The following is a 48,167-nucleotide window of genomic DNA, read 5'->3' on the forward strand; positions in this document are numbered from 1 at the left end:
AGTGATTGATATTTGTTGTTTTTATTTTATATGATCCACAATTGACGCGATTGTTAACGGTATTGCATGGAAAAAAGGATATTTTTACCTATAACTTCGATACATTGATTAAAACGATAGAAAAAACGACCAATACGCTACAGTTATTTTTAACATTAGTGGGGTTATTTCCTTGCTAGTCGGTGGTATCGGTGTGATGAATATCATGCTGGTTTCAGTTACCGAACGGACGAAAGAAATTGGTATTCGCATAGCAATCGGTGCTCGAAATAGCGATATTATGCAACAATTTTTGATAGAGGCAATTTTTATTTGTTTGTTTGGTGGTTTTTTAGGGATCTTACTCTCTTATATCGTGGCGCTTATTGCGTGCTTACTATTACCGGATTGGCAGTTTGCTTTTAGCCTGATGCCACTGCTTGGCGCTTTAGTTTGCTCAACCATCATTGGCCTCATTTTTGGTTTTTTACCCGCCCGCAACGCGGCAAAGTTGAAACCGGTAGATGCTTTGGCAAGGGAATGAGTAATAAATATTTATATGCTCCCAAAAGAAGCTTGGGAGCAATAATTAAAATAGCAAATGATTAAGGCAATGAAAACCAACCTATCTATTTTCTACAGGAATAATAAGGCTGGCATGGTTGCCCTTAAGCCCTTTAGTTGAACTAAAATTGACCTTTTGTCCAGCTTTCAATGTACGGTACCCTTCCATCTGGATACTGGAATAGTGTGCGAAGATATCTTCGCCACCATTTTCGGGGCAGATGAAGCCAAAACCTTTAGCATTATTAAACCACTTAACTGTACCTGTCTCCATACATCATCCTTCATAATGGGGTTTTATCAAACAAGTGCCTGTGAACAGCTCATTTCATATTGCAGCTAACTAAAAATTGCTTGTTCATAAAATATACTGTATTAAAAAGATATATGGCGTCAAGTGTACTCTATTCCTAGAAACTGGTTCAGTTACTAAAATTTGATTTAGATAACGCTATAGGTCACTGTTTTTTTATTATTTACTTTTTTAAGGATGATTGGTCACAAATGGGATCAAAGTGATAAACTAAGAATAATTAAGAAAAATGTATAATTAAAATATTTAACTGGATTTTTACATAATGAGTGAGTGCCAATCAGATTATCAGACGGATGTCAGGCTCAAGGAACAAGTGGAACATGCTTTACAACCACCTTCAATGTATAAGGTGATTTTGAATAATGATGATTTCACACCAATGGATTTTGTAATGCAAGCGTTAAAAAAATACTTTTTTTTTGATGAAGAGCAAGCCACACAAATCATGTTGGATGTTCATTTTCACGGGAAAGGGATCTGTGGGGTTTATACTGCTGAGGTTGCAGAAACAAAGGCCGCGCAAGTTAATATTTATGCAAGAGAACATGAATATCCATTACTTTGCACGATAGAAGAAGTCTGATTAGACTAATTTATAGGGAGGTGATTATGCTTAACCAAGAACTTGAACTTAGTCTTAATGTAGCTTTTGCCAAGGCAAGAGATAACAGGCATGAATTTATGACGGTTGAGCATCTATTGCTGGCGTTACTCAGTAATACATCGGCCAGGGAAGCCTTAGAAGCTTGCAAAGTTGACCTTGTGGTATTGCGACAGGAATTGGAGCATTTTATTTCACAAACAACGCCATTATTGCCTGAGGATGATAGTCGGGATACTCAACCTACGTTAAGTTTTCAGCGAGTATTGCAGCGTGCAGTGTTTCATGTTCAGTCATCTGGGCGTAATGAAGTTACTGGTGCTAATGTGCTGGTTGCTATATTTAGCGAACAAGAGTCTCAAGCTGCTTATCTATTGCGTAAACACGATGTAAGTCGGCTTGATGTTGTTAATTTTATTTCTCATGGCATGGTCAAAGGTAGTGAGGCTGATAATAGCCATTCCGATTCTATTAATGCCGCTTATCAGAATGAAGAAGCGATTGGCGTTGAAGAACGGATGGATAGCTTTACTACCAACCTTAACCAATTATCAAAAGCCGGCAAAGTTGATCCTTTAATTGGGCGTCAGCTGGAACTGGAGAGAACGATCCAGGTTCTTTGTCGGCGGCGAAAGAATAATCCGCTATTAGTGGGTGAATCCGGGGTAGGTAAAACAGCGATTGCGGAAGGGCTAGCATGGCGTATCATACAAAATGATATCCCGAAAGTAATGAAAGATTGCACTATTTATGCCCTGGATATCGGTTCACTACTGGCGGGTACTAAGTATCGTGGTGATTTCGAAAAGCGCTTTAAAGCATTATTAAATGTGTTAGAAAAAGATGAAAAAAGTATTCTCTTTATTGATGAAATCCATACGATTATTGGTGCTGGTGCGGCATCTGGCGGACAAGTTGATGCGGCTAATCTGATTAAGCCATTACTATCGAGTGGACGGATCCGGGTGATGGGTTCAACTACCTACCAAGAATTTAGTCATATATTTGAGAAAGATCGCGCGCTGGCAAGACGATTCCAAAAAATTGATATCGTCGAGCCTTCTGCTGACGAAACGGTACAGATTATTAATGGATTACGAGCTAAGTATGAAGCTCACCATAATGTTCGTTATAGTCCCAAAGCGATTAAAGCTGCGGTTGATTTATCAGTAAAATATATTACAGATCGCCATTTACCGGATAAAGCAATCGATGTTATTGATGAAGCGGGTGCAAGAACGCGTTTGATGCCACAAAACCGACGTAAAAAAACAATTGGGGTACAGGAGATAGAATCAGTTGTTTCCCTCATTGCCCGGATTCCTGAAAAAACAGTTTCTTCTAGCGATAAAGAGCGATTGAAAAATTTAGATAATAGATTGAAATTACTAGTATTTGGCCAAGAGCAAGCTATTCAAACCCTCAGCGAAGCGATTAAAATGAATCGAGCGGGGTTAGGTAGTAGCCACAGACCTATTGGTGCATTTTTATTTGCTGGGCCAACGGGTGTCGGTAAGACAGAAGTCACTGTGCAACTGGCAAAGGCATTAGATATTAAATTGTTGCGTTTTGACATGTCAGAATATATGGAACGTCATACAGTTAGCCGGCTAATTGGTGCCCCACCAGGATATGTAGGCTTTGATCAAGGTGGTTTATTGACAGATGCGGTTATAAAACATCCTTATTCGGTCGTTTTATTAGATGAAATAGAAAAGGCACATTCTGATGTATTCAATCTTTTATTACAAGTTATGGATAATGGTACTTTAACTGATAATAATGGCCGTAAGGCTGATTTTCGTAATGTTGTCTTGGTGATGACCACTAATGCGGGTGTGCAAGAAACACAACGTAAATCGATTGGTTTTACTGAGCAGGATAATAGTACCGATGCATTATCAGAGATAAAACGAATTTTCCCGCCTGAGTTTCGTAATAGATTGGATGGCATAATTTGGTTTAATGGTTTAACACCAGAAATTATTGCCCAAGTTGTTGATAAGTTTATTGTTGAGTTACAAGCGCAACTTGATGAAAAAGGTGTGTCAATTGAAATCAGTAATGCGGCACGTCAATGGCTTTGTGCTAAAGGCTATGATAAGGCGATGGGAGCCAGGCCGATGGCAAGAGTGATCCAGGATAATCTAAAGAAACCTTTAGCTAATGAACTTTTATTTGGTCAGTTGAGTCACGGTGGTGCTGTTAAGATCGATCTTAATAAGAAGACGCAAAAATTAATTTATCATTTTGAAGGTATGCATAAAACTACACCAGAGAATGCAATAATTTAATTACAGATGGTTTATAACCATAGACGATATTCCAATCGTCTATGGCAAGAGCCTGAGAGAAGAGGCGATCAACGGCTACGAAAGATGATTCTGCCTTTACTCAGATCATAAGGTGTTAACTCGACAGTCACTTTGTCGCTCGTCAGAATACGGATATAATTTTTACGCATTTTGCCAGAAATATGCGCAGTAACTACGTGTCCATTTTCTAGTTCAACACGGAACATGGTATTGGGCAGAGTATCTAGTACTGTACCTTGCATTTCAATATTGTCTTCTTTGGCCATCTAATCCTCTGAGTTAATCACCAAGTTTTTTACGGGCAAGATAATGCCGAAAAACCCTCCTTATGTAAAGGAGTGTCGAGTTTAAAGGCACTTTTTTTTTATCAAGATACGAAAATTACAGCATTAAAGCTTAATAGTGCAAAAATATACAACAAGTATACGGTTTGAACAACGCGAACGATAAAAAAATAAAATGTAATAATATCATAGCAAACCATCTAACTTAGTTTGCAATAGGATGAATGATTCTGTCACTTATATCTTCAAATTGATGCTAAATCAGCTATCTGTTGCCTTTGTTTAGGTAGAAAAATATTTTCCAGTTAATCATTCAAAATGATTAATTTCTGCTGCACTGGGTAAACTTATGGTTTGCTTTATCCAACATGCTTTATCGATAGGTTGATCGCGATATTGATAGAGATAATTTAAAAATTGTACTCGAGGGATCTCTTTCACACCTAAAGAGGCGGTATATGCATTAATTATTTGACAATCAAACAGTTTTCCACCGAAACGCAGGAAATGGTGATAAAAAGCAATAAGCGCATATTTAGAACCGTCACTAACACGGCTAAACATCGATTCACCACAAAAAATTTTACCAATATTAACGCCATATAGTCCACCAATTAATTTTGTGTTGTACCAAATTTCAACGGAATGAGCAACGCCCAGTTGATGCAAAGCAGTATAGGCTCCTATTATTTGGTGGGTGATCCAGGTTCCTTCTTGCCGTTGTGCACAGGCGGCGATGACCTGTTCAAAGTCATGATTTAGCGTAATGGCATAAGCGGTTTTTCTCATTCTTTTTTTAGTTGTTCGGCTAATGTGTATTTCTGCTGGCAAGAGAACTGCACGTGGATCTGGCGACCACCATAATGGGATTTCCGTTGGATTAAACCAAGGAAAAATCCCTTCATAATAGGCAGATTGTAATCTACCAACAGCCAGATCACCGCCGATGGCTAGTAAACCATTGGGTTCATGTAGAGCATATTCGGGCGCTGGAAAGATATAAGATCCATCATTAAGCTGAAACATATAACCGTCCTATTAACTAATTTTATAATTATGTTAGTACTATTTGAGCTTGATAATATTGGAAATAGCGCCCTTTCAATTGTAATAATTCTGCATGGGTCGCTTGCTCAATAATTTTTCCATCATCCATCACATATATTTGATCCATTTTTTCCAGACCCTGTAAACGATGTGTAATAACTAACAAGGTTTTGTCGTGGCAGTGCTGTTGCAACTGAATTAGTATCTGTTTTTCGGTTTTTACATCTAATCCTTCAGTCGGCTCATCTAATAAAATTATTGGCGCATCATAAAGTAGGGCTCTTGCGATACCTAATCGCCGTTGTTCGCCACCTGAAAGTTGTCGGCCACCTTCACCGATCCAATTATCGAGCCCTTGATTTTTAATCAGGCTGTCTAAACCGACTTGTTTTATTACTTTTGTCAGTAAGGTATCATTTGCATCATCTTTCGCTATTAGCAGATTATTGCGTAAAGTATCACTAAAAATATGTGTTCTCTGTGGAACTACCGCCATTAATTTACGTAATATTTTCTCATTATAGTGATTAATTGGGTGGTCATTTATCAAGATCTGGCCTGAGCTGACATCCCATGCACGGGTTAATAATTGTAACAGCGTAGATTTACCACAACCAGTTTTACCTAGTAGCGCAACATGTTCACCTGTATTGAGTGTTAAAGAGATATTTTTTAATGTCGGTTGCCGTTGTTGGGGATAACTGAAGTGCACTTTTTGCAATTTAATGTCAACCTGATTATTCGTCGTTATATCTGAAGCGGGAAATGTCACAGCCGGCTTCTGATTAATTAACTCCATTAAGCGATTTGCTGAAAGTAACCACTTGTCCTAAATATTGAAATGCAACCGCCACCGGCCCAAGAACTTCAAACGCAGCTAAGGTACAAAAGACGAACAGAGCAATAAGCGCACCGGGTTTATGCTGTTCACCAACACCAGTTGCTGCCATCCACATTAATAGGGTTGCGGTAAGGCCGGAGATAAAAATCATAATAGATTGTGATAGCGCGGTTAAGTTAGATTGCTGTTGTTGGCGTTTTAGCCAGTTGGTTTCTAGATCGTTCAATACTTGCCGAAAACGAGGTAATGCCCCAAAAACAGTTAGTTCCGCTTGTGCCTGAATAATATTGATTAAACAAGCGCGATATTGGCTGCGAAATATAGTGAGATCGTGTCCAATGGATTTTCCCGCCTGATAAAAAAACCAGGGTAAGGTAATCAGCAAACACAGCATAATTGTGCCCAGAGTAAGGGCAAGAAATGAGTCTAATGTGCTTAATGCTAAAGTGAGTAAAATAGTAATAACCAAAGCAGCAAAAATGGGAGAAAGCACCCGTAGATACAAATGATCAAGGCTTTCGACATCAGCTACCAGACGATTAAGGATATCTCCTTGGCGATAGTGTGCGATACCGCCAGGTGAAAGCGGGAATAGTTTTTGAAATGTAAATATCCTTAAATGTGCTAAGACACGAAAAGTTGCATCATGGTTAACCAACCGTTCGGTGTAACGGCTGGCAGTACGAATAATTGCTGAGCCACGAACGCCTGCTGAGGGTAGCATATAATTAAAGGTATACAGTCCGGCAGCGGCTGCAAGTGCCGTTCCGGCTAAAAACCAACCTGATAGAGTCAGTAGACTAATACTCGCCAGTACCGCAATAATGGTTAATATAATGCCAAGATTAAGTAGTAACCAATGACGACGATATAGAGCAAGAAAAGGGAGTAGTACACGCATATTATATCTCCTCTGCGCGGTAAGTTAGCAGGCGGCTAAAAGTTCCTTTAGTCTGGCTTAGCTTGCTGTATGTGCCTTGTTCAATAATTAAACCATTTTCCATCACCCATATTTGATCATATGTGGCAGCTTCTGCTAATAAATGTGTAACCAGCAAGGTTGTTTGTTTAGTCGAGGCCGCATTGAGTGCTGTCATCACCCGTTGCTCACTTTGCATATCAAGACTTGCTGCTGGCTCATCCAATAAAAGCAAATGACAGGGGTTTAATAACGCGCGGGCGACAGCAATTCGTTGTGCTTGTCCAACGGATAAGCGAGCGCCATTTTCGCCAATTTGGGTATCAACCCCAGCTGGTAGATGCTTAATAAACTCGGTTACATAAGCATTTTCCATTGCAATATTGACTGCGGCTGCAGAAGCTTCGGCTGAATAGAGACGTATATTGTCAATGATGGTTTGTGCGGGTAAATGGGGATTTTGGCCAACCCAGCTAAGTTGTTTGCGCCAATCAGCCATATCGAGATCCCTAAGTTCGATTCCATTAACCGTTAGCGATCCACGATAGGGTAGAAAACCCAGTAATGCATTTAATAATGAACTTTTGCCAGCTCCGCTTTGGCCGACTAACGCGATGCGTTGGTTTGGCAATAGGGTGAAATTTAACGGGCCAGCCAGGCGTACATTGTCATGAGAAAAAATTTCTAGTTGCTGTGCTGTAATAGTTAATGGCAGAGCCGGCGTCGTTAGCTGATTATTTTGCGATAGTGGCGATGGTTGTTCTATGCTGGCTAATAATGTAAATAGAGATTCTGCGGCGCCTACTGCTTGTGCTTTAGCATGGTAATAAGTGCCTAAATCACGTAGTGGCTGAAAAAATTCCGGGGCGAGTATCAAAGCCAAAAAACCAGCAAAAAGGGTAACCGGTATGCCATAATTACCAAAATGCAATTCGCCTAAATAAGAGAAACCAAAATAAACCGCGACAATGGCGATGGAGATTGACGCGAAGAATTCTAACACTGCCGAAGAGAGAAATGCCATCCGTAAGACTTCCATGGTTCTTTTACGAAACTCTTCGGTTGCTTGTTCAATATCTTTTATTTCTTTGTTGGCACGAAAAAAAAGTCGTAAGGTATCCAATCCACGTAAACGATCGAGAAATCTATCGCTTAATCGGGCTAAAGCAACAAAATTTCGTCGATTAACATCAGCGGCGCCCATCCCAACTAATATCATAAATAAGGGGATTAAAGGTGCGGTGATAAATAAAATTAAGCCAGCGGCCCAGTTAAGCGGGAAAATTGCAATCAGAATGATAATCGGGATCATAGCGGCTAAATATATTTGAGGTAAATAGCGAGCGTAATAATCCTGTATGTTTTCAATTTGTTCTAAGATGATAGTAGCCCAACTACCAGCGGGTTTATTTTTAACCCAAATAGGTCCTAATTGGTTAATTTTATTTAGTACCATGCTACGGATTTGCTGGCGAACAATTTTGCCACAAACAAATCCAACACTTTCTCGTATAAAATTAATTATTGCTCTTACAATAAATACACAAATGAGTAATGAAAATTGAACAAGTAGTTGTTCTCTCGGTAGATTGTCTATAATTAATGCTTGTAAAATGGTGGCTAAAAGCCAGGCTTGGGTAACGATAAGTAGGCCACTAATTATTCCCAGCAACATGGATAAGCGTAGCCAGTGTTTTGCTGGTGCTGATTGTTGTTTCAACCATTTGACCAGTTCAGTTTGTTTTTGTTTATCCATAGTGATGATTTTATATACCGGCGTTAAGTTAATTATTACAACGGGTTGATGTTAATTTTATCTAATATCAACTTTAGAGGTATGTTACAGCTAAAAAGGCGCTATTTCGACAGCGCCTGCTAAAGAACTTTATTAAATTATTATAATTTGTAACATTTATTTGCGGTATAACGCATCTAAATAACGTTCGGCGTCAAGGGCAGCCATACAACCAGTACCTGCTGAGGTAATCGCTTGACGATAGATATGATCCATAACATCACCGGCAGCGAAAACACCTTCAACTGAGGTTTGGGTCGCATTGCCTTTAGTCCCAGATTGCACTTGAATATAGCCATGTTCTAACACTAACTGATCGGCAAAGATACTTGTATTGGGCGTATGGCCAATAGCGATAAATACGCCAGTCACGGAAAGCATCTCTATGTTGTCATTTTGGGTTGAACGTAAATTGATCCCAGTGACACCACTATTGTCACCTAATACTTCATCGAGAGTAAAATTGGTATGTAATACAATATTGCCAGTTTTTACTTTTTCCATCATCCGCTGAATAAGGATTTTTTCGGCTCGAAATGTTTCACGTCGATGAATAACATGGACTTCTGAAGCGATATTTGATAGGTAAAGAGCTTCTTCAATAGCGGTATTTCCCCCCCCCACAACAGCAACTTTTTGTTTGCGATAGAAAAAACCATCACAGGTGGCACAGGCTGAAACACCACGACCTTTAAAGGCTTCTTCAGAAGGTAAACCCAGATAGCGAGCTGAGGCGCCGGTAGCAATAATAAGTGCATCGCAGCTATATATTCCGTTATCGCCAGTCAGTTGGAACGGCCGTTGCTGCAGATCAACCTTATGAATGTGATCATTAATAATGTTTTCTTCTGCCGTAAATTTTTTAGTATGTTGCAGCATGCGTTCCATCAACACCGGCCCCATTAATTCGGAATGATCCCCAGGCCAATTTTCAACTTCGGTGGTTGTGGTTAATTGCCCGCCTGGTTGAACGCCGGTGATTAATACCGGACTTAAGTTTGCTCGGGCGGCATAAATTGTTGCTGTATAGCCAGCTGGGCCAGATCCTAGAATAACAACTTTATTATGATTGGTGGTGTTCATAGATGCTCCATTTTTTAAGAATATTTATTCAATGTGGCGATTGCGATTGTAGGAGATTAGAAAAATTAAAAAAAGTAAATTGAATTAAAAGATGATAAGGAATAGTCATTTTTATTAGCTTGTCTTTAATTATTTTATTAAGGAAGAAAGTCATGAAAAAAGATTATTTTTCGTGAAATAACGTTTTAAATTGAGAATTTTCCTTATGTCTTATTGACAATTAGTTAATAATACATTCGTTTCCATATGATGTTCTGATTTTTATTCATAATCTTTGACAATCGGTTGTGTATTTGAGAAAACATCTTGTAGGATTAATTACCTCATTTGATTAATTGAAATTGAACATCATTTAAACAAATAGATAAATATCCTACTTTTCATTATCAAATTGAAAACTAACCAGATGATTTATCTACAAGATGAATTATACTACTAAATACTAATGGTCAAGCGGAGTTTAACCTTATTGCATCTTTTCCAATTCAATAATAAGAAAAGAAAATAGGGAATGTAATGGGTATAAAAAAAATAGATAAAAGAGAGATAACGAAATGATTGATAACAAAAAGCGTCCAGGAAAAGATCTTGATCGTATAGATAGGAACATACTGAATGAATTACAAAAGGATGGTCGTATTTCTAATGTAAAGCTTTCTAAGAGAGTAGGGTTATCACCAACACCTTGTTTGGAACGCGTGCGCCGGTTGGAACGTCAAGGTTTTATTTCAGGTTATACTGCTTTATTAAATCCACACTATCTCGATGCATCTTTGTTGGTTTTTGTTGAGATTACCTTGAACCGTGGTGCTGCGGATGTTTTTGAACAGTTTAATGACGTTGTGCAAAAACTGGAGGGAATTCAGGAATGTCATTTAGTCTCTGGGGATTTTGATTATTTACTTAAAACACGTGTTCCTGATATGTCTGCTTATCGTAAATTGTTAGGAGAGACTTTACTTCGTCTTCCAGGTGTCAATGACACCCGTACTTATGTAGTAATGGAAGAGGTAAAACAGAGTAATAGTTTGGTCATCAAGACACGCTAATCAAATAGATGCAAAACTGGAAAAAGTTAGGTACACTCCTGTTTATGCATACAGTTTCAACGCTGATCATTACTCAGCGTTGTTCCTTTCAATCAACAGGGAAAACCTGGAGAGTTAGTTTTGGGCCAGGAATATAAAGAAGACAAAAATATTAAGTTAAAAAAGAATCAGTAATGGCAAGATACTGACAGAGATTATTTTACTTATAATTACTATCTGGGCGATTTTTTTAGTGGTGGCCCTGATAAGTTTTCATCCCTCCGATCCTAGCTGGTCGCAGACCACCTGGAATGAACCGATTAAAAATTTAGCTGGCGGTATTGGTGCTTGGTCAGCGGATATTCTTTTCTCTGTTTTTGGCATTTTAGCCTATGCTATACCATTAGTTATGTTGTTAGGATGTTGGAATGTATTTAAAGATATTGATAACCAGAATTGTCTGGATTTTTTTGTCCTTTCCTTACGTCTGATCGGTGGATTGGCGCTAATAATTACATCGTGTGCTCTTGCATCACTTAATATTGATGATTTGCCTAATTTTTTCTCTGGCGGAATTATTGGTAGTGTTTTTAGTAATGCCATCTTACCTTGGTTTAATATTTTAGGAACAACCTTAGCGTTACTTTGTATATGGGCAGTTAGTTTCACCTTATTTACCGGTTGGTCATGGTTGACGATTGCGGAAAAGATTGGCGCACTAGTTTTAGCAATCTTATCACTAATCACTAATCGTACTCGTAGAAATAACAAGCGTCAGACAACAGAAGCTTATGTTTCACCTCATCCGGCTAAATTGTACGATGGCACCAATGTAGATTATATCGATCCCGATGATGTACTTTTTTCAGCTTCGCCAATTAGTCAGCTAGTGAAAGAGGAATTGAGCAATAATAAAAACCATGAATTGCATGGTGAAAAGGCATCCACTCTGATGCCTGATGAAACTGAAGTTGGTTTTGATATTCAATCAGCAACGCTGGACAAATATGATGAAGATATTTTTAGCAAACCTTCAGATATACCTGTTCCAATGGATGATGATGTTAATCTAAATAAATCGATAGATGCTAATACCGTTACTCAAGTTAGCGAGCAAGATAAAACCGCAAATTTATGTGAAACATTAATATCATCGGTAACAAAAATAGATGCCGAGGTTGGCCCTAGTACTGCTTTCACGCCAGTAAAATCCCAAATTAAAAAGGGAATTGGGCCAGAATTTCCACGTCCTAATCCTGTTCGTTTACCAACGCGACGTGAACTTTACGGTAATCGTCTAACGACACAAAAAGAGCAGGAATTGGCTGCCGATAAAAACGCTTATCAAAATTCAGTAACGCAACCGGATGGTGCTGAGTTTAGTATTGATGATTGGAATGAAGATAAATTACGTGAACAGTTTTTACAGCAGCAAAATAAACGTTATGACACTGATATAACTAACAATCTTAATCCGCCAACAGATAGAATCGATGACAAAGACAAACCGATTACATCAGATGAGGCAGAATTAAATACATCCGTTGAAAGTCAGCCGCATATAGAGTATAAATGGCCATTTGCAGAAGATAGAGAGGTATCGCAGGAGCAACTAGCAAAAGAGGTCAGAGAAATACTGCTATCTACTAAGGATAAAAAGCAAAACGTCGAACACACATTACCCGAGCAGGGAAGTCTTTTTCATCCTTTTCTGGTACGTAGTGATCAACCATTACCAAAACCCACGACACCGATGCCATCATTAGATCTACTTGCCAGTCCACCCGCCCAAAATGAGCCGGTTGATATGTTTGCACTGGAGCAAACATCCCGTTTAATTGAAGCGCGTTTAAGCGATTATCGGGTAAAAGCGGAAGTCGTTGGTTTTTCTCCAGGGCCGGTTATTACCCGCTTTGAGTTGGAGTTAGCTCCTGGCGTGAAGGCGGCACGTATTTCTAATTTATCAAGGGACTTAGCCCGTTCCTTATCAGCAACTGCCGTACGTATTGTTGAGGTGATACCGGGTAAACCTTATGTAGGATTAGAATTGCCCAATAGAAAGCGTCAGACGGTTTATCTACGCGAAGTGCTTGATTGTGATAAATTTCGACGCAACCTCTCACCATTAACCATTGTGTTAGGTAAAGATATTGAAGGTGAACCGGTTATCGCCGATTTAGAAAAAATGCCCCATTTGTTGGTTGCCGGTACCACTGGTTCGGGTAAATCGGTTGGGGTTAACGCCATGATCCTCAGTATTTTGTATAAAGCAAAGCCTGAGGATGTTCGTTTTATCATGATCGATCCTAAGATGTTGGAACTCTCTATTTATGAGGGCATTCCTCATTTGCTGACCGAAGTTGTCACCGACATGAAAGATGCAGCTAATGCACTGCGTTGGTGTGTTAATGAAATGGAACGTCGCTATAAGCTTATGTCTGCTTTAGGGGTAAGAAATTTAGTGGGCTATAACGATAAAATTAATGCTGCTGAACGTATGGGGCGCCCGATACCTGATCCACTTTGGAAGCTAGGTGATAGCATGGATAGTAGTCATCCGGTACTAAAAAAAGAGCCTTATATTGTTGTTATGGTTGATGAATTTTCCGATCTCATGATGACCGCGGGCAAGAAAGTTGAAGAGCTAATTGCACGTTTGGCACAAAAAGCGCGGGCCAGCTGGTATTCACCTTGTTTTGGCGACGCAAAGGCCATCGGTTGATATTATTACCGGTTTAATTAAGGCAAATATACCGACTCGGATTGCGTTTACTGTATCAAGCAAGATAGATTCTCGCACCATCCTTGATCAAGGTGGCGCTGAATCTTTATTAGGCATGGGCGATATGCTTTATTTACCGCCTAACTCCTCTATTCCAATTCGTGTCCATGGCGCGTTTGTTCGCGATCAGGAAGTGCATGATGTGGTTAAAGATTGGAAAGCTAGAGGTAAGCCCGAGTATATTGATAACATTACTAAGGCTAGCGATGAGGGTGAGAGTGGTAATGGTTATGATGGTGATGAAGAGCTTGATCCACTATTTGATCAAGCGGTTGAATTTGTGACGGAAAAGCAACGAGTCTCAATATCTGGCGTTCAACGACAATTCCGCATTGGCTATAATCGTGCCGCGAGGATTGTTGAACAGATGGAAGCGCAAGGGATCGTTAGTGAACCAGGCCACAATGGTAATCGCGAAGTCTTAACACCACCACCGACAGGACATTGATTTAACATATTATTTTAAAACCAATAAATATGATGGATAAAAAGGTCATTACTTAATGAAAAAATTGATAATCTTAGGCTTGTTAGCGATAACTTTTCATATTAGCCAGGTATGGGCAGATGCCGCTTCTGAACTGCAAATGCGCCTAAATAAAATAAATAGTTTTCATGCCAATTTTACACAAAAGGTGACCAGTGCTGATGGTGATTTAATTCAGCAAGGTGAAGGCCAGCTATGGATCAAACGGCCAAATTTATTTAACTGGCATATGGTAGCACCAGATGAAAGTTTGTTAGTTTCTGATGGTACTAATCTTTGGTTTTATAATACTTTTGTTGAGCAAGTTACGGTAACTTTATTGAGTCAGGCAACGACGGATACACCGTTTATGTTGATAACACGTAATGATCGGCAGGATTGGAAACGTTATCAGATTAGTCAAAATGATAATGATTTTCTGCTAAGAGCTACCCAAAATAAGGGAAATTTGAAACATTTTTCCATTACTGTTCAGCCTGATGGCACTATTCAACAATTTACAGCGGTAGAACAAGATGGCCAGATGAGTTCATATCAGCTCAAAGGCCAGCAAAATAGCCATGTTGATGATAACAAATTTAAATTTGATCCACCACAAGGTGTAACTATTGATGATCAAAGGTCAAGGAGGTGAGGTGACTAATTTGCCACTTGATTTTTCATCTAATGAATTTCAACCATTGGCCGCAAAAATGCGGCCAATCAACTTGGAGCAATATATTGGTCAGCTCCATTTATTAGCTAAGGACAAGCCACTCGCGCGTGCTATTGGTGCAGGCCAACTGCATTCCATGATTTTGTGGGGACCGCCAGGTACCGGAAAAACGACCCTGGCTGAAATTATCGGTCACTATGCGGATGCCGCCATTGAAAAGATCTTAGCCGTAACCTCAGGTATCAAAGAGATCCGCGAGGCGATTGAAATTGCTCGCCAAAATCGGCAATTAGGGCGAAGAACGATTTTATTTGTTGATGAAGTGCATCGCTTCAATAAAAGTCAACAAGATGCCTTTTTACCTCATATAGAAGATGGTACGGTAACGTTTATTGGCGCCACAACAGAAAATCCTTCTTTTGATCTCAACTCAGCCTTACTTTCACGCGCGCGGGTTTATCTACTGAAATTGCTTTCTAATGAAGAAATTGTCATGGTTTTGCAGCAGGCAATGGAGGATAGAGAACGTGGTTATGGTGGCCAGAAAATTATTTTGCCCGATGACACCCGTGACATGATAGCCCAATTAGTCAATGGTGATGCCAGACGAGCATTAAATTTACTGGAAATGATGGTCGATATGGCTGAGATCAATGATAAAGATCAGCGAATATTAGCCGTAAATTTACTAAAAGAAGTTAGTGGTGAAAGAAGCGTTCGTTTTGATAATAAAGGCGATCGTTATTATGATCTCATTTCCGCACTACATAAATCTGTCCGTGGCTCTACCCCCGATGCAGCGCTTTATTGGTATGCCCGAATTATCACTGCTGGCGGTGACCCCTTATATGTTGCTCGTCGCCTGCTGGCTATTGCCTCTGAAGATATAGGCAATGCTGATCCGAGAGCAATGCAAGTTGCGATAGCGGCGTGGGATTGTTTCACCCGTGTTGGCCCAGCGGAAGGAGAGCGAGCCATTGCCCAAGCAATTGTCTATTTAGCTTGTGCTGCTAAAAGTAATGCTGTGTATAAGGCTTTTCAGGCCGCCATAACAGATGCAAAGCAACAGCCAGATTATGATGTCCCCCCTCATTTACGTAATGCACCGACTAAGTTAATGAAAGAGATGGGCTTAGGCCAATATCGCTATGCCCACGATGAGCTTAATGCTTATGCTGCTGGTGAAAATTACTTTCCCGCCGAGATGCAAGAAACACGTTATTATTTTCCATCAAATCGTGGTTTAGAAGGAAAAATTGGCGAAAAATTATCCTGGCTGGCTGAATTGGATCAAAATAGTTTAACAAAACGCTATCGTTAAAAATCTCAATGGGGTAATGTAGCCAGATCAGACTAAAAAAGTGTTAAGTGTCAGAGAAGACTGGCAGGTTGTTTTTATTTTTAAACCATAATAATTTTATAGGTTAAGCATGCTCGATCCAAATTTACTGCGTAATGAGCTAGACGTAGTTGCTGAAAAACTGGCTCGTAGGGGATTTATTCTCGATGTAGATATGTTGCGTAAACTAGAGCAAGAACGCAAAGATTTACAAATTAAAACAGAAAGCTTGCAGGCAGAACGAAATTCCCGCTCGAAGACCATCGGTGCAGCAAAAGCGCGCGGTGAAGATGTTGAAGCTTTACGTAAGCAAGTTAACCAGTTAGGTGAAGAGCTGGATAGTGCTAAAAATAAACTAACGCAAATACAGGATGACATTCGTAATATTGCTTTAAGTTTACCCAACTTACCTGATGACAGTGTACCAGACGGCAACGATGAAACCGACAATGTCGAAATAAGTCGTTGGGGTGAGCCGCGTCAATATGATTTTACCATTAAGGATCATGTGGCGTTAGGTGAATTAACTGAAGGTTTGGATTTTTCTGCTGCGGTAAAAATTACTGGTTCCCGTTTTGTGGTCATGAAAGGCCAAATTGCGCGCTTGCATAGGGCATTGGCGCAATTTATGTTAGATTTACACACCGAACAACATGGTTATATGGAAACTTATGTTCCCTATTTAGTTAATCATGCCACTCTTTATGGTACCGGCCAGTTACCCAAATTCAGTGATGATCTTTTTCATACCAAACCATTGGAAGAACAGGCATCAAATCAGCAATATGCGTTGATCCCAACCGCTGAAGTGCCGGTGACTAATCTAATGCGGGATGAAATTTTAGCGGCAGATAGTTTACCTCTCCGCCTGACAGCGCATACTCCCTGTCTTCGTTCTGAAGCGGGCTCTTATGGCCGCGATACGCGCGGCCTGATCCGTATGCACCAATTTGATAAAGTTGAATTAGTGCAGATAGTAGAGCCAGAAAAATCGATGATAGCACTGGAAGAATTAACCGGCCATGCAGAAAAAGTATTGCAATTGTTAAAATTGCCTTACCGTAAAATTGTTTTATGTACTGGCGATATGGGTTTTGCAGCTTGTAAAACCTACGATCTGGAAGTCTGGCTACCGGCCCAAAATACCTACCGTGAAATCTCTTCTTGTTCAAACACCTGGGACTTCCAGGCACGTCGCATGCAAGCGCGTTTCCGTCATAAAGAGGATAAAAAACCACAGTTAGTGCATACCTTAAATGGCTCTGGTTTGGCTGTTGGTCGTACCTTGGTGGCGGTAATGGAAAACTATCAGCAAGCTGATGGACGGATTGAAGTGCCTGAAGTTTTACGTCCTTACATGAAGGGGTTAGAGTATATTGGCTAACGCAATGAGCATGTTATTCAAATAACAACGCTTGTGATCAACAAATAAACTTGTCTGTAATATTTAGTGAATATCAGCCAAATGAAGTCAGACATAATATAAAGCTACTGTTTAAAAGTAGCTTTATTTATTACTGCAGACCGGCCATGACAAAAGTGCTGAGTAGATATCATATTTTAATCTTGCTGGTGAGTTTTCTATTTATTTCCTGTGCCAAAGAAGATAATTTTTTTTTGCTAATCGCTTAAATTAAGTTTATTGCTGTTTATGCTTTAGTTAATTAAAAAATATCAATTGAATATGTTTAAGAAATACGTTTCCCTTAATACTGAGTTAACCTAACACTCAAAAACCAAGGAGGCAGTATGGACACAGCATCATTTAAAAGTACCCCCACCATCTTAGTACAAGATAATCGTGGGCTGGCCATCAGACAAATTCAATATAATCGTCATCCAGATACACCTGAGAGTACCGAGACGTTAATCACGCGATATCAAAATAATGCGCTGGGTTTTTTGGCTCGCAGCATAGATCCCCGTTTATATTAACAACAACAAACTGATAATACCGTTAAACCAAATTTCAGCTACATAACATCGCTTAGTGGTGAAGTATTGTCGGTAGAGAGTGTTGATGCAGGAATGAGGGTGACAATGAAAGATATTGCTCAAAGGCCCCATTTTGCGGTCAATGCCACCTCATATCGCTGTCACTGGCAGTATGAAGATAATGACTCGCTTGGGCGATTGTTTTCGATCACGGAACAACAGCCAGGTGAAGCGGCTCAGATCAGCGAACGTTTTATCTGGGCTGGTAATAGCCAGGCAGAGAAAAGACTAAATTTAGTCGGTGCCTGTGTTCGTCACTATGATACGGCGGGACTCGAACAAATCAATAGTTTCGCCTTAAGCGGTGCCATGTTATCGACTTCACGTTGCTTACTACAAGATAATCTGGTTGCTAACTGGCAGGGACAGGATGAATCTGACTGGGATGCGCAGTTAACGGCAGTGATTTACTAACCAGTATACCCTTGATGCGACTGGTGCGATCGGTAATTGCCAGCGGCAGGCCTATGACGTGGCTGGTATGTTAATGAGTAGCTGGCTGACACTAAAATCAGGCCGTGAGCAGGTCATTGTCAAATCGTTAACCTATGCCGCTAACGGGCAAAATTACGTGAAGAGCACGGCAATGGGATAGTGACTAGCTATAGGTATGAGCCAGAAACTCAGTGGCTAGTTAATATCAAAAACGGAACGACCGGTTGGCCATATGGCAGACGCCAAGATACTGCAAGATCTGAGTTATGACTATGATCCGGTAGGTAATGTTTTACGTATTACTAATGATGCTGAGGCGACCCGCTTCTGGCGTAATCAGAAAATTGTGTCCGAAAATCACTATCGCTATGATAGTCTCTACCAGCTGGTGCAAGCTACCGGCCGAGAAATGGCCAATATTGGTCAACAAACTACACAGTTACCGCCAGCATCTCCCATTGATAGTAATACCTTCGCTAATTATAACCGAACCTACACTTACGATAGTGGTGGTAATTTATCGCAAATACGCCATAGTACTCCGATCAGTAACAATAATTATACCGTCAATATTACCGTATCAGATCGCACTAATCGGGCGGTATTAAGTAGCTTAACCGAAGATCCGACTATGGTAGACAGGCTGTTTACCCCAGGTGGACTGCAGCAGCAATTATTATCGGGGCAAGCGCTTACCTGCGCTTACCTGGGCGCCACGTGGAGAGTTACTAACGGTAACATTAGCCGTCCATAATGACCAACCCACGGATCTGGAATGGTATCGTTACGATGCCAATAGTCAACGATTGATTAAAACAGCGTAAGACAGCAGAGTAATACCGAGCAGACACAGCAAGTGATTTACCTGACAGGTGCTGAACTGCGTACTACAACCAATGGTAATGGCGTGCAAGAGCTGCTGGAGATAACAACCATGGGTGAGGTGAGGTAGGACGTGCGCAAGTACGAGCGCTGCACTGGACAACAGGTAAGCCAACGAAGATCAACAATGATCAGCTGCGCTACAGTTATGATGGTCAGCTAGGCAGCAGTCGGCTAGAGGTGGATGAAAACGGGCTACTGATAAGTCAAGAGGAGTATTATCCTTATGGCGGCACCTCGGTATTACTGGCCGTCAGTCAGTTAGAAGTCAATTATAAAACTATTTGCTATTCAGGCAAAGAACTGGATGCCAGCGGGCTCTATTATTACGGTTATTGCTACTACCAGCCCTGGGTGGGGCGTTGGCTGAGTGCTGATCCGGCCGGCACGGTTGATGGGCTAAATCTCTATCGATTCTGTAGAAATAATCCAGTCACCTTAGTTGACGAAAAGGGAATGGCTCCATCTTTGAAAAAAGATGTGGCTAAGAGTGTCAGTAATGCGATAAAAACCATAGATAAATCACAAAAAGTATTAAAGGAAAATAAAGAAGCGGTTGAACAGGTGATGACTACTTTCTTTGGTAATACTTCAAGTGAGCTTAAAGAAAGATGGAGTAAAGATTTAACAAGTATGCAGGATTTTATGAAAGCTTTTAATGTGGATAAAAATTTTGTTACCTTGCCCGATGGAGAAGGAGCACCGATAGCTTCAGTAGATCTTTTGAAACGTCAATCATATTGGAGATATTGGGGGAGATAAAAAAAATTCAGGGCGATGCCTAGTTTTTGGATAAAAAGCAAGTCAAGAAGTTACTTGCTGAGAAAGAAGTATCCTATAAGGACGAGAAAAAAACGCCATATTTGGAATCAAATGCTAAAATGTGTGGTACCAAACCAAGAAAATAGCCGGTGATGATTTTATGACTCAGGTAATAATCCACGAATTCTCCCATGCAGCACTTTATACCGAAGATTTTATTTATGGAGCGAATTTTCCTTAAGTAAATCCGTTGCCACTATATAGCTTACGGGAGGGTAAGGTACCAGAGAAATATCAACTTCTGACATATAAAAGCCGAGGCGGAAATATGGGAGAGGCGGCTGATTTTCAAAGATTAGCTTATGCAAATGCAGATTATTTTGCTTTTGCCACCACGCTTTTAGCCTATTTAGCATCTAAAGACAGCAAGCAAAGAGAGCAATTTGAACGCTTTGTTATCAATCCACCGGCATTAGCAGATTAATCTTAGAGTTATTTTTAATATTAGGTTTTTTTTTGTTCATACCACCGTGAAAAAAGCCCGATTTATTAAAACTGAAAAATTAAATCACAAAATTTTTTATCGCCCATCGAATAAATTAATAAACTACTTTATGGCCATAACCTTGCAGAATACGTTTTATTCGCTCCATGGTTTCCGTTGATGGTGGTCTGATATCGCTCAGCTGGTACTCTTCCCCCATCGCTAGCCATTTATGCTTGCCTAATTCATGGTAGGGTAACAGCTCTATTTTTTCGATATTGGGCATATCACGGGTAAATTGGCCTAGTAAGTGTGCGGATTGGTCATCATCTGACCAACTGGGTACCACTACATAACGGATCCAGGTTTTCTGTCCACGTTTCGCCAGATAGCGGGCAAATTCTAAGGTGTGATGATTGGAAACGCCAACCAGATTCTTATGAATGCTATCGTCCAGTTGTTTTAGATCTAACATCACTAAATCGGTGACATCCAGTAACTCATCGATCACTTTATCATAACGGCGGACAAAACCATTAGTATCAAGACAAGTATGAATGCCTTATTGCTGACAAGCGCGAAACCAGTCTCGAACAAATTCAGCCTGCAAAATGGTTTCACCGCCGGAAGCGGTCACGCCGCCACCGGAAGAATTCATAAAATGGCGATAGCTAACCACTTCTTTCATCAATTCTTCGACGGTAATTTCTTTACCACCGTGGGTATCCCAGGTATCTCGGTTATGGCAGTACAGACAACACATCAAGAATCCCTGAAAAAAACGATAAATCAAATACCCGGGCCATCTACCGTACCACAAGATTCAAAAGAGTGAATACGCCCAACTAGCGACATAACATCTCCAAAATTGAATGGAGTTAAAAAGCCCCATTTTAAGAGGGGCTTTTATACACTACTATTTTAGGCCAACGGCAAATTGTTACATAGTTTCCGTAAATGTACGGGTAATAACATCTTGCTGCTGTTCTTTGGTCAAAGAATTAAAACGCACTGCATAACCTGAAACACTAATAGTTAGCTGAGGATATTTCTCTGGATTTTCCATCGCATCTAATAGCATTTCACGATTCATGACATTAACGTTTAGATGTTGACCACCTTCAATATTGGCTTCATGGTGGAAATAACCATCCATCAGTCCGGCCAGATTGGTTTTACGTACCTCATCATCTTTACCTAATACGTTAGGTACAATAGAAAAAGTATAAGAGATACCGTCTTTGGCATAAGCAAAGGGTAATTTTGCCACCGAAGTCAGAGAGGCTACGGCTCCTTTCTGATCACGACCATGCATTGGGTTAGCGCCTGGGCCAAAAGGTGCACCAGCGCGGTGGCCATCAGGAGTATTACCAGTTTTTTTACCATAGACCACAATCACATTGGAGGTAATGGTTAGAATTGATTGGGTTGGCACAGCATTGCGGTAAGTCCGTAATTGCTGGATCTTCTTCATGAAGCGTTCGACTAAATCGCAAGCAATATCGTCGACCCGATTATCATTATTACCAAATTGTGGATATTCACCGGTAATATTAAAATTAATCGCAACAGCATCTTCATCACGGACAGGCGAAACTTTGGCATATTTAATCGCTGATAATGAGTCAGCGGCAACGGAAAGACTCGCAATACCACACGCTATGGTACGATAAACATCGCGATCATGTAGTGCCATCAAGGCTGCTTCGTAGCTATATTTATCATGCATATAATGAATGACATTCAACGCAGTTACATATTGCGTGGCTAGCCAATCCATGAAGTGATCAATTCTGTCCATTACTACATCAAAATTGAGTACATCATCGGTAATGGCAGGCATTTTAGGCCCAACTTGCAGTTTAGCTTTTTCATCGATACCACCATTAATGGTATATAGCAATGTTTTGGCTAAGTTTGCGCGCGCGCCGAAAAATTGCATCTGTTTACCGACGATCATCGGGCTGACACAGCAGGCAATCGGATAGTCATCATTGTCAAAGTCTGGTCGCATCAAATCATCGTTTTCATGTTGAATTGATGAAGTATCAATAGATACTTTGGCGGCAAATTTTTTGAAATTCAGTGGCAGCTTTTCTGACCAAAGAATTGTCATATTAGGTTCCGGAGAAGGGCCTATCGTATATAGCGTATTGAGGAAACGATAAATATTTTTCGGCACTAAGGTACGTCCATCGACGCCCATACCAGCCAGTGACTCGGTTGCCCAAAATAGGATCACTGGAGAAGAGCTCGTCATATTCAGGGGTACGCAGAAAACGCACCATACGCAGTTTCATGACTAAGTGGTCGATAAGTTTCTGTGCTTGTTGCTCGGCAATCTCTTCACGTAAGTGAATGGTCATTTCCAGTTCTTCACCCTGCTCTAGTTTACTTTGCAGAGAGTTGAACTGAGCTAGTTTATAATCACGTAAAAATCAATACCATAATGTGCTACCCGACGATAGTCACCGATTATCCGGCCACGACCATAGGCATCTGGTAGTCCGGTCAAAATACCTAATTTACGGCATTTCATAATATCGGGTGTATAAACATCGAATACCCCTTGATTATGGGTCTTACGGTATTCGGTAAAGATTTTTTTCAACGCTGGATCCAGTTCACGATCGTAGGCTTTACATGAACCTTCGACCATTTTGATGCCACCAAAGGGGATCAATGCGCGCTTAAGTGGCGCGTCAGTTTATAGACCTACAATCTGCTCTAACTTTTTTTCAATATAACCCGGCATCATGGGAAGTAATAGTGGCAGCAATAGCAGTATCAAAATCGATAGGGGCATGAGTACGATTTTCGATCTTGATCCCTTGCATCACTTTTTCCCACAAGGTATCAGTCGCTTTGGTTGCACCGGCTAAACATGATTCATAACCTTCATAAGGAGTATAATTGCTTTGGATGAAATCACGCACATCAACGTCTTTTTGCCAGTTCCCCTGATTAAATCCTTGCCATGCAGCAGAGAATTTTTCATTTAACTTGGACATCATATTTTTACCTTTATTTTTAAATAATAAAATGCTGACAACCGGTACGCGATCGATCAATGTTTACATCCATCACGTAAATATATTAACCAATATGTCATACTGACTAACAAAGCGCCGCCGATAATATTACCAATAGTGACAGGTATAAGATTTTCTGTAATAAAATTGGCCACAGTTAAATGAGAAAACTGGCTTTCATTTACTCCGGTCATCAGCCAAAAATCCGGTGATGCAAAATTTTTGATCACGATGCCTAACGGGATCATAAACATGTTGGCAATGCTATGTTCAAAAACACTGGCAACAAACATGCCTATTGGTAAAATTAATACAAAAATTTTATCTAGCAAGCTACGACCTGAATAACTCATCCAGACACCCAAGCAAACCATCAAGTTGGCTAAAATACCTAAACAAAGCGCTTCGAGAAAAGTGTGATCAAGTTTATGATTTGCAGTTTGTAAAACATTAAGTCCCCATTGGCCACCATGTACTGTCCGGCAAACCAGATTAATGCAACGAACAACAGCGCACCAACAAGATTACCAATGTAGACATGAAACCAATTAACAAACATCTGTTTCCAAGAGACTTTGCCGGTTGCTTTTGCTACAATGGTTAACACGGTAGAAGTGAAAAGATCAGCCCCACAGACAACCACCAGCATCAGTCCTAACGAAAAACATAGACCGTCAGCAAGTTTAGCCAGTCCGAAAGGAACAGTAGCAATATCCGTGGTGACAGTAATATAAAAAACGAAAGCAATGGAAATAAATATACCTGCCGTAATAGCAGATAAATAAGTAATTCGAGGATGCTTATTAACTTTATATACCCCGGTATTATCGGCAAGTTGCGCCATTGCAGCCGGTGATAATAAATTGGACAAGTTGTTAGCTTTCATAACCAACATGCTCTTATGAAGTTAAGGAATTATGGCGTCAGCAATATTAACAAAGGGGACATCGGATAAATTTGATATAGATCATTATTATTTGGTTCATAAATAGCAATAAAACCAAAAAATTAACATAAATATTTGATTTATAATTAAAAATTTATTTTTAATTTTTATAAAAAATTTTATAAAAACGATTGAGAAATAAATAATCAGGTTAAATTATCGTTGAAAGCGGTTTTTTGTCCAATAAAGATTAACCTGATATTTATTGCTAGTTTTGACTAATCAGTTAAAGTAAGCCTGTTTAGCGATTTGCAGTTTATGATAAACATTTAGTAATGCTTGATGCGCCGGCAGCGTTTGTAACTCAGTATCAATTGACCATAAGCCATAAAAACAATTTTCACCGGCAATAGCTTTCGATGGGGCCGTAACAACATGTTGACCATACATTTTGTTGAAAGCTTCATCGTATTGAAAAGGCTGACGTTCAGCTTCTTGAGTTAATTGCAGTAATGTTTGTAGACAGCGATAATAATTGGCTCGCTCGATAGTAAATAGCGAAGAATTGAACTCTAGCGTCCATTCAACCCATAGTAGCGCTTGAGCAAAATCACCACCTGCCAATGCTAGCATCGATTTTAATTCACCGATCCGTAAGTGGCTCCAGCCATTACCGCTACCAACGGCAATACCTAATAATTCACGGACACGAGTAAAATCATCAAAACCTTTATCATCCAGCCGCCCTAACAACCGCAGATAATCATCTTTTTGCCACTGACTATCAGGCAGAGACATAATGGTATCACGTAAATCTATCGCCATCGCGTTATTGGCAATCTGCAGATCGTCGACTGGATAAATATCCGATATTCCCGGAACAATAATACGGCAGACATAAACATCTAAATGCTGATAATCGGCAATATAAACTTCAGTATTCATTTGATTGAAAATCGCCATCAAAGTAGCAAATTCTGAGTTTGTGGTGCCTGTAAAGTTCCAATCGACAAAGGAATAATCAGTATCACGTTTAAATAGCTCCCAACTAATTAAGCCACTTGAATCGATAAAATGGGTTTCCAGATTAGTATGCTCTGCAATTTCATCATCTTCAAATGTTGGCATATTAAATACATCCAAATCTTTTAAACTGTGGCCTTGCAGTAATTCGGTAACCGTACGTTCAAGTGCGATACCAAAATCAGGATGGGCACCAAAAGAAGCGAAACAAGTGCCATTACTCGGATTAAAAAGTACCACACAGATAACCGGGTATTTACCACCGAGAGAAGCATCAAAACAGAAAATAGGAAAACCTTCCTTTTCTAATTTACAACTGCCTGAACAACACCAGGATAGCGCTCCATGACATGCTCAGGAATAACAGGCAAACTGATTCGCTCGGAATAATACGGTTTTTAATATGACGCTCAAAGATCTCTGACAATGTCTGCACCCGCGCTTCATCTTGCGTATTACCGGCTGACATGCCATTGGACACATACAGATTACCAATAATATTCATTGGAATATAAACCGTTTGTTGCGGATAAAAGGTAACGTACAAATCCCACGGGCTCTATTACTTGATTGTAAATCAATCAGCATACTAGCGGACAGATTATTATCAGGATCGTAGAAAGCACGTAATTTTGCATTCAACATTCCTTCAGGTAAGTGATCGTCCGATGTTAGAGCAAACCACTTTTCATTGGGATAGTGGACAAAATTACCATTTGCAATTTTAGCGCCTAGATAAAAATCAGCGAAAAAGTAATTGGTTGCTAAACGTTCAAAATATTCCCCCAGTGCAGAGGCCAAGGCGGCTGTTTTACTGGCACCTTTACCGTTAGTAAAACACATAGGGCAGTCTCTATCACGGATATGGACTGACCAGACATTCGGTACTGGATTTAACCAAGAGGCCTCTTCAATATGAAAACTGAGTTTTTTAAGTTGTTGCTGAAATGTGGTAATAGAATCTTCTAATGCGGCATCTTTGCCAGGAATAAAGGTTTGGCTCATAAATTGGTTACTTATTCGTTTTTGATAACTAAAAGCAGATAATACGGCATTTTTGTTTGCTTCTCTATTCGATAGGTCACAGTAGCAAAATGCAATATTGAAATTAATAGCTATTTTTCTGGAAATAACAGAAATATATTTTGCATTTTATATAATTTACCAAATTTTTAAAATGGTATTTTATTATGAAGAAGTTAAATATTTCTTTGTTAGTGGGTGCTATGTTGTTAACTAACAGTGCTGCTTCTGCCTTACCAACCATTACGGTACTAGCCACTGGAGGTACGATAGCTGGTGGCGGTGATTCAGCGACTCAATCCCAATATACAGCCGGTAAAGTGAGTATTGATGCATTAATTAATGCGGTACCTGAAATAAAGAAAATTGCGCATCTTAATGGCGAACAAATTGTTAATATCGGTTCGCAAGATATGAATGATCAGGTATGGTTAACTTTAGCGAAGAAAATTAATGCCGATTGTGACAAAACAGCTGGTTTTATCATTACTCATGGTACTGACACGCTAGAGGAAATTGCTTATTTTTTAGATTTAACCACCCACTGTCATAAACCAATTGTAATGGTTGGTGCGATGAAGCCTGCCACAGCATTAGGTGTTGATGGGCCGTTAAATCTCTATAACGCCTTTATTGTTGCCACTGATAAAGAGGCGGCCAAACGAGGTGTCTTATTAGCCATGGACGATAAAGTTATTAGTGGTCGTAATGTGGTTAAAATGAATACCAACTTTGTTGAAGCATTTGAAGCTGTTAATGCTGGCGCTGAAGGTTTTATTTACAATGGCAAAGTGCACTATTTAAACGCGGCTCAACCCAGAGCGCAGAACGCAATTTTTGATGTTAGTCAGTTAGATAAATTACCTAAAGTTGGCATTGTTTATAATTATTCAAATGCATCGGCGATACAATACAAGTAATTAATATATAAAGTGATTTTTAGTTATGGTTTGGGTAACGGTAATATGTATAACAAAATTTTTAATGTATTGGCCGATGCAGTAAAACAAGGCATAGGAGTTGTTCGCGCTGGTCGTGTGCCAACAGGTTTTACAACTCGCGATGCAGAAGTGGATGATAGTAAATATGGATTTGTTGCTGTAGAACGTTTGAATCCGCAGAAGGCTCGGGTTTTACTACAGTTAGCCTTGACTCAAACCCATGATCCAATAAAAATTCAAGCGATGTTTGATAAGTATTAATTGGTTATCAGAAAAATGCTGTTTGCCGGCCAGTTGTTTTATTTATAGCTGTTCAGTGGTAATGTTAAAACCTAACCAGAGATTAAATAAAAGTAAAAGTTTAATTAGGTCAATAAGGGTGGGTGATGAGTCAGGTATATAATTTTAGCGCTGGTCCGGCCATGTTACCGGTAGAAGTTTTACATCGTGCACAACAAGAACTTTGTAATTGGAACGGTATGGGTGTTTCGGTGATGGAAATAAGTCATCGAAGTGAAGCATTTATGGAGATAGTTAAAGAAGCGGAACAAAATCTACGTCAATTACTCAAAATACCCGATAATTATAAAATCCTTTTTTGTCACGGTGGTGCTAGAGGTCAATTTGCCGCCTTGCCATTAAATTTATTTCAACCTGATGAAACCGTTGACTATATTGTTGGTGGCTATTGGGCAAAGTCTGCTGCGCAAGAGGCAGCAAAATATTGTGCTGTCAATGAGATTGATATTCGGCTGGAAAAATCAGCTTATTTAAGCGTGCAACCGATGGATAAATGGTCATTAACGACCAGTGCCAAATACCTTCATTATTGCCCGAATGAAACGATTGATGGTATAGCTATCCACACACTACCTGATTTTTCGGCCGATAAAATTGTTATTGCTGATTACTCCTCAGCTATCTTATCACGGTCACTTGATGTCAGCCGTTTTGGTGTTATTTATGCTGGTGCGCAAAAAAATATTGGGCCAGCAGGCATCACATTGGTTATCATTCGGGAAGATTTGTTAGGTTGGGCGAGAAAGGCTACCCCTTCTATCCTTGATTACACCATATTGGCTAAAAATGACTCAATGTACAATACGCCCCCAACTTTTGCCTGGTATCTATCGGGTATGGTGTTTAAATGGTTAAAACAGCAGGGTGGCTTACAAGAAATAGAAAAACGCAATCAACAAAAAGCCCGCTTACTGTATGATGTTATTGATAATAGCCAGTTTTATATTAATCGAATCGATCCAGTTAATCGTTCGGTCATGAATATTCCATTCCAAATGGTAAAACCTAACTTAGATGATGAATTTATCAAAGCGGCAGAGCGGCAAGGGCTACTTTTCCTGAAAGGGCATAAAGCTGCAGGTGGCATGCGTGCTTCAATTTATAATGCTATGCCCCTGGCTGGTGTACAGAAGCTAGTTGATTTTATGATTGCTTTTGAACATCAGAATAAATAAATTAAATAATCCTTTGTGGTTAGATTGGTAGTGATATCGTCTAACCCTATCAAATGAATATAAATGTGATTTAAATAATTTATCCAACTTCGTTATTGGAGAGTCTATTATTAATGCAAGCCCTGACAATACAACCCATTTCTTACGTTGAAGGTACTATCAATCTTCCTGGCTCGAAAAGTATTTCTAACAGGGTATTATTGTTAGCTGCATTAGCGCAAGGCAAAACCGTTTTAACTAATCTTCTTGCTAGTGATGATATTCGTCATATGCTTAATGCTTTGACAGCATTGGGTGTCGAATATCAATTATCCCAGGATCTCACCACGTGTATTGTAAAAGGTGGCGGGCATTATTTTAGCCATAAAAAAGGTTTAGACATTTTTCTCGGTAATGCCGGCACGGCTATGCGCCCATTAACTGCGGTTTTAGCATCTGCGGACAATGATATTGTCTTAACCGGCGAGCCCAGAATGAAACAGCGACCTATTGGCCATCTTATTGATGCGCTACAGCAAGGTGGAGCAAATATTGATTATCTTGAGCAACCTGGTTATCCGCCTATAAGGATAAAAGGTGGCTTTCGCGGTGGGAATATCACAGTAGATGGGCGCGTATCTAGCCAATTTTTAACAGCTCTTTTAATGGCCGCACCTTTAGCGCTTAATGATACGACTATTCAGATAAAAGGTGAGCTGGTTTCTAAACCCTATATTGACATGACTCTGGCACTGATGTGTGATTTTGGCGTTGAAGTAGACAATCAACACTATTGTCGATTTCATATTAAAGCCGGACAACACTATATTTCACCAGGGGATTATCTTGTTGAGGGCGATGCCTCTTCTGCCTCTTATTTTTTAGCTGCGGCAGCAATTAAAGGTGGTACCGTTAGGGTAACAGGTATTGGCAAAGATAGCTTGCAAGGCGATACCCAATTCGCTGCTGTACTAGAAAAAATGGGTGCCAAAATACGTTGGGGTAAAGATTATATCGAATGTCAACGAGGTGAGTTAATTGGTATTGATATGGATATGAATGCGATCCCCGATGTGGCGATGACGGTTGCGACTCTGGCGCTCTTTGCCCGTGGTGAAACGATTATTCGTAATATCCATAACTGGCGGGTAAAAGAAACTGACAGATTAACGGCGATGGCGACTGAATTAACAAAAGTTGGTGCAAAAGCGGAAGAAGGTCGTGATTATATACGTATTTTACCGCCTAAATTATTACAGCATGCTGAAATAGCAACTTATAATGATCATCGTATGGCGATGTGCTTTTCACTTGTCGCGTTGTCAGATACGCCGGTCACCATTTTGGATCCAAATTGTACCGCCAAGACTTTTCTAGACTACTTTAATCAACTAGAAAAATTAAGTTATCGATACTAGTGTATGCCTAAAAATTAGTACAATACTGAACGACGAGTATTATGTTTGCAACGCTAAATTTGCTCTAAATATCTCTTTGTTTTCCTTAATAGAATGAATTGAGTATAATAGGGTACTTATTAGCCTGATAGAAAGTAGTTGCTAAATTGCATTTCTATCACAAAGGAGGAGTATAATGGTGGTTTTACCCCCCGTTTTCACAGTTGATGGTCCAAGTGGCGTAGGTAAAGGTACATTATGTCAGGCATTGGCAAATAAACTGGGCTGGCAGTTACTTGATTCTGGCGCCATTTACCGTGTTCTGGCTTTAGCAGCATTACATCATCATGTTGATATTAACTCTGAAGAAGCATTAGTTCCATTAGCGGCTAATCTTGATGTCCGTTTTGAACCAAGAGAAAACGAATTAGCTGTTATGCTTGAGGGGGAGGATGTTAGTAATGCAATTCGTAGCGAAGTTGTTGGTAATACGGCATCTCTTAGCGCAACTTTTCCTCGCGTTAGAGAAGCATTATTGCGTCGGCAAAGAGCATTTCGCACTAAACCGGGTTTGATTGCTGACGGTCGTGACATGGGAACGGTGGTTTTCCCAGACGCACCGGTAAAGATTTTTCTTGATGCCACACCTGAAGAGCGCGCTCGTAGACGAATGCAACAGTTGCAGGAAAAGAGCTTTGATGTTAAATTAAGCGATCTTTTAACTGATATTAAAGAGCGTGATTATCGTGATCGTAATAGGTTAATTGCGCCATTGGTACCTGCAAAAGATGCGTTGATCCTGGATTCTACAAAGTTATCAATTGAAGGGGTCATCGAGCAAGTACTTGCTTATGTGAAAAAAAAGCAAATATTATCTATATAATATGCTCAATATTGACATATAATAAGTTAATACACCTATTTGGTGTAGCTGAATTTGTGTTCAGTTAAGTAAAGCTTTGTAACAAGGAGTGTGGCGAGGTATGTAAAATAACCCCATTTGGCAGGATGCTGAATGGCAGTTAAAAATTAAAATTTTTGAAGATCTTACTATGACAGAATCTTTTGCTCAACTCTTTGAAGAATCTTTACAGAGTATCGAAACCCGTCCAGGGGCTATTGTTCGTGGTGTTGTTGTTGCTATCGACAAAGATGTCGTGTTAGTTGATGCCGGTCTGAAATCAGAATCAGCGATTCCAGTAGAACAATTTAAAAATGTGCAAGGTGAGCTAGAAATTCAGGTTGGTGATGAAATCGATGTTGCTTTAGATGCAGTAGAAGATGGTTTCGGTGAAACTATCCTGTCTCGCGAAAAAGCGAAACGTCATGAAGCTTGGCTGATGCTAGAAAAAGCCTATGAAGATGCCGAAACAGTTATGGGCATTATCAATGGCAAAGTGAAAGGTGGTTTCACAGTAGAATTAAAAGGAATTCGTGCATTTTTACCCGGTTCATTGGTTGATGTTCGCCCAGTTCGTGACACAACTCACCTGGAAGGTAAAGAGCTTGAGTTCAAAGTTATCAAACTGGATCAAAAACGCAATAACGTTGTTGTTTCACGTCGTGCTGTGATTGAGTCTGAAAGCAGTGCAGAACGTGATCAGTTACTGGAAAACTTGCAGGAAGGCATGGAAGTTAAGGGTATTGTTAAGAACTTAACTGACTATGGTGCATTCGTTGATCTGGGCGGTGTTGATGGTTTATTACACATTACTGACATGGCTTGGAAACGTGTTAAACACCCAAGTGAAATTGTGAATGTTGGTGATGAAATCAATGTTAAAGTATTGAAGTTTGATCGTGATCGTACACGTGTTTCTTTAGGCCTGAAGCAGCTTGGGGAAGATCCATGGATAGCTATTGCTAAGCGTTATCCAGAAGGCACTAAGTTGACAGGGCGAGTCACTAATCTTACTGATTATGGCTGCTTTGTTGAAATTGAGGAAGGTGTTGAAGGTTTAGTACACGTTTCCGAAATGGATTGGACTAATAAAAATATCCATCCATCTAAAGTTGTTAATGTGGGTGATGTTGTTGAAGTTATGGTTCTGGATATTGACGAAGAGCGTCGTCGTATCTCATTAGGTTTGAAACAGTGTAAACCAAATCCATGGCAGCAATTTGCAGAAACGCACAATAAGAATGATCGGGTAGAAGGTAAAATAAAATCTATTACTGATTTTGGTATCTTCATCGGTTTAGAAGGTGGTATTGATGGTTTAGTTCATCTGTCTGATATTTCTTGGAATGTTGCAGGTGAAGAAGCGGTTTGTGAATACAAAAAAGGCGATGAAATCGCTGCAGTTGTATTGCAAGTTGACGCTGAACGTGAACGTATTTCTTTGGGTATTAAACAGTTAGCGGAAGATCCATTTAATAACTATCTGTCTGCTCATAAGAAAGGTGTCATCGTTACCGGTAAAGTAGTGGCTGTTGATGCGAAAGGAGCAACGATTGAGTTGGCTTCTGGTGTTGAAGGTCACTTACGTGCATCTGAAGCTTCACGTGATCGCGTGGAAGATACTACTCAAGTATTGAACGTTGGCGATACAGTTGAAGCTAAATATACTGGTGTTGATCGCAAAAACCGTATCATTACCTTATCTGTTCGTGCAAAAGATAAAGCAGATGAAAAAGATACCATTGCTTCTGTGAACAAACAGGAAGATACCAATTTTGCCAATAATGCGATGGCAGAAGCGTTCAAAGCAGCGAAAGGCGAATAATTAAGTTAATCATAGGGCAACATTTTGTTGCCCCGTAACGGTAGTTTAGGGGAGGTACTATGACCAGGTCTGAATTAATTGAAACACTTATTAACCAATTAGCTCATATACCAGCAAAATTTATTGAAGAAGCTGTGAAAGAAATGCTTGATCATATGGCAATAACACTTGCTAAGGGAAAGCGTATTGAGATCCGCGGATTCGGCAGTTTTTCTCTTCATTACCGTGCACCGCGTATAGGCCGTAATCCGAAAACGGGTGATAAAGTTGATTTGAAAGGAAAACATGTTCCTCACTTCAAGCCGGGTAAAGAATTACGTGATCGTGTTAATATTTATGCATAAATATTAACAAATTTAATTTATTTATTCTCTTAAAATGGTGTCTTAATTAAGGCGCCATTTTTTATTGCCGCGCTCAGGTCAATTTTTCCAATACAATTTTTTGAATTATTAAAACCTCTCCTTATTGTTATAAGACATTTAATTATTAAAAAATAATAATAAAATTTTATAATCAAAAAATAAATTTTCTTAACTTAACATCAGTTGAGAATAATCTCGCAAAAAAATGAAAATAGTAGAAAAGGGATAAATATTATTTTGACCTTTTATATACAATCTCATTTATCCTTTTGAAAAAATTCAATATTAATACTAATTTTCGTAATATAGATCTGGCCAGGGAAGAGCTATATGAAAAAAATGTCAGCTCATATAAATAGGCTGCAGATAAATATTAATTCAGCGTCAGTGGCTGTAATATTGGTATTATTACCTTTACTTTTTTATCTCAATTACCACATAAATCATTACAATTATGGTTTTTTGTCATATTCTGTTTATTTTGGTTTATTCCATTTTATTTAACAAAATTTATTGCTATTTTAGCTATAAGTTTTTTGTGGGGATGTTGGCAGGGATATTATTTATTAAAAAAGTAATAAATAACTATCACCCCCAATCGTTAATAGTCATCAATAGCATATCTTTTTATAATTAATTTGTTGTTTTATATTTATTTTATTTTTTATCTCAGTATAGAATAGCTGTTTTTAGTCGCCTATTATAATCCTTGTGTCATCAAATTTATGTACATATTGGTGTACATAAAATATTATATAAAAAAGACGCAAGGAGAAAAAAAGATGGCACTGAGTGATTCATGGTTAAGAGCGGTAAATGGTAAATCCCAAGCTAAAATGGTGACTAAATCAGACAGAGAGGGTTTATCAGTTCGCGTGACTCCAAAAGGTAAGGTGATTTTTCAATATCGCTATCGTTGGCAGGGGAAAGGTGATCGGATAGATATTGGAACGTATCCGGCAATGAGTTTAAAAGATGCGCGTGATAGTGCGCTTTTTTACCGTCGTGAACTAGAACAACACAGAGACCCTAAAGTAGTCAAACGCACGCGTAAACAACAGTCGATTTATGCGCACACGGTTGAATCGGTTATTCGCGACTGGTGGGATAAATCGCTAAAAAATGCACAGGTAAAAGCTGGCGAGATACTACGGTCATTTGAAATTTATGTTTTCCCCGAGATCGGCAATCTACCCCATGACGAAACCCACTTGCATGTCTGGTTATCCCTAATTGAAGAAGTGGTAAAAGTAAAACCGACAATTGGTGCGCGGATCTTACGTTATGCCAAAACCGCCCATCGATGGGGGGTACGTAGGGGGATTATTTCTTCAAATCCACTTATCGATGTAACATCACAGGATTTAGGGGTGAAAGCACAACAGGGCGAAAGGATGTTGAGCAACGATGAACTCAGGGTACTATTTACGTTAATTGATGCGCCAGGCTACAATCCCAGAAACGCCTTGATAATCAAACTGGCGTTGTTGTTTGGTTGCCGGATAGGGGAATTGCTAAAAGCGAAAATGACCGATTTCGATTTTACTAAAGGAATATGGACAGTACCGCCCGAAAATCATAAAACAGGGCGAAAAAGCAAAAAGCCCATTATCCGGCCTATTATTCCAGCGGCAGAGGAATTGATAAAAACTGCTAAAAAATTGAGTCATGGTAGTGATTATTTATTTACCGTCTCAGAGGGTAAAACATTATGTGTAGGTGGTCATGTTGTTTTGATTACCGCTCTTAACAAAAAAATGGCTAGCAGATTTGAGAACTATACCCACTGGTCAATTCACGATTTACGTAAAACCATGCGCACGGGCGTTGCGGAGCTAACCCAGCCTCATGTTGCTGAAATCATGTTAGGTCATAAGTTACCGGGGGTTTGGCAGGTATACGATAAGCATACCTACCTTGAGGAGCAGAGGGCAGCTTATGAATGCTGGTGGAATAAAGTTAATCAAATCGTTTACCCCTCTCCCAATCCAGAATATCCTGCCGGGCGAAATTAAGCTCATCAGATCTAAATCGAGGGCGTGGAAAACCTTCCCGCCGTTGGTATCCGTTACCCGCCCACAGTCTGATAGTGTGAGTTGACACTCTGTACCTTTTTGCAAGTTCACTGGTTTTGATAAAAGGGGATTCATTCATAGGGTTTTTTCCTTTATTAGCTCTGTAGATTATTCAAAAACTCACACTATTCTCAGGCGCTTCATTGCCCCACAGAAAACCAATAACGAAGAGCGAAAAGTTTATCTTCGTGCTTTGTTAGGTCAGGGCATATGATTTGTGGGGAAGAGTATTAGGATTTATTTGCTGCGCTGTTTGATGCTTTGTTTTGGTATTGCCAGAGTGGTTGCTCTGTGTTTTTAGATCCAACAGAAACATTAGATCTTTTCGTCGGGTTCTATTAATGACCCGAAAAGAATTAGTTTGGAGGGGATCAAATCAGACTGTAAAGTACATAAAAACCCCGTAACTTATTGTAAATACCGGATTTTTTATTGTTTAAGATGCAAATTTGGTGGAGCTGGCGGGAGTTGAACCCGCGTAAATAATAATGTAATAAATTGATTTTAAAAAGATAAATTTTTCTAAAATTATTAACGTATCATTTTATATTTTTGTTTTTGTGGGATATTTTTCTACAGGAAAATTTAATTGTTTACTAAAAAACATTATTTCGGAGCCTTTGTATTTATTTTGAACGCTGTAGTTTATGTCATATGATAAAAATTTAGATTTTGAATACATTTTTTGTATTGGTTCTACATTATCATATGAAACAATCCATGGAGTTGATATTTCAGTCTGAATGATATTAGCAATTACTTCATGATCTTCATGTATGTAATGATTTTCATATAAACCTTTTCCTTTTACATAATATGGTGGATCAAAATATGTTAAAGAATTTATTGGTAATTGTTTAATTGTCTTTTGTATAAATTCTCTGGCATCTAAATTAGAAATAATTATATTATTTTTATATTTTGATATTCGCTCAATTCGTTCAATTAAGTTGTATTTATTAAATCTGGCATCTAATTTCCAATTACCTTTTTGTTCTTTTCCTCCAAGAATTCCTCCCAAAAGGATACCAGAACGGTTAGTTCTATTTAGAAAAAAAGTTGAATATCCTAGTTCGAAAATATTGCTAGATTTGGCATGTACCATAATCTTCCGTTGATGATGCCATTCATCAATTGTGACATCTGTTTTCTCAATTTTTTTGCAAAAATCATGTGTATGGTTAATTATACTATACCAAAATGCATAAATAGCTGGGTTGATATCGTTTAAATAAATTTTCTTCGCATATCCCTTAGTAAGTAAGTTTAATGCTAGTCCTGCCCCCCCAGCAAACGGTTCTGCATAATGTAGATCGTGAAGATTATTTTTTTCAATAATTTTCATGACAAAATTGGATAATTTTGCTTTACCACCGGGATATCTGAGTGGGGTATTAAATAACATAGTCATACCTCGTATTTTACTATCATTATTCATAGGATTTCTCCGGTTATTGATTAAATTCTGCATATAGTTATCCTTCAATATTAAAATTGATGAATGAATATGGATGTTTGTTAAGCGATATTGATCATGGGGGGATAATGCCGTTCTGGTGTGAACTACTTTTTTAGCTTAGGCCATAATATTATGATATAAATCAATGCCATAGTGCCTAACAGTACGAATATGTCCTCCATCTCTTTTCCGTCTAACTGTAATCCGCTCAATGCTTCATTACCCCATTTGATCTCGGGGAATATTGCCGGTGGTGTTGTATCAACATGGGATAGATGTTCTACTATCAGCTCAAAGGCAAACGCTACACTAATAAACAATAATGTCGTGATTAATAATTTAATGATGTTAAGTTTCATAATTGAACCTCGATGAAATTAGTTTATTTCTTAACGCAAATCGATTTGGCGTTGATATCCTTGAAAGTTTCAAATTCCTGCTCAAACTGTTTAGCAGCGAATTGACACATATTTTCAGTATCAAATTCCTGTGTATGAACACTTGCAAAGTTGCTTGATGCATAAGGGCTGGCGTACATGGCCAGGATTAAAATCCACATGATGGGCTCCTTTAATTAAATGCTGTTATTTTCTTCTCATCGCTTCCAGTAATAAGTCCTGTATTGCTCGTTTTGAATTGCGCCTTTCCATGACCACTTCATCAAGCGTATCTTTAGCGACGATATGATGGATAAAGACAGGACGATTGTGTCCGGCTTGCGCTTGACGCGTAGGGCCGATACGTTCGATAATTTGCTGGTACTGCTCCAAGTCCCACCAGTGGGAGAAAAACACCAGGATATTACCGCCGTCCTGTAAATTTAAGCCGTGTCCACAGCTCGCAGGATGGGCAAAGAGCACTGGGATTTTGCCATTATTCCAGTCGGTAAGGGTTTGTGGGTTAGCGTCTAACATTTTGCCTTTTGGAAAGGCTTTTAATAAACGCTCCAGGTCATGCTTCCAGTGATAAGCAACCAGAACTGGCATCCCGCCGGCTTCATTGATAATACTTTCCAGCGCCTGGATTTTGGCATCGTGTATCACTGTCCAGTTGTGATTGTCATCGCTATAGATAGCGCCTGCTGCAATTTGCAAACATTTTATTGTTTTGGCAGCGGCATTTAATGCTTCGATCGCACTGTCGCCCAACTCAAGAAACAGTTCTTTTTCCATGGCCTGATAGTGCGCTCGCGCTTTTGCAGGTAACGTAATGTTGATAACGTTGCGAACAGGTTCGTCGATATCAAACCAGTCGGCGGCATTAAGAGATAAGGTGACATCGCTAAGGGCTAACTGAATTTGTAGATGCGCAAACTCTAAAGGCTCAAACTTACTCCATTGCTGCCCAGGAAACTGGATACGGTTAAACCAGCGGGACGTAAACGCATTATGCGTTCTGCCTAGCCGTTCGCCCTGGTCAACAAACCACGCTTGCCCCCATAAGTCCATCAGCCCATTGGGTGAAGGCGTACCGGTCAGATTTACCCAGCGATGAACCGATTTATGCGCGATTTTGGCGAGTGCGGCTGTGCGTTTACCGCCTTTACGTAGCCGGAATGATTTTAACCGTGTGCTCTCATCGGCGATAATCGTGCCAAAAGGCCAGCTGTCTCCAAGGATGTCAACCAGCCAGACAAGATTGTCATAATTGATAGTAAATACGCTGGCATGGGTATTTTTGAGTGCTGCCATCCGTGCTTTGGCAGTACCAATAATGGGCTGTACTTCGACATTATGGAGGTGGCTCCATTTAAGCGCTTCATCCGGCCAGGTGGATTGGGCTACCCGTAAAGGGGCTAACACCAATGTGGGTTTGGTTTCACTGCCTGATAAATAAAGATTTTCTAATGCTGTCAGGGTTGCTGCTGTTTTGCCCATTCCCATACCGGCCCAGACATTTGAGCGTAGAGTATCCATAATAAAGTTAGTGATGATTTCTTGGTAAGGGCGAGGGGTGAAGGGTTTTACAATTGTACTTTGTTCAGTCGACAACAGGGATAGTTTTGTCATGCGTGTGTAATCCGTTCCAGTTCTTTTTCATGAGTAATTTATTATCCAGATACCATTCATAAAGTCGTTGTGCGCCTTTTCTAAGCAAAACAGTACGATACGTAATGAAACTATTCGTACCGTGAGGGCTGATTTCATTTTGTTTTTCGGTTAAATATTTATCCCGAGCGTTAGAGGCCACGCGCCAGCGTAAATTGTTGCCAGATTTACTGTCGTTGTAGAGCCATTTACGTTCTGCCAGAAAATGATTTATTTGTTGACTGTTTACCCCGTTAAGCATTTTGCTAAATTGGGTAGAGGTCATACCTTCTTTAAAGAGATTCTTGAGGCAATCGACTTCTGTTGAGAGACTTTTATTTTCCAGTAATAGCTTTTCTTTCTCTTCCTCGGCATGGACTACCATCAAAGCAAGTTCTTTTGTTGTTGGTAGTGATGTTTGGGGTTGTAAAATCCGTCTTTCACATTCAATAAAGTAATGGCTGGACTGTTTACCTTTTTCGTTGCGCTCAACCATTGATAGCTCTTTCGCCATGTCGATACTGATGCAGTAGTCTTTCATCGGACGTTGACGGGATTTTGCACTCCCCAATTTTGGGGAGCTCAAATTTTCTACAATTATTTAGTCCTGATTTTCAACAAATCCATATTGCTTAATCCTGTCTTTTATCCATGTGGTAAAATCTTTGCCAATTTCCAAAAACGCATGTAAATCACGGGCATTAACCGTTTGGATTAATCCACCGTTAATGTTTTTTGTTTCGATGTTCATTAAATTTGACATAAAGAAATTCCTCAATAATGAAATTGATAAACAAATAGCCCCTTAGACAGGGGCGTTAAGATTATTTAGTGACGTTCTAAGAAATGGGTCAACTCACCTTCGTACCACTGATCGGTGCGAGCGCTGATTATCTCTATTTGTTGATGGTGAAAATGCTCAAAAAGCTGTTTGATCTCCGTGAGTACCGTATCGACATTTTCACGTTTACGTAACAGTCGCTTAATCGTCTGTTTTTCAGCGTTATTAATAATGTTGCGCAGTGACTCAGTGATGTAGTAAATGCGCCGGCACTCTTCAGCCATTAACGGTATATGCTCCACCTGAAAACGCTCCGGTGATTGTGTGCGGGTCACTTCACGTAACGCCAGCCACACCGCATTACTCCATGAACGTTCAAACCAAAAGCCATTTGTCATACACCAGACTAAATGCGTCAGGTTACGTGTATCCGAATGGCTAAAACGCTCTACAGCTTTCGGGTGGGGTTGAGGGTGCTCATATTTACCCGTTTTGCGAATCGAGGGGAGGACTTCATTAAATACCCAATCCTGAAATTGTTTTGCTTCTGGCTTATTACTACGGAAAATCACACGATAAAGGTTAGGTTCATTCACATAAACAAGTTGTTGGTTTCCGCCTTTTGTAAGGGTGTAGATTTTTTCTACTCCACGTGGGTCAAGAGTTCCTCGTGTATTTTTAAGGGGTTCGTTTTTAACGAATTCCTTTGAGATCTGCACTAAGTCAGATGAACGTGATATATCTAAAATTTCACATACATCTTTAAGGCAGAACCACGGCTCACCATCTATTACTTGGATTCGTACGTTATGAGTTTCTTGGAAAGAAAATGAGATAGCTTGTGGGGTAGTCATAGTATGACCTCCGATGGTAGTATTTTAATTATCACCCTCTAAGCTGCTAAACTTATTGGTGGTGAACTGAACAGGATTAGCAGTACCGGAACTACCGACCGGCCAGCTTTTCAGCTGCCCCATCCAGCCCACCATTGAATTGCGGCCAGATTACGACATTAAAAAACACGCTCGCGGCGTGCATATGTCGCGGTAGTTTACGGCAGGCTGCTAAACCTGACACCTGATTTATCAGATGCAAATAAACTATAGCGCATGATTTCTTCTTTCGTCAATGTTTTATTATGCTGCAATCCCGTTCATCATTACACCTAACAGCCTAGGAAACTGGTTATCGTAGAAGTGAGGTTGAGTCTGACGGGGATTGTTAGGGTCAGTCAGATTTTTACCAAACTGCAATCCTTTTTCTGTCAATGGCCAGAATAATTTTTCCTTATCAGGATGTTTGCTACTTGGACGCGATTTACGCTCAGCAAGTCCTAGCAGTTGTAGCCGCCGATAACCAGATTGTGCCGTATAGGGTTTGCCATGAAGCAATAAAAGCTCAGTAAAGGAGTGTGTCACTTCACTTGAACCTGTTAAACTCCCCTCTGGCGCATCAACAGCGTAAGCAGGAAGTATGTCAGGCATACCAAGGGAAGATTGCAGTTTTTTCATTGCGCCCAGTAGACCAGAAGGGGCGATACGTAGTTCCTGCTTATAAAAAGCGATCATGGCTAAGCCAGCGTGTACTTTTTCGACAAGTACACCGTTATTGCTTTTTATTGAATCCCTAAACCGCTCGTAAACCTGAACTTCAAAAGCAGGGTCTATCCATGCTGCATATCGGATGGCGATAATTTCAACTGCAAAGCTGCCAGATTCAAGGCCACCTTTGATAATATTGACCGAAGCTATTTTCGTAGCTTCGCTTGCTTTTTGTACAAAATTACTTACTCCTTCTGATTTAAGGAAGTTTGATGGCCGCTGAGATTCTGTCGCTTTACCCTGAGCAACTGCCGCACGGTGTAAATCATTAAGACAATAACGCCCAAAAGCGTCTTGACGAACAACGGTATTTTCAATAATAACTAATTTAGACATAAAAATTTCTCCGTAATTAAACGAATTAAGTTATAAATGTGATAGATTTTGCAGATTGAGCCCGAAACCCGTTATACTTACCAAAACAGGAGGATTCGCTATGGGCCAGGTTGCATTTGATACACAAGAATTTGTCGAAACATTAGAGAATGCAGGTTTGCCAAAAGAGCAGGCAAAAGCAATTTCTATTGCTGTGCGTAAGTCACACGAAGTTGCGGATGTAGCGACTAAACGCGATTTAGATGATGTTCGTAAAGAAATAGACGGCAGATTTGATAAGCTTGATGTCAAGATAGACTCACAGATATCACTAGTCCGTAAAGATGTTGAAGGGTTAACCAATAGCCTTCTGATAAAACTAAGCGGTGTCATGTTAGCTATTGTTGGTGCTGCGGCAACGATTGTCACCCTAATCATAAAACTGGTTTAAAAACCGTCCTGTAGTTCCTCAGCGGGCAATATGCTGCCTAAATCCTGGCTGTCCAGTACGATGACCTGATGGCCAAGGGCAAAAAGCCGTGCGTGTTCGCGTAATTGGTAGGGGGTAGGTTTTTCGCCCGGTGCTTTGCACTCCACAAAAATAATGTTGCCATTGGGCAGGGCGACTAATCGGTCAGGTACGCCTCGTCGCCCTGGTGAAACAAATTTATAGGCAATGCCGCCGATTTTTTGCACTTCACGCACCAAATGTTTTTCGATACTCTCTTCCCTGATTAACCGCATGGATACATCCTTTTAATATGTTCCCTTTTTATTTGCATCAGGCAAAAATCGGCGCGGTTCTCACTCCAGATACGGTTATTGCGATTGCGCGCCAGCCGATTTGCCTGCGACCATGCGCGCGCGGCTTCATGGTATTGCCCTGACTGCTCAAGGTGAACTGCATCCTGCGCCGCCTTGAAATAAAGTGGGCTGTCGTTTTTCATAAAGGCCATGATGTTTATTTTATCCTGTGTGTTAGTTTATTCCTTGCGATAGCGATAAGTCTCAAAGCCGGCTGCACTAAGCGGTAAATCGAAAGCCCAGTCCGGATTAAGACTTAACAGTGTGCTTAACCCCTCGGCGGAAAATTGTGGGGTATCCGGCGCTTCGCTGATAATTTCATCATGGACGGTTAAGACAATCGCATAACCTGCCTTTTCAATAGGCAGTATGCTATAGGCTAATACATCCCGTGCGGCGGCCTGACAGATATTTTCGGTGATTTTACCGCCATAGGTTTTTAACCGTTCCCATTTACGGTTGTAGGGGTTAGTCCCCATATAGGTAATTTGTCCATTCTCTGTTCGCGCAGAAGGGTAGCAAAGACTACGACCTGATGGTAGACAAATCCTGAGCCAGCCTTTATCGCGCCGGACGCTAAGTTTACGGCACTTAAACGCTTTCCCCGGTGCCTGAATGGCCTGTTTTACTGCCTCTTCAATGTCGTACCAGAATGATACGGTTTGCGGATGGGCATTGCGCCACATGCGCTTAAGGGAATCGCAGGTAATAAAGACCTTTTCGCTGAGGCCATAAGTTTTATCCGTTTCAACGGATTTTTGATACCAGCGCATCGCCTCTCGCTTAACGTTAGGCGGTATGTTAGGTAATGCGGCTTCCGCCAGTTCATCTAAATCCAGACCGTAGGCGAGGGCGAACGTCAGAAATGCCGCAACGCCACCGCCATAGCCTAAGCCGAGTTCCATCACCTTACCGATTTGTCGTTGAGCTTTAGTGACGTTCTCAGGTAAAAAATTAAATGCGCGCGCATAGGCGAGTTTATAGAGGTCATCGCCCTTGCCGTTATCAAATTCGCTAAAAGCGTTGACTTTCCAGTTTTCCCCTGCCAGCCATGCTAGCATGCGGCCTTCAATATTTGATAAATCGGAGATAACCAGCTTCTTACCGGGTGGGGCAATAATACATCCTCTAAGTGCAGAACTGGTCAGTTGCATAATGTCATCACAAATCAGCTCGGCGCAACCGGCTTTTAACGCTTCAATCCCGTCATTAATGGTGCTTGGGTCAAGCGTGGGTCTGGGGAGATTATCCGGTTGAAAAATCCGCCCCGCCCAACGTCCAGTGCGTGAGGCACCGCAGAATTGTTTTGTCCCTCGAAGTCGTCCATCTGCGCTTACCGATTTTAACAGCGCCTTATATTTACTGGTGCTGGTTGTACACGATTGCAGACGGACTGATAGTAGTTCGCGTAAAGCAGGTGGAATATCAGGGTCATTAATGCGTCGCTGTAGCGTGCTGGCTTGCATATCCGGTAATGTGATGCCAAATGCCGAAACGATATGCTGTAGCAGTGCATCGCGTTGTGTTGCGGTTTGCACGGCATTATCTGTCAATTGTCGGGTGACGGTTGATAACCTTTTTTGCTCGTTTTCAACCGCGGTCAAGGCGCTTTTCGCCAGTTCAACGTCCATACCCATTCCACGGCGATTAATCTTTTGGTCTAACTGCCATAGTTGGGTTTCATCAGCATTCATATTCCAACGCGGTAAATGTTGGTAAATCTCGCGCATGGCTAAAATATCTGAACCTGCGTACGTTTTAAACCGCTGCCATTCTTCGAAATGTGTTAACGCCGTAGCGCGTTGTATTTTGCTATTCTTAGGACGCGGTTTGCAAAATAACTGTATGAGCGCTTTACCTTCTTTATCTTTGGCTTTATCGTTATTGATTTTGAAAATATCGCAAAGCGAACCTAGTGCACCGGGTAAGCCATGCGCCAGTGCTTGCACCAGGGTGTCGTGAATGCGGGATAAGGGTAAATCGATATTTAACACGTGTTTTAAAATTACCGTATCAAACATCCCCCCATTATGCCAGACAGTTAAAATCGCAGAGTCATCAAGATAGGCTTTTAAATCCTTTGGCATCGTTTTATCTTCAGTCACATCCCAAACCTTGACAGGGCCATGATTGTCCGCATACGCAAAAAGTAATATTTCTGCATTTTCAGCATAGCGATGTGTGCCACAATTAATCGGTATATCGCTGTATGTTTCTAAATCGCAAAATAGTAAATTTTGCATATAAAAATGCCTCAATACTTAAATTGATGAATGATTGCCCCTATAAAAAGGGGCGTTAAGATTAATTAGTGACGTTCTAGGAAGTGGGTCAGTTTACCTTCGTATCAGGAGTTGTCAGTACACGAGATGCTTTAATAAAAAGCGGTATTTATTTTTGTTTTTTTTTATAAAAAACTAAGCTTAATTATAAAAATTAAATTGTAATAGGGATATTTATGAAAACTAGCGATGTACTAACAAGCCATTTGATTTCGTTTATGGAGAAACAAGAAGATATTTGGGACATAAAAGATACTGAGTCATGTTTTGTCTATGCTAATAAAGCGCTGCTTACTAGTTCTTGTTTGTCAGTAAATTTTAACATCGAAGGAAGACGAACCTTTGAATGCCCTGTGTCATGGTGTGAATATGCGGACACAACTGTTGAATATGAACAAATTGTTGTTCAATCTGATAAATCCATATTTTTTATTGTTACACATCTAGCAGAAAAAGAGCGAACATTACAATCTGTTTTTGTTAAAAAGTTTCCTTACTACACCCAGAATAAAATCGCTGGAACTATCTGTCATGGACGAAAAATATCCCCTCGATTACTATCAGAACATTTCTTTAAAAACCCAACCACGCCTTCTTTTTTAACAAATCATCCACCGAATAATTTATTTACGACTGAAGAACTTAATGTGCTATTTTTCGCGATGAAACTTATGAGTAATCAAGAAATCGCATTGCGGTTAGGTACCTATTCTTGTGTTGTAGAGCAAATAATACAACAGATATATAAAAAGATTGATATTTACACCCGAAAACAACTGAGAGATTATGGTATCGCTGAAGGTTTTGATAATTACTTTCCACCATTTTTGTTAAAGGGATTGTTATAAATTACTATCATGGGTTATTAGCTCAGTTGGTAGCCCAGAGGACTTAATACATCGGTCACAGGTTCGAGTCCTGCATAGCCCACCATTTTACCAATGGCTTTTTGCCAATCGCTTATTCTCTTTTCTCAGGTACTGGTTTTCTTCTGCCAGTAGTTGAATCATATTGATTAATGTTCTGGTTTCCTCATCGGCATTAACGGGTTGCTCCAGGTTAAGCAAATAATGGCTGTTGTTATCGGGATTAGTGAGCGTAAGGACTTCAGTCATATTATCTAATTTCATGTTTAATTCTCCTTAATGAATTTAACGTGGTGCCTGATTATTTCACTACCTCAGGCGGCGGTAGTTCCCTGGTGTTTAACTTGCCAATAACTCTTCTTCCTCAGCCATGCTCAGGTCGTCAAACTCGTCAACGGAGCTACACTTCCACCGCTAAACGCATCACCATCACGGAAAAACTGAACGCCTCTTAATGAGACGGAGACGCCTTTACCGTTATTGTCATAGGCGTAAAACTCAATGGTGGCGTTAACGTAGCAGCCTGAGTAGGGGCGACCGTCCTGTGCGGTGAGTGGTGTGCGATTTACGTCAATGACTAGCGGCCGATCTTTGTTACTGGCGGTAATGTACATATTTCCGGCATAGCCGTCGTATTCCTTATTGTCTCCGTCGCGAAAGCAAAAACGGTTGTTGGAGTGGCAGATGCTGTTATAAATTTTTTCTACCTCTTTGGCTCCCCATTTTTCCTTAATGACGGCCTTAATCCCCGTTTTGATTTCCTCAATCAGGTCCGTACGACTTTTGGCGATAAGGAAATTTGCTGCGGTATTTGAAGGCGCCCTGACCACTGACTTGTGTAGGTTCAAACAACTCAGGAAAAGCCAGACGTACGTTGCTTAATTTAATTTTCATAACGTTACCTTTTAATTAGATGGATTTGTCAACAAGTGACGCTTCGGTCACATCGTCAAAGTCGTTCAGGGGGGTATTAATAACAAGGGCAGGTCGTGGGTCAGACTCGGGTGCGATAACGGGTTTACTCGTCTGCTCGCACAATAAGCGCTTCCAGTTTTGCCCAGCGACTCGGTTTGTCTTGTTTAAGTAGTTTCTCAGCCTGTCGTGGACTGATAATTTTTTTGTGGTAGATTTGCTCCTGCTTAATTTTGGCGTTTTTCAACAGCGTTTCGGCTTCACGTTCATCACCCCATGTGCGATTTCCCTGTTTGCCAGTCACCAGTTTAAAGCCCGGTACCGATTGCCCGCTATGTAATGCCTCAGCGACCCGATTTCGCAGGGCTTTGCAAAAACTCTCTATCAAATCGACATGCGGGTAGAGCGCTGCCATTTGCTCAGGGGTAAGTAACGTAATGCGTTTTGGCACATCGCTTAATTGAGGGGCTAAAGGCTGGGTTAAATCGACAAAATCACCTTTGACTTCATTATGGACAAACTGCGCCTGGGCAAAACACAATCCGCCTTTTGCTTTGCAGAACTGGCATTGCTTGATACCTGGTGAAAACGCATTATCCGGTAGGGCATCAAGCCCGTTGCGCTCAGCGAGGGTTGCCATCTCCATGGCTTTTTGCGCCCGCAATCTAGCCAGGTCACCAAAGTCTTTTAATTCGTCAACTGATAGCGCCCATTCAGACAGATGGTTAAGGCGGGGTTGATGGATAAAAAGCCGAACCGTGTTAAAATCATAAACAAGGTCAAACTGATGTAACGCCCCGAGCGCATAAAGCATGAGCTGCTCATTGTTCGGGGCATCCACTTTAACGCCTTTACCGTATTTCAGGTCATGGATTTGTAGCTCATCCTCACTGACAATAATCGCATCCGCGGTACCAAACGAATTCTCTACGCCAATGACCGCTGAAAAATCCACCCGTTCTTCAACCTGTAAGATTTTCCCGTCCGCAAGCCTCCAGACAGTATCAACATAGGTCTGGACGTGCTCAATCATCTCCTCATCCACTGGTGGCGAGTTGGCTTTCAACAAGGGATACGTGCCGATATAATCCTTTGCATCAAAGCCAGATGTTCGTCTACGCCCGTCACTAAACGGGTTTTGACGCATTGTTAAGATACTTTCCGCTAACGCATGCGCTGCGGTGCCTTCTTCCGCAAACGACGATGTTTTATTGGGTACGGTGGCTTCCACTGCGAGACTGGCGCTACATCTTATCCACCTATGCGCTGAGGAGGGGGCAAGTTTTGCATGCTCAGCCATCGCTACCCTCGGCATTATCATCAGCTAAAACGCGTTGGGCTTTCTCGATAAACTGAACCAGATTGTCATCAGTAACGTCACCCATCTTTTTAGCGTTAAATGAGGCGAGGATATCCAGCGCTTCATTACGATATCCGCCTTTGACCAGTTGAGTAATGCAGGCCGACGCCTCACTGCGAAGTGCCTTAAAATCAATCGGTTTGGCTTCTGCGGGGGTAGGCAATTCACGCAATAATGACAAGGCAAATTCACGACGTTCGGTAATGCCATGGAGATTATCCCAATTGGCCAGTATTTTTAGGCAT

The 48,167-nt window shown here is 40.4% G+C and carries 35 protein-coding genes and 12 pseudogenes; 22 read left to right on the top strand and 25 right to left on the bottom strand.

Translation table 11 applies throughout. From position 1 onward, the window contains the following. Positions 1-32: 32 nt before the first annotated feature. Positions 33-523 (top strand): annotated as a pseudogene (locus AC01GB_RS02975) (FtsX-like permease family protein); the annotation flags it as partial. A gap of 81 nt (positions 524-604) precedes the next feature. Here AC01GB_RS02975 and cspD read toward each other — a convergent pair. Then, positions 605-817, bottom strand: a complete 213-nt coding sequence (cspD, locus tag AC01GB_RS02980; RefSeq protein WP_474450333.1) for a cold shock domain-containing protein CspD — start codon at positions 815-817, stop codon at positions 605-607. A gap of 304 nt (positions 818-1,121) precedes the next feature. On the opposite strand from cspD, the gene clpS reads away from it, so the two are divergent. Together clpS and clpA are read left to right on the top strand one after the other, a co-directional pair. Further along, complete coding sequence (clpS, locus tag AC01GB_RS02985; protein ID WP_474450336.1) at positions 1,122-1,442, top strand: ATP-dependent Clp protease adapter ClpS; 321 nt, start codon at positions 1,122-1,124, stop codon at positions 1,440-1,442. 26 nt (positions 1,443-1,468) lie between these two features. Beyond that, entirely contained in the window at positions 1,469-3,754 is a 2,286-nt protein-coding gene (gene clpA / locus AC01GB_RS02990) for an ATP-dependent Clp protease ATP-binding subunit ClpA (protein ID WP_474450337.1), read from the top strand. A 68-nt stretch (positions 3,755-3,822) separates the two neighbouring features. Here the strand turns inward: clpA and infA are convergent, their stop codons facing one another. The 5 genes and pseudogenes from infA to trxB all read right to left on the bottom strand — a co-directional run bounded on the left by infA (position 3,823) and on the right by trxB (position 9,744). Next, positions 3,823-4,041 carry a translation initiation factor IF-1 gene (gene infA, locus AC01GB_RS02995; RefSeq protein ID WP_474450339.1) on the bottom strand — a complete coding sequence of 73 codons (219 nt, stop codon included), beginning with the start codon at positions 4,039-4,041 and terminating at the stop codon, positions 3,823-3,825. Positions 4,042-4,368: 327 nt separating this feature from the next. Then, entirely contained in the window at positions 4,369-5,085 is a 717-nt protein-coding gene (gene aat / locus AC01GB_RS03000) for a leucyl/phenylalanyl-tRNA--protein transferase (RefSeq protein WP_474450340.1), read from the bottom strand. Positions 5,086-5,113: 28 nt separating this feature from the next. After that, positions 5,114-6,848, bottom strand: a pseudogene (gene cydC / locus AC01GB_RS03005) (heme ABC transporter ATP-binding protein/permease CydC). A gap of 1 nt (position 6,849) precedes the next feature. Then, on the bottom strand, positions 6,850-8,622 hold the full coding sequence (gene cydD, locus AC01GB_RS03010) for a heme ABC transporter permease/ATP-binding protein CydD (protein ID WP_474450342.1): 1,773 nt from the start codon (positions 8,620-8,622) through the stop codon (positions 6,850-6,852). Positions 8,623-8,778: 156 nt separating this feature from the next. Beyond that, positions 8,779-9,744, bottom strand: a complete 966-nt coding sequence (gene trxB, locus AC01GB_RS03015; RefSeq protein WP_474450344.1) for a thioredoxin-disulfide reductase — start codon at positions 9,742-9,744, stop codon at positions 8,779-8,781. A 554-nt stretch (positions 9,745-10,298) separates the two neighbouring features. Here trxB and lrp point away from each other — a divergent pair. The 10 genes and pseudogenes from lrp to AC01GB_RS03065 all read left to right on the top strand — a co-directional run bounded on the left by lrp (position 10,299) and on the right by AC01GB_RS03065 (position 20,593). Further along, complete coding sequence (gene lrp / locus AC01GB_RS03020; RefSeq protein ID WP_474450345.1) at positions 10,299-10,793, top strand: leucine-responsive transcriptional regulator Lrp; 495 nt, start codon at positions 10,299-10,301, stop codon at positions 10,791-10,793. 232 nt (positions 10,794-11,025) lie between these two features. After that, positions 11,026-13,494 carry a DNA translocase FtsK 4TM domain-containing protein gene (locus tag AC01GB_RS18090; protein WP_488656428.1) on the top strand — a complete coding sequence of 823 codons (2,469 nt, stop codon included), beginning with the start codon at positions 11,026-11,028 and terminating at the stop codon, positions 13,492-13,494. Then, positions 13,469-14,002: a DNA translocase FtsK gene (locus AC01GB_RS18095; RefSeq protein WP_488656429.1), complete on the top strand. Its 534-nt coding sequence runs from the start codon at positions 13,469-13,471 to the stop codon at positions 14,000-14,002. The genes AC01GB_RS18090 and AC01GB_RS18095 overlap by 26 nt, the downstream gene beginning before the upstream one ends. A gap of 55 nt (positions 14,003-14,057) precedes the next feature. Continuing rightward, on the top strand, positions 14,058-14,675 hold the full coding sequence (lolA, locus tag AC01GB_RS03035) for an outer membrane lipoprotein periplasmic chaperone LolA (RefSeq protein WP_474450347.1): 618 nt from the start codon (positions 14,058-14,060) through the stop codon (positions 14,673-14,675). A gap of 1 nt (position 14,676) precedes the next feature. Next, positions 14,677-16,017 carry a replication-associated recombination protein A gene (locus tag AC01GB_RS03040; protein WP_474450397.1) on the top strand — a complete coding sequence of 447 codons (1,341 nt, stop codon included), beginning with the start codon at positions 14,677-14,679 and terminating at the stop codon, positions 16,015-16,017. A 109-nt stretch (positions 16,018-16,126) separates the two neighbouring features. After that, positions 16,127-17,419 (top strand): serine--tRNA ligase, encoded by a 1,293-nt coding sequence (serS, locus tag AC01GB_RS03045; protein ID WP_474450349.1) that lies wholly within the window; start codon positions 16,127-16,129, stop codon positions 17,417-17,419. 365 nt (positions 17,420-17,784) lie between these two features. Continuing rightward, complete coding sequence (locus AC01GB_RS03050) at positions 17,785-17,970, top strand: hypothetical protein (RefSeq protein WP_474450350.1); 186 nt, start codon at positions 17,785-17,787, stop codon at positions 17,968-17,970. Between the two features lie 66 nt (positions 17,971-18,036). Next, complete coding sequence (locus AC01GB_RS03055) at positions 18,037-18,444, top strand: hypothetical protein (protein WP_474450352.1); 408 nt, start codon at positions 18,037-18,039, stop codon at positions 18,442-18,444. Positions 18,445-18,709: 265 nt separating this feature from the next. Beyond that, positions 18,710-19,806, top strand: a pseudogene (locus AC01GB_RS03060) (RHS repeat-associated core domain-containing protein); the annotation flags it as partial. A 631-nt stretch (positions 19,807-20,437) separates the two neighbouring features. Then, positions 20,438-20,593, top strand: coding sequence for a hypothetical protein (locus tag AC01GB_RS03065; protein WP_474450354.1), 156 nt, complete (start codon positions 20,438-20,440; stop codon positions 20,591-20,593). Between the two features lie 115 nt (positions 20,594-20,708). Here the strand turns inward: AC01GB_RS03065 and pflA are convergent. The 4 pseudogenes from pflA to ycaO all read right to left on the bottom strand — a co-directional run bounded on the left by pflA (position 20,709) and on the right by ycaO (position 26,539). Next, a pseudogene (gene pflA, locus AC01GB_RS03070) lies at positions 20,709-21,448 on the bottom strand (pyruvate formate lyase 1-activating protein). A gap of 85 nt (positions 21,449-21,533) precedes the next feature. Then, positions 21,534-23,604, bottom strand: a pseudogene (locus AC01GB_RS03075) (pyruvate formate lyase family protein). 56 nt (positions 23,605-23,660) lie between these two features. Beyond that, positions 23,661-24,511 (bottom strand): annotated as a pseudogene (gene focA, locus AC01GB_RS03080) (formate transporter FocA). 282 nt (positions 24,512-24,793) lie between these two features. Continuing rightward, positions 24,794-26,539, bottom strand: a pseudogene (gene ycaO, locus AC01GB_RS03085) (30S ribosomal protein S12 methylthiotransferase accessory factor YcaO). A 185-nt stretch (positions 26,540-26,724) separates the two neighbouring features. On the opposite strand from ycaO, the pseudogene ansB reads away from it, so the two are divergent. The 7 genes and pseudogenes from ansB to AC01GB_RS03120 all read left to right on the top strand — a co-directional run bounded on the left by ansB (position 26,725) and on the right by AC01GB_RS03120 (position 35,455). Next, positions 26,725-27,759 (top strand): annotated as a pseudogene (gene ansB, locus AC01GB_RS03090) (L-asparaginase 2). Positions 27,760-27,884: 125 nt separating this feature from the next. Beyond that, complete coding sequence (serC, locus tag AC01GB_RS03095; RefSeq protein WP_474450356.1) at positions 27,885-28,973, top strand: 3-phosphoserine/phosphohydroxythreonine transaminase; 1,089 nt, start codon at positions 27,885-27,887, stop codon at positions 28,971-28,973. A gap of 113 nt (positions 28,974-29,086) precedes the next feature. Further along, on the top strand, positions 29,087-30,370 hold the full coding sequence (gene aroA / locus AC01GB_RS03100) for a 3-phosphoshikimate 1-carboxyvinyltransferase (RefSeq protein WP_474450358.1): 1,284 nt from the start codon (positions 29,087-29,089) through the stop codon (positions 30,368-30,370). 175 nt (positions 30,371-30,545) lie between these two features. Beyond that, positions 30,546-31,232, top strand: a complete 687-nt coding sequence (gene cmk, locus AC01GB_RS03105; RefSeq protein ID WP_474450360.1) for a (d)CMP kinase — start codon at positions 30,546-30,548, stop codon at positions 31,230-31,232. Positions 31,233-31,401: 169 nt separating this feature from the next. Next, on the top strand, positions 31,402-33,075 hold the full coding sequence (rpsA, locus tag AC01GB_RS03110) for a 30S ribosomal protein S1 (protein WP_474450362.1): 1,674 nt from the start codon (positions 31,402-31,404) through the stop codon (positions 33,073-33,075). 59 nt (positions 33,076-33,134) lie between these two features. Next, complete coding sequence (gene ihfB / locus AC01GB_RS03115; RefSeq protein ID WP_474450364.1) at positions 33,135-33,419, top strand: integration host factor subunit beta; 285 nt, start codon at positions 33,135-33,137, stop codon at positions 33,417-33,419. Between the two features lie 803 nt (positions 33,420-34,222). After that, on the top strand, positions 34,223-35,455 hold the full coding sequence (locus AC01GB_RS03120; protein WP_474450367.1) for a tyrosine-type recombinase/integrase: 1,233 nt from the start codon (positions 34,223-34,225) through the stop codon (positions 35,453-35,455). A 604-nt stretch (positions 35,456-36,059) separates the two neighbouring features. On the opposite strand, the gene AC01GB_RS03125 is transcribed toward AC01GB_RS03120, so the two are convergent. The 8 genes and pseudogenes from AC01GB_RS03125 to AC01GB_RS03160 form a co-directional block, all read right to left on the bottom strand. Then, on the bottom strand, positions 36,060-36,953 hold the full coding sequence (locus tag AC01GB_RS03125) for a DNA adenine methylase (protein ID WP_474450370.1): 894 nt from the start codon (positions 36,951-36,953) through the stop codon (positions 36,060-36,062). A gap of 125 nt (positions 36,954-37,078) precedes the next feature. Next, positions 37,079-37,333 carry a hypothetical protein gene (locus tag AC01GB_RS03130; protein WP_474450373.1) on the bottom strand — a complete coding sequence of 85 codons (255 nt, stop codon included), beginning with the start codon at positions 37,331-37,333 and terminating at the stop codon, positions 37,079-37,081. Positions 37,334-37,356: 23 nt separating this feature from the next. After that, on the bottom strand, positions 37,357-37,533 hold the full coding sequence (locus AC01GB_RS03135) for a hypothetical protein (protein ID WP_474449914.1): 177 nt from the start codon (positions 37,531-37,533) through the stop codon (positions 37,357-37,359). Between the two features lie 25 nt (positions 37,534-37,558). Next, positions 37,559-38,983, bottom strand: coding sequence for an SNF2-related protein (locus AC01GB_RS03140; protein WP_474450375.1), 1,425 nt, complete (start codon positions 38,981-38,983; stop codon positions 37,559-37,561). Then, positions 38,955-39,542 carry a phage antirepressor KilAC domain-containing protein gene (locus tag AC01GB_RS03145; RefSeq protein WP_474450399.1) on the bottom strand — a complete coding sequence of 196 codons (588 nt, stop codon included), beginning with the start codon at positions 39,540-39,542 and terminating at the stop codon, positions 38,955-38,957. The genes AC01GB_RS03140 and AC01GB_RS03145 overlap by 29 nt, the downstream gene beginning before the upstream one ends. Continuing rightward, positions 39,543-39,764 (bottom strand): annotated as a pseudogene (locus AC01GB_RS03150) (antA/AntB antirepressor family protein); the annotation flags it as partial. A 65-nt stretch (positions 39,765-39,829) separates the two neighbouring features. Then, positions 39,830-40,636 carry a BRO-N domain-containing protein gene (locus tag AC01GB_RS03155; RefSeq protein WP_474450378.1) on the bottom strand — a complete coding sequence of 269 codons (807 nt, stop codon included), beginning with the start codon at positions 40,634-40,636 and terminating at the stop codon, positions 39,830-39,832. Positions 40,637-40,918: 282 nt separating this feature from the next. Further along, on the bottom strand, positions 40,919-41,719 hold the full coding sequence (locus tag AC01GB_RS03160) for a KilA-N domain-containing protein (protein WP_474450380.1): 801 nt from the start codon (positions 41,717-41,719) through the stop codon (positions 40,919-40,921). 100 nt (positions 41,720-41,819) lie between these two features. Between AC01GB_RS03160 and AC01GB_RS03165 the strand changes: the two genes are divergently transcribed. Further along, positions 41,820-42,149, top strand: a complete 330-nt coding sequence (locus AC01GB_RS03165; RefSeq protein WP_474450383.1) for a CCDC90 family protein — start codon at positions 41,820-41,822, stop codon at positions 42,147-42,149. Here the strand turns inward: AC01GB_RS03165 and AC01GB_RS03170 are convergent. The 3 genes from AC01GB_RS03170 to AC01GB_RS03180 are packed head-to-tail and all read right to left on the bottom strand — an operon-like array spanning position 42,146 to position 44,745. Continuing rightward, entirely contained in the window at positions 42,146-42,442 is a 297-nt protein-coding gene (locus tag AC01GB_RS03170) for a PDDEXK family nuclease (RefSeq protein WP_474450386.1), read from the bottom strand. The genes AC01GB_RS03165 and AC01GB_RS03170 overlap by 4 nt on opposite strands. Beyond that, on the bottom strand, positions 42,433-42,654 hold the full coding sequence (locus AC01GB_RS03175) for an ANR family transcriptional regulator (RefSeq protein WP_474450388.1): 222 nt from the start codon (positions 42,652-42,654) through the stop codon (positions 42,433-42,435). The genes AC01GB_RS03170 and AC01GB_RS03175 overlap by 10 nt, the downstream gene beginning before the upstream one ends. A gap of 27 nt (positions 42,655-42,681) precedes the next feature. After that, the gene (locus AC01GB_RS03180) at positions 42,682-44,745 is read right to left on the bottom strand and encodes a DNA polymerase (RefSeq protein ID WP_474450390.1); all 2,064 of its coding nucleotides are present in this window, start codon (positions 44,743-44,745) and stop codon (positions 42,682-42,684) included. Positions 44,746-44,960: 215 nt separating this feature from the next. Here AC01GB_RS03180 and AC01GB_RS03185 point away from each other — a divergent pair, with 215 nt between their 5' ends. Then, positions 44,961-45,632 (top strand): helix-turn-helix transcriptional regulator, encoded by a 672-nt coding sequence (locus AC01GB_RS03185; RefSeq protein ID WP_474450393.1) that lies wholly within the window; start codon positions 44,961-44,963, stop codon positions 45,630-45,632. 87 nt (positions 45,633-45,719) lie between these two features. Here the strand turns inward: AC01GB_RS03185 and AC01GB_RS03190 are convergent, their stop codons facing one another. The 4 genes and pseudogenes from AC01GB_RS03190 to AC01GB_RS03205 form a co-directional block, all read right to left on the bottom strand. Further along, positions 45,720-45,914, bottom strand: a complete 195-nt coding sequence (locus tag AC01GB_RS03190) for a hypothetical protein (protein ID WP_474450395.1) — start codon at positions 45,912-45,914, stop codon at positions 45,720-45,722. 75 nt (positions 45,915-45,989) lie between these two features. Then, positions 45,990-46,544: pseudogene (locus AC01GB_RS03195) on the bottom strand (DUF2815 family protein). A 15-nt stretch (positions 46,545-46,559) separates the two neighbouring features. Beyond that, a pseudogene (locus AC01GB_RS03200) lies at positions 46,560-47,883 on the bottom strand (DUF2800 domain-containing protein). Beyond that, positions 47,855-48,167: pseudogene (locus AC01GB_RS03205) on the bottom strand (hypothetical protein); the annotation flags it as partial. The pseudogenes AC01GB_RS03205 and AC01GB_RS03200, both read right to left, overlap by 29 nt.

The organism is Candidatus Arsenophonus phytopathogenicus (genome assembly GCF_056113345.1).

Bases quoted from the DNA above. Each gene is read 5' to 3' on its own strand.
- AC01GB_RS03160 (WP_474450380.1), bottom strand. From the start codon at position 41,719: ATGTCTAAATTAGTTATTATTGAAAATACCGTTGTTCGTCAAGACGCT.
- infA (WP_474450339.1), bottom strand. From the start codon at position 4,041: ATGGCCAAAGAAGACAATATTGAAATGCAAGGTACAGTACTAGATACT.
- aat (WP_474450340.1), bottom strand. From the start codon at position 5,085: ATGTTTCAGCTTAATGATGGATCTTATATCTTTCCAGCGCCCGAATAT.
- AC01GB_RS03065 (WP_474450354.1), top strand. From the start codon at position 20,438: ATGGGAGAGGCGGCTGATTTTCAAAGATTAGCTTATGCAAATGCAGAT.
- cydD (WP_474450342.1), bottom strand. From the start codon at position 8,622: ATGGATAAACAAAAACAAACTGAACTGGTCAAATGGTTGAAACAACAA.
- serS (WP_474450349.1), top strand. From the start codon at position 16,127: ATGCTCGATCCAAATTTACTGCGTAATGAGCTAGACGTAGTTGCTGAA.
- serC (WP_474450356.1), top strand. From the start codon at position 27,885: ATGAGTCAGGTATATAATTTTAGCGCTGGTCCGGCCATGTTACCGGTA.
- aroA (WP_474450358.1), top strand. From the start codon at position 29,087: ATGCAAGCCCTGACAATACAACCCATTTCTTACGTTGAAGGTACTATC.
- AC01GB_RS03190 (WP_474450395.1), bottom strand. From the start codon at position 45,914: ATGAAATTAGATAATATGACTGAAGTCCTTACGCTCACTAATCCCGAT.
- ihfB (WP_474450364.1), top strand. From the start codon at position 33,135: ATGACCAGGTCTGAATTAATTGAAACACTTATTAACCAATTAGCTCAT.
- cspD (WP_474450333.1), bottom strand. From the start codon at position 817: ATGGAGACAGGTACAGTTAAGTGGTTTAATAATGCTAAAGGTTTTGGC.
- clpS (WP_474450336.1), top strand. From the start codon at position 1,122: ATGAGTGAGTGCCAATCAGATTATCAGACGGATGTCAGGCTCAAGGAA.
- AC01GB_RS03165 (WP_474450383.1), top strand. From the start codon at position 41,820: ATGGGCCAGGTTGCATTTGATACACAAGAATTTGTCGAAACATTAGAG.
- AC01GB_RS03120 (WP_474450367.1), top strand. From the start codon at position 34,223: ATGGCACTGAGTGATTCATGGTTAAGAGCGGTAAATGGTAAATCCCAA.
- AC01GB_RS03155 (WP_474450378.1), bottom strand. From the start codon at position 40,636: ATGACTACCCCACAAGCTATCTCATTTTCTTTCCAAGAAACTCATAAC.
- trxB (WP_474450344.1), bottom strand. From the start codon at position 9,744: ATGAACACCACCAATCATAATAAAGTTGTTATTCTAGGATCTGGCCCA.
- AC01GB_RS03170 (WP_474450386.1), bottom strand. From the start codon at position 42,442: ATGCGGTTAATCAGGGAAGAGAGTATCGAAAAACATTTGGTGCGTGAA.
- clpA (WP_474450337.1), top strand. From the start codon at position 1,469: ATGCTTAACCAAGAACTTGAACTTAGTCTTAATGTAGCTTTTGCCAAG.
- rpsA (WP_474450362.1), top strand. From the start codon at position 31,402: ATGACAGAATCTTTTGCTCAACTCTTTGAAGAATCTTTACAGAGTATC.
- AC01GB_RS03145 (WP_474450399.1), bottom strand. From the start codon at position 39,542: ATGAAAGACTACTGCATCAGTATCGACATGGCGAAAGAGCTATCAATG.
- AC01GB_RS03135 (WP_474449914.1), bottom strand. From the start codon at position 37,533: ATGTGGATTTTAATCCTGGCCATGTACGCCAGCCCTTATGCATCAAGC.
- AC01GB_RS03125 (WP_474450370.1), bottom strand. From the start codon at position 36,953: ATGAATAATGATAGTAAAATACGAGGTATGACTATGTTATTTAATACC.
- AC01GB_RS03175 (WP_474450388.1), bottom strand. From the start codon at position 42,654: ATGGCCTTTATGAAAAACGACAGCCCACTTTATTTCAAGGCGGCGCAG.
- cmk (WP_474450360.1), top strand. From the start codon at position 30,546: ATGGTGGTTTTACCCCCCGTTTTCACAGTTGATGGTCCAAGTGGCGTA.
- AC01GB_RS03130 (WP_474450373.1), bottom strand. From the start codon at position 37,333: ATGAAACTTAACATCATTAAATTATTAATCACGACATTATTGTTTATT.
- AC01GB_RS03140 (WP_474450375.1), bottom strand. From the start codon at position 38,983: ATGACAAAACTATCCCTGTTGTCGACTGAACAAAGTACAATTGTAAAA.
- lrp (WP_474450345.1), top strand. From the start codon at position 10,299: ATGATTGATAACAAAAAGCGTCCAGGAAAAGATCTTGATCGTATAGAT.
- lolA (WP_474450347.1), top strand. From the start codon at position 14,058: ATGAAAAAATTGATAATCTTAGGCTTGTTAGCGATAACTTTTCATATT.
- AC01GB_RS03050 (WP_474450350.1), top strand. From the start codon at position 17,785: ATGGACACAGCATCATTTAAAAGTACCCCCACCATCTTAGTACAAGAT.
- AC01GB_RS03185 (WP_474450393.1), top strand. From the start codon at position 44,961: ATGAAAACTAGCGATGTACTAACAAGCCATTTGATTTCGTTTATGGAG.
- AC01GB_RS03180 (WP_474450390.1), bottom strand. From the start codon at position 44,745: ATGCAAAATTTACTATTTTGCGATTTAGAAACATACAGCGATATACCG.